This window comes from Chryseobacterium vietnamense (assembly GCF_031454475.1).
Lineage (GTDB): Bacteria > Bacteroidota > Bacteroidia > Flavobacteriales > Weeksellaceae > Chryseobacterium > Chryseobacterium vietnamense.
In genome coordinates this window covers 1,211,095-1,268,765 of record NZ_JAVDQX010000001.1, presented here as the reverse complement: position 1 = coordinate 1,268,765, position 57,671 = coordinate 1,211,095, and the positions used below count along the sequence as shown (strand labels likewise).

The following is a 57,671-nucleotide window of genomic DNA, read 5'->3' as shown; positions in this document are numbered from 1 at the left end:
CAATTTCCTGAAGAGGAGCAAAATCTCCCTCCATCGAGTACAGACTTTCTATCGCGATATAGCAATGACCTTCCTGTCTTTTTAACACATTTTCAAGATCTTCAAGATCATTGTGTTTGAACTTCAATTTTTTAGCATTCGAAAGTTGACACGCATCATGTACGGACCGATGAATCTGTTCGTCCACAATCACTGTATCATGACGGCTGGGAAGCGTTGAAAACAAAGCAAGGTTTGCATTATATCCTGACGGGAAAAGCAACGCCGATTCAAAATGGTGTTGCTGAGCAATAAAATGCTCCACTGAATTGGCAACATCGCTGTTTCCACTGATCAGTCTGGAACCTGTACTTCCTGAAAGCATTTGAGGATTTTCTATAACCTTCTGCAGCAAAATGTTTTGAAGCTCTTTATTTTGTGCAAAACCCAGATAATCATTGGAATGAAAATCAACTCCTTCAGATTGAAGCCTTAAGCGCCTTAATGTTCCTTCCGCTTTCCTTTTGTCAAGGGATTGCTGAAAACGAAGGATATTATTAAGCATAATGTAACTGAGCAACTTCTTCTGTAACAGCATTCATCCACTCTTCATGCAGTTCTTTCTCTATGGTCAGAATATGATCTGCATGGTCTTTCCAATCTGGTGAAAATTCATTAAGCTGGTTAATCATTTCTTCCAGATGTCCTTCTTCTTCAAGGATAATAGATTTTACCATGATTTTAGAAGAAGCTTCAGTAAGCGCCTCCTGATAAACCGGATAAAGTTCGTCAGCACGTACTTCAATCGCATAGGTTACAAAAAGATAGGCAGCATATTTAATATCTGTTTTATCAAGATTAAAAGCTTTCTGAAGGTAGCGACAGGCTTTTATATCCAATGAGTGAAGATATTGACTTGTTGCAATAGGTGCCAGAAGCTCTGTGCTTTCGTAGGTTTTGCAGAGTTCAGGATTTATTTTACCAATCTGCTTTTTCAGGTAATAAGCGTGGCGGTGTTCTTCAGCTGCATGTTTCAGCTGGATCTGAGAAACCAACGTTGGATGTTCACATTTTGATATTTTTCTTGCACCGGCATTTTCCATAAATGAAAGCGTATTCAACCATTTGGCGTGGGTGTTTCCGTCCTGTACAATTCTTTTTAACAGATGATGAAATTCCATAGATTTTTATTTTGATGTTCAAAAGTAGTATATTGCCGGATTGTTATATGGTGCCAGTTTTGATATTATGGATAGTCCGGTTAGAATTCCCTATGAAAGTTTTATAAAGATTGATAGAAAATCAGAGACTTCTATCTATCTGCAGATTGCGAATCAGCTGATCAATTCCATTCAGCGAGGTGTTTTACCTTTTGGAACAAAACTTCCGGGAACAAGAACCTTCAGTGAAATGTTGGAAATCCATAGAAATACAGCAGTTGCAGTTTATGATGAACTGTCGGCGCAGGGCTGGACAGAGAGTTTTCCGAACAAAGGAACTTTTGTGATTGGAAAAGATCAGGAAAAACCTGTAAAAGTGAACGATTTTGAGCAAAATAATCTTCAAAACTATCCAATAACGACTGGTTTTTCATTCAAAACATCTAATATCTTAGATAATCCCTTTGAACATTCGGATTGTGAGTATGTCTTCAATGATGGGGTACCAGATATCCGTTTAACGCAAATCGGACAGCATTCCCGGTTTTACAGTTCTATTTTGAAACGTAAATCCAGTCAAAAAGCTTTTGGACATTACAATCATGACGGAAGTGAATTTTTTAAAGAACATTTATCCCAATATCTGAATCTTTCCCGCGGACTTCCTATTTCCAAGAATAACCTTCTTATTACCAGAAGTACAGAAATGAGTATTTATATTGTTTCAGAAATTCTTCTTTCTGCCGGTGATACTGTATTGGTGGGAGCTTTGAGTTATTTTTCCGTCAATATGATCTTTATGAAAGCTGGTGTTAACATTGTTTCGATTCCCATTGATGAAGAAGGAATTATCGTAGAAAGCGTACGGGAAGCCTGTAAAAAACAAAAAATACGGATGCTTTATCTTACACCGCACCACCACTATCCTACTACGGTTGCTTTGAGTGCTCAAAGAAGATTTGAATTGCTGGAACTGGCCCATGAATATGGATTTATTATTCTCGAAGATGATTACGATTATGAATTTCATTATGATAAAAGTCCTATTCTTCCTTTAGCCAGTGCAGACACAAATGGAATGGTAATCTACATCGGTTCTTTCGGGAAATCTCTGGCACCCGGATTCAGGACAGGATTTATTGTAGCTCCGGAAAATCTTATGACAGAAATGCGTAAATATCTGGGAATTATAGACCGTCAGGGCGATATTCTGATGGAAAGGGCACTTGGAGAAATGATCGCAGAAGGAGAAATCAATCGCTATCTGAAGAAATCTTTAAAAGTTTATCAGGAAAGGCGTGATTACTTCTCCGGATTGCTGGAGGAAAATTTGGGTGATTTGATATCTTTTCAGAAACCTTCCGGAGGACTTGCCATATGGCTGGAATGGAATATTCCACTGAATCTGATGCAGCTGAGCCGAAATTGTGCGAAAGACAATCTTTTTATTCCCAAAACGTTATTGTATCAGAATAAAGGGTTGACCGCAATGCGTCTGGGATTTGGGGATTTGAATATTGAAGAAATGAATAAAGGGATTGAGGTTTTTTCAAAAAACGTGAAAGGATTGATAAGCTGATTATTTTACTAGTTGGAAAACGCAAGGGCGCAATTGAGATTAAGAGAACTTGTTTTAAGGCGCAAGGATTTTATCTTCGATAAAATTGATACTGGATAATATGACGTTTTAACCTTTTAAATTTAACCACAAAGTCACAAAAGTTTTTAAACACTTAAGTTTTTTAAGCTAAATTTCATACATAATAAAGTACACCTAAGATTTTAAAATCTTTGATTTTCATCTTATATAAACTGTTCTGCGGTATCATTTTAAACTTATTTAAACGGATAAAATAAATCTTTTGTAAAAAGTAAAAGCCCCTTTCCAGAGGCTATTATTAATGATGAGAAGGATAAACTATTTTGTTTTTCTTATGTTTTGGTTTCTTCTTTTTTCTATTTAAATAAATGATAAACCCGGTAATGGGAAGTGATGTTGCGATCATTGCTGCCAGAAAATAAATGACTCTGCTCGTTAATCCCAAAATACTTCCGGTGTGAAGGTCATAATTTCTTTCTCTCAATGCGGTTCCATATCCGATATTTTTGTTTTTATATGATTGAGATTTTAAGATATCTCCTGAATACTGATCAAAATTAAACTGTTCGTTTCTGTATTGTCTTCCGTCATAGGTAAGCTCAGCATAATAAGTACCTTCCTCTGATCTTGGAAAATTGATAAGCGCAGATTTTTTGTCTTTTAATCCTTTTTCCATGGTATTTCCAACCAGATTGAGAATATTTTCCCGGTTTGAAAACTCTCCGGAAGATATGTTACTTTTGGCTTTCTTTTCTGTGGGAATGTTTCCATTTAATGTATTCTTTATCCATTTGTCTGCATCTTCAAAGCTCCATATCAATGCGGAATAAGAAATAATAAGCAAAGGAATTACGGAATAAAATCCCAGTACATTATGAAGGTCATAGTTGATTCTTTTCCAGTTGGCTGATAATTTAATGAAAAACATTCCTTTCAGCATGCTTTTGCTCATTTTACGGGGATACCATATCACAAGCCCCGAAAAAAGAATGATCGCCAACACCAGTGTGGAATAACCGGTAATTGTTTTCCCTATTTTTTCACCCAGCAAAAGCCTTCTGTGAAGATCCAGTACAATTTCAAAAAAATCCTTTTTGGCATCTTCCACTTCCTGTACTTTTCCGGTATAAGGATCAATATACACACGGTAATAATAAAGATAAGTTCCCCAATAGGTCCATGCTTCATTATCCATTTTAAGGGTTCGGAATACATAGGTTTGTGAAGGATCGGAAGACATCACTACCCTTTTGACCTTTAAGCCTCCAGGAAGTGCTTTTTCTGCTTTTTCCGTAAGTTGAGATAATGAAAGCTTTTTTCTTCCAATGTTTTCAACATAATATCTGTTGGGATGAACAAGATGTTTTAATTCTTCTTCAAAAGCCAGGATACATCCTGTAGCGGCCATAATAACAACTATAAGCCCGGACGTGAGTCCGAGCCATAGATGTAACTGATATGCAATCTTTCTAAACTTTAATTTCATCCTTAAAATTTAAAGCTTACCTCAGCAACGAAATTACGAGGCATCTGAGCGACTACTACTCCCTGCCCTGCAAAGTATTGTACATTGCCTAGGTTATTCATTTTAAATCCTAATCTGTATCTTTCTTTTTCAAGGGAAATAGAAGCATTCACCAAAGTATAGGCAGGAAATATAAACTGCCCGGTTACAACTTTATTTCCGGTAATCTGTTTTCCTACACGGTTTACCCCGAAACCTACTCCAAGTCCCTGAAATCCTTTGATGGGAAGAATATAACTGATCCAGGAATTGAATACATTCGCAGGACCCGCAGATTCCGGACGGCGCCCATCTACAGCAGGATCAGCTTTTTCATATCTGCTGTGATTGTAGGCATATCCGGTCATAATATTTAATCCCTGAACAGGGTTCATGATCGTTTCAATTTCAATTCCTTTACTTCTCTGCGTTCCATCCTGAACAACAATATTATATTCTTTTCCGTCACGGATCACTCCGGTTCCTCTCTGGATATTGTCAACAAGAATATCGTAATATGAAACGGTAAAATTAATTTTGTTTCTCCAGAGATTTCCTTTCAATCCTATTTCCCACTGGTTGGCCATCTGTGGCTTCATATCTCCGCTATAATCTGCCAACTGTTGTGTAACAGGTGCTGTATAGCTGAACCCATTCATATAGTTTCCATAGGCTGATAACTGATCTTTAAGGATCTGGTATACGATTCCTACTTTAGGAGACCAGGCTGTCTGTTTGAATTCACCCGCACGTTTGTTATCATTCAGATTAAGCTGTCCTTTACTTTCATAATGATCCATACGCAAACTTACCAGCGTAATCAAACGGTCGGTAATATAGGTTACGTTTGAAATATAAGCTCCATAAAGATTGGATGCTGTGGTATTTCGTACCAATGGAGATTTACCCACCAGCATTGCAGCCTGGGTAAAAGCCTGAATTTTTTGCAGTGCCAGATCTTTGGATATATTACCATATATTCCTGTTACTGGTGCTACCACTGGTCCTGAAGGATTTGTCCCATCAATATAATCATACACTACAATCGGAGAATGATTATTGTTGATAGATTGATTTAAATAATCTAATCCGATCAACACTTTATTTTTAATTTTTCCAATATTAAATTCTCCGTTGAAGTTCTGTTGAACACTTGTGGAAGAAGCTTCCGAGTTCTGCCACTGTACGTTACGTTCCAACAGAGCATCACTGGTTGTTCCTCTGATAAACTGATATTGATATAATCCTTCCGTCTTTCTGAAGTTTCTTGAAAGCAACGTTTGCGAAGTCCATTTATCTGAAATTTTGTAATTAGCCTCTGCTTTTACATTGATAGATGGAGCTTTTAGGGTCATATCATTGTTGGAGTATGACCTTTTCCAGTCGAAGCCAAGTTCATCAGGGTTGTGAGCAACATAAGGCCTTGTTCTGGTCAGGAAAATAATCGGAGTGTTTGTTCCTTCATAATTATAAATCTGAGCTCCTAAGTTAAATTTAAGCCTTTCATTAACCTGATAACTAACTGTAGGTGCTACAAAGAATGATTTCCTGAATTCGGAATCCCTGAAACCATTTTGATACTGATAAGCTGCATTTAAGCGGAATAACATATTTCTGGATTCCGTAATCGGTCCGTAAACATCAGCTGTTACACGGTTCAGATTGTAGCTTCCCATCAAATAAGAAGCTTCTCCTCCAAAATAGTCTTTCGGTTTTTTGGTTACAGCATTGATCAAACCTCCAAACGAAGTTACCGCACCTCCATATAATGTTCCTGAAGGTCCTTTAATCACTTCCAGACGCTCGAGATCGGCAGGATCTATTTCTCCGTTGGTGGTTGCCGGAACACCGTCTACCATGGATACTTTGGTAGGAAAACCTCTAAGGCTGTAGTAGAAACTTCCGTCTCCGGAGCCTCTTCCCGGGCTTCCCTGCATTTTTACCATACCCGGAACGTTTTTCAATACTTCCGAAATATCGTAAGTAAGCTGTTCTTTCATGATCTGCTGGTTGATGCTTGTATAAGCCTGTGGATTTTCAAGAACTTTCAAAGGCATTTTGGCCACTGAAGTACTGTCTTTATCCAAAAATTTATTTCTGCTCACTGCATATACGGTAATTCCCTCAATCACATTATTGTGTAAAGGAGCGTAGATTGCAGGAATTTCATAGACATCTTTCTGAATGTGGATGGGTTCTTTCATCAGTTCAATGTCATTTAAAACCACCTGAAGCGTATATTCTCCAGGTGGCACATTTTCAAAGTAATATTCTCCTAAATTATTGGTTTTTGCCTGATAAGACGTGTTCACAAGTCTCAAAACAGCGTTTTTTACCGGTGCTTTTTCAGACAGCATGATTTTGCCATGAATTCTGTCGCCCTGCTGTGCAGAAAGCGAGTTGGAAGATAAAGCAAGACCAAGAAGTAATATAAGGGTTTTAGATGTTTTCATGCTGTAAGTTTTGTAACAGGGGATAGTTTATTTTACCGTTTTGTGATAATGGGAATGATTCTATACGTTCTGTGCGTACATATTGTGGATTGATACGCAGCTTATTTTTAATGGTTTCGGTGATGATCTGAGGATCAATGTCCGGATTGTCATACAGCACAACAATTTTTTTATCATTGGCATTCAGACATACGAAGGTATTGCCCTGCATCTCATTTTTAAGAATAAATTCTACCTCATCGAGATTCAGGCGTATTCCGAAAAGCTTCATGATACGCTTTATTCTTCCTGTGATATAATATATTCCGTTTTCACCTTTTCTGGCAGTATCTCCGGTATGCAGTACAGAAGGCTGATCATACGTTGTCAAATCTTCCAGCTTATTGGCGTAACCTCCGAAAATACTGATGTGTGAAAAGAGAAGTTCATCGGTTTCAGGATCAATTCTGAAACTTCCTTTGTGTACAGGAGTTCCGATAGAAGTCTCCCCTTCCAGCAATCCTTCTGTAGTAAGATAAGCCATTCTTCCACCTGCTTCAGTCTGTCCGTATTGTGCAAAGAAATCTTTTTTAAATTCATGACAATAAGAGAAAATGGTTTTTCTCAATTCAGCGTTGATTACGCCTCCGGTATGGGTAAAATATCTCAGGCTTGGAGAATCTTTTCTGAAGAATCCTATTCTGTTCAGGTTTTCATAAAGAAAAGGTACTCCACCCAAAGTACTGTAACCGTACTCCTCCATTTCATCCCAGAATGCTTTCTGCATAATGTCTTTATCGGTACAGACAATTCTTCCGGCACGCATACAGTTGGTCGTGAAAATAGAGAATCCGTATACAAAATTGATCGGAACGTTTAAAGGAACTACATCAGTTTCCTGAACCGGCATATACTGAAGGATGCTCAATGCGTTCTGATAAAGACTTTCATCAGATAATTTAACCAGCTTCGGAACACCTGTAGTTCCTGAAGTACTTAGAAGGATTTTAATTTCAGGATTAATGGTAATCTCAGGTTTATAATCATCCTTTGCAAAAATTCTGATATGATCTGAGAATTCTTTCAGGCTGTATCCTTCAATAGCTTCTCTCTGTGGATCAAAGATATATTTTGGACGGTATTCCGCCTCAATACGTTCTTTGAATTCCTCATGTAGTTTTTGGCCCAATACCGCTATCGTGTGCGCTGTTCCGTAAAAATTGAGGAGCACCTCAACGCTGGGCAGCTGATTGTCATTGTACAAAAAGAGCAGGCCTTTTTCTACGGGGTTTAAGCCTAAAGACCGGTACAGTGTTCCCACCGATATTGTTGTACCGGTGGAAGCATCTGTAAACGCCAGGTTCTTATTGGCAATTACATTTTCTAAAATTTTCATAGGCTTAGTTTTCTACGAATACTTCGTATTTTTTCATTTTTTCGCGAATCTTTCCGACGGTTCCCATCTCCAGAATATCATTAAAATCAAATTTGATCTGATAAAACTGTTCAAGCGCTTCTACGATCAGAAGATGAGACATAGAATCCCATTCCGGGATTTCCTGATACGTTAGTTTTTCATCTACCAGTTCTTTTTTGATGGCGATGGCAGAGGCGATAATTTCATAAAATTCTTCTGTAGTGTTCATTTTAAATTTTTATAGTTTTCCATTTTCCATTTCTAAAAATCATTAGGAATAGCACAGCCAAAACAATTTCCGAAGAAACGATAGCGGTAAATATTCCTCTCAGTTCCCACTGAAACCTTACTCCTAAGAGATAAGCCAGAGGAAGCTGAATCACGTAAAACATGACGATATAAAGCAGTGTAACCTGCATAATATTTCCGGCTGCATTCAATGCACGGCTGATCACCATCGTGAATCCTAACAGCAGATAAGCTATAGAAACCACATGGATGTATTGAACCGCGTATCTTGCAACTTCAGGTTCGGTAGTGAAAAATTTCACCACATATTCAGCAGCAATCTGCCAGAATAAGGCTACAATGACCAGATAAGTCATGTTGATGGTTCCTGCCCTCCAGACTGTTTTTTCTGCACGTTCCGGTTCTCCGGCACCCAGATTCTGTCCTGTAAGCACTCCCGCTGCATTTCCTATTCCCCAGGCAGGCATTGTTGCGACCGAAGCAATACGCTGGGCAATAATGTATCCTGCCAGCGCTGTTGTTCCGAAGGTAGAAATGATCTTTACCATAATCAGCCAGCTGGATGTTGGAATGATATACTGAACCAATCCTCCAAAGGCTATTTTCAGAATCTTCTGCAGTAATGGAATATCCACATGGAAAGGAACTCTGATGCTGATGCTGGTTTTTCCCGTAGCCAATATGAAAGCCTGGTATAAAACCCCTAATGTCCTTGATAAAACCGTAGCATACGCCAATCCCATCAACCCAAAAGCAGGAATAAATCCTAATCCGAAAACAAGGATTATGGCAAATATGATATTGGAAATATGGCAGATCCAAAGCGATTTCATGGCAATATCTGCATCACCGGCACCTCTGAAAAGTCCATTCACCGAAAGACGGAGAATCACAAGTCCGATACTCAGAAATACCAGTCTTGAAAAGGAAATTCCATCTGTTACCGTACTGGCATTGACCCCAAGGAAATCAACAATTTCAGCAGAGAAATAACAGGAGATACCACCAATCAACAAGGCAAAAAACAGGGCAAGCAGGATAATATACTGAGCTGTTCTGCCCATTCCTTCGTGATCCTTTTCTCCGGCTCTTCTTGCAATAAGTGTTGCTGCGGCAATACCAAGACCTACTGCGATGGCATAAGCAAAATTGATGTAGTTATCTGTAATTCCCACAAGACCAAGAACCTTGTCGCCTAATTTTGCGATAATCAATAGATTAACGCTCACAAAGACAGACTCCATCACAAGTTCCATCACCATGGGAATGGCAAGACTAAAGATGGAACGGTTGATGCTTCCGGAAGTAAGCTCGACTTTTTTTCCGGCAACAGCTCCATAGGCAAAAACCGCTCCTTCTTTTAGTATATGCAGGAATTTCCTCATACTGCTGCTACTGAGTTTTTATTGGCAATCTGGTACAGCGGATTGGGCAATGCTCCATCTTTTCTTGGAATGGCAAATGCTTTATTTTCACTGTAACCGTTATTTTTCAGACGCAGACTGTTGATATAGAATCTTTTGAATGCAGGCACATACAGGTCATACTTTTCAAATCGTTCCTGAAGGTGAGTATTCTCTGCTTTATAATTTTCTACACAGTTGTGAACCAGTTTCCAGAATTTCTCTTCATTAAAGTTGGAATACGTATGTAAAGCATTCGACAGATATCTGAAGAAAGCATCAAAAACTCCAAGCAAAATAAACAATGGGATGTTTTCTTTATTGGAAGATTGGATCAAACCATCTGCAAGGTGTGCAGGAAGCTTTTCTCTTGCTTCAGTGGTCAAAACGATATCATCTACAAAGTCTTTAATCACAATTCTTTGCGGAACTCCGTTTTTCAAAACAACCATAATGTTTTCTCCGTGCGGCGTTACACATAATGAATGCGTGTAATAGATGTGTAATAATGGGGTAAGATAAGCATCGAGATAGCTTTCAATCCATTTTTCAATACTCAGGCCTGCTTTTTCAGCAAATGCCTGAACTAATGGAACGCCGCTTTCGTCTACGTACAGTAAAGAAGCCATGGTAACCATTTGCTCATCCTCTTTCAGATAGTTTTCAGCACTTTCTCTCCATAATGCGCCAAGGAATTCATTATATTGGTAAGGAACGCTGGTAATAGCTCCGTACTGTGGGTGCAGATAAGTGATGGCAGCTTCTTCTCCTAAGAAAATAGTTTCTTTATTTTCAAGGTATGCATCATCTTTTATTAAGCCTTTTACCCAATCCGTAATGGCTGGAGCAATTTTCATCTGTTTAGGCGATAATCCCCGGATATTTCCTGTACTCAGAATAGAAACAGCTGTTTTCAAATATCTTTTCTTCGGATGATCTACATTGAATAAAGTACGGATACTCTGCTGCGGACTGTAGGTATCACTACCCTCTCCTAACTGAATTAAAAGTCCGGAAGCAATATCCCCGGCAAAATGAATCTGAAGCTTATGCTCCCACTGCCATGGATGTACAGGAATAAAATGATAGTCTTCAACAATTTTTCCTTCGCTTATCAGTTGCTGTTTAAAATCATTATACAGCAAGTCTCCAATTTCAGAACGATAAAACTGCTCTCGGTCAATATGTTCCAAAGACTGGAATGACGATCTGCTTTTATGGGAAGCCAGCCAGATCACTTTTAAATTCTCATCTGCTTCAGGAGCAAATGTTTTCAGATCACGTGGAGAAAAACCTAATCGGCTTTTATTTACAATTACCCACGGATGTCCGGTCATATTATGCTCTACCGTCTGATAATCTGCATCCGCAAGGTCTTTTGAAGACATTACTCCTTTGGATAAAATCAAAGCATCACAATACAGCGTATGCAGTAATTCTTCCGTGTATCTTGCAATAGTATAAGGATCCAAATCGAATACAGACTGCATTTCCAGGAAGAAAGCCGCCACATCTACGGCAGACAGATCTTCACCGTTTTCGGTTTTTGTAATGCTGTCTTTATCAATATGCCAGTAATCCATCATCCTTTCCTGTCCGCGGAAGTGGTATGAAATATTTTCAAATCCTGTTTCGAGTTTGAAAACGGTATATCCATCCTGATCTTCAAAGGTTATGATAGGTTTCAGAAGCTCTTCATGCATCAGTTCTGCGATGGTTTTGGCCATTAGGTTTCTGTTAGCCTGATTCCAGTTTTCCTGGCTTACGGTATTTTTTAAGTTGGTGTTCATTGTATGATTAAATTTTGGCAGTTGGTAAATCAGCATATTTTTCCACATCGAAATCCTGGAAAGCAATTTTCTTTTCAATTTTATAATACTCTCTTCCCAGAATATCATTGATGATGTAGGAATTACGGTACGCCGCCATTCCCAGATCAGTAGAAATATAGCTGTGGGTATGTACTTCAGCGTGGAGAACATAGATTTCTCCTCCGTTGTGGTCTATTGAATAATTTCTGTTGACATCAAACAATCCGCTGGAATCTCTTTTGATTCTATCCTGAATATTCTTAAGGAATGCAGGTTCGTGATAACGGTATCCTGTTCCCAAAATCAGATAATCGGCTTCCTGATCATAAGGAACTTCCTGTTCCAGCTGTGTGAACTCAAGGTTGATAAAGTCAGGATTACTGTTGTCTACCCTATTCAGCTGGCTGTTAGGAATGATTTTAAGATTAGGATCAGCATTGTCGATATTCAGATCATAAATAAAATCATAGATATCATTAATCAGATCGTAATTGATTCCTTTAAACTGAGCTTGCTGCTTGCTTAAAATGGTTTTCCTTGCTGACTCACTTCTGTTGTAGAAATATTCTACATAATCCGGAGAAGTAAGTTCCAGCGTCAATTTAGAATATTCCATAGGGAAAAATCTGTCCGGACGGGAATACCAACCCAGCTGCGTTTCTTCATTTCTGCTCTGAAGCAGGTCATAGAATACTTCTGCAGCACTTTGTCCGGAACCGATAATCGCAATCTTTTTCCCTTGAGATAATAGCTCCTCTTTTCGATACAGATAAGAACTCGTATGAATAATTCTGGAATCATCTTTCGGAATAAAAGAAGGAATATGAGGTTGTGTCCCCGTTCCTAAAATCAGTCTTTCCGTTTTAAAAACAGTTGTTTCTTTTGTTTTGGTGTGAATCGTAGTTACATGATACAACCCTTCTTCATAAGTGATATCCACTACCTGCGTAGAAAAACGGCATTGTGGAAGCTGTGCAATCACCCACTGGCAGTAACGGTTGTATTCTTTTCTCGGGATGAAAAAATCTTCTCTTATAAAAAACTTATACAATCTTCCGGTTTCCTTCAGATAGTTCAAAAGAGTCAAAGGATTCGTAGGATCAGCCATGGATACGCAGTCGCATAAAAATGGAGTCTGCAGGGTTACATGGTCAATCATCAGTCCCGGATGCCAGTCGAAACCATCTCTCTGGTCCAGGAAAAGGGTTTTCAGTTCCGAAATCGGATTAGATAATGCGGCAAGTCCCAGGTTGAAAGGGCCTATACCTATGCCTATTACATTGTATACGGCTTCGTTAGTCATTTTTTGTGATGTTTGTGGTGATTTGTACCTCTTTATTCTGTGGGAATTTTTCCCAGTACCATTCTCTGTAACAGAAATTCAGATTGGCTTTTTTATGGGGCATTTCAATTACTTTATCTACTTTGAAGCCTACATGGGCTTTGTTCATCATAGACGCAAGAGAGTCTACAGATCCTTCGCCTACCATTTTTCCTACCTGTGGCTGTGCAAAAACATAGTCGACCATAGATTGTGTGGATGGAGATACAAATTTCTTCTTAGGATCAGTAGGTGCGATAAACTGGTGTGTTCCGTAATCTGTAGGTAATACGTCATAATAATCTCCCACGATATCTCTGCAGGCCCAATAAATCTCGATATTACAAGAAGGCTCATCATTTCCTGCAATGATATAACTGTGCGCTTCGTCACCTGGAAGCATCAGTCTGTAATACGTTTCCAGTTCATCAATAGGCCAGTTCATCTGCCAGATTTTTACCGCATGTTCACGGTTGAACCATTCATGAAGCATTTCAAGATCGTTTTCAAGATCTATAGGACGCATGCTCATGGTTACATCTTCTTTCTGGAAGTATCTTTTAAAGAAAACTTCTGTTCCCTGCGGATTGATTAACTGATCCGAAAAGAAATGCTTATGAAGAAGGTTCGGAACTTTAGCATAAGAAATTGAAGAAGCATTCACACCGCCGTCTACATCAGACACTGCCGACTGAAGGTTTGATTTTACGGTCCAATATCTTTGATTCAATGTATAATCCGTTAAAGATGATGGTTCAGATTTATGAAGGTTTTCAAATTCTCTGTACAGGATATGGATCAGTCTTCTTTCTTTCACCAAACCTGTTTTACCTATGGAAGCAATCAGTGCGCTCAGGTTACTTACCAGAAGATGGTGGGAAACAATATCCAGAAGACGCTCATCCCTAATGAAAAGGTCCTCAATTTCAGGGTAATTTTTAACCAGAGATTCATATTTTCCTTTAAAGCTTTCTTTGATCAGATACCCTTGTCCGTCTCTTACATAAATTGACTCAGGAAGAAGTTCGTTATCCAGCTGAACTAGCAGATTCTGCTGATGGACTTCCGGAGCCATTCCCAATTGATTATACAATCTGTTCAATGGAGAAAGCAATAAATTCACATATTTTTCAAACCAGATAATAGCAGCTTTTTCCACTTCCATTCCCAGTTGATTCGCAACATTTTTAAAGAAATGGGTTGTAAAATTGAAACCATCTGTAGATTCATCCTGGCAAAGTCTTGCCAATAAAACAACTTTATCTTCATTGGAAAAAGGATTTTCGCGGAGCAGTATATTCAGACTGTCCATATTTTTTCCTTCATAATGAACGCTTAACGTGGATGGTTCCAGTAATAATTTAAAATTCGGGAAACTTTGTTCAAATGCAGGCTTTACATTTTGCCACCAGATTGCGGAAGCATATCCTCTGTTGAGATCTTTTAAGCTGTTTGTTCTTACAGAACCTGTCATTAAAACATGCAGAGAGAATTTCAACATCCAGCTGAAATCAGGATTATACACCGTTCTTATGGAAGATGTTGCGTAAAAATCCTCTCCCAATGGGCCGATGTGAATGATTTTCCCGGAACCGAGCATTTCAGGATATTCTTCTGTAGATAAAAGATATTGGGATTCCCATGGATGGCATGGAACTATATAAAAATCATTGATGTTTTCAAAATCGTAGCATTCCGGTAAAGAAGTCCATTTTTCGAAGATTTCTTTTGCTGAAATCCCTGGGAGAGATTTTTCTGTGATGCAGTCTTTATGAATCAGGAAATAATCCAGCTGAAATCCTTTTCCGAATTCAGGACCGTATAACAACTGTTCTTCCTCAGAAAATCCCATTCTTGATTTGGTGAAAGGATGCAGATTATGTCCGGCTGGAAGCATTTGCTCAGACTCAAGGAAAGAATACGTTAAAAGCTGAACATCTTGCAGACATGCTTCAGTTGTGAGTTCCAGATTTCTTAAACTGCTTTGAATTCTTTCTGCAAAGTTTCTGAATCCTTTTTCATTGGTTGTTTCAGAAAACTCTGTGTAAACCAGTTCAGTCAGTTTTTCATCATTTACTTCAAAAACAGCTTGATTTTGATGGTCAACGGCCCACAAAACAGGTCCGTATTCATGAAAAAGAGTTTCGGAACGATAAGAAACGGGGGCAAATAAAAACAGTCCGCTTTTCTTCATTTCAAATCTCATGAACAGTGAATAATCACTGTTCTGTAGAGCTTTTGCTGTGAGAAGATCATATTTTGGAACTCCCTGGTAGAATTTTCCGTTTCCCAGTTCTCTCAACATTCCGTTCAGCAGAATTCTGAAAGTAATTTCCCGGGCTTTTTCTCCTGTTTTATTTTTCTGTATTAAAGTCTTTTCCATGATTTTTGATTGTGGTGAGAATCTGATGAATGTCTTCTGTCGTGGTAATCGGGTTCAGGAAGGTAAATTTTAAATAGAAATTTCCGTCAACCTTTGTACTTGCTACAAGGATTTCTCCGCTGTAGAACAATTTCATCTTGATGTACTGATTCAGGGCATTCAGATCACTGATTTCCGGATTAACATATCTGAAAACAAGAACACTTAAGTCAGAATCTGAAAGAAGTTCAAAATCTGCATCTTCAGTAATCATTGCTGCGGCATCTTTGGTAAGATCAATCACAGTATCTGTATATTCTGCCAGCTGTTCTTTACCCATCATTCTTATGGTAAACCAAAGTTTTAAAGCATCAAATCTTCGGGTACTCTGGGTAATGGATTTATTGATCTGTGCCGGAATTTCCTCTTCGTCCATCTCTTTCGGATTCAGATAATCGGCGTGATGTTTCAGAATCAACAGTTCTTTCTTGTTCTTAACAATAAAAGCACTGCTGCTGATGGGCTGGAAGAATGACTTGTGGTAATCAATCGTTACAGAATCTGCTCTTTCAATGCCGTTGATCAGGTCACGGTATTTATCACTTAACAATAAAGCACAGCCGTAAGCTGCATCTACGTGCATCCAGATGTTATAATGTTCAGCAATATTGGCGATATCATCCAGTGGGTCAATATTTCCAAAATCTGTAGTTCCTGCTGTTGCTACGATTCCGATAGGAATATTTCCTAGCTGTTCTTCCCTTTTAATGTATTTCTTTAAAAGAGAAATGTCCATACGGAAACGGTCGTCTGTAGGAACTTTAACGATACTTTTCTCACCTAATCCCATAATAGAAGCATTTTTCAGATTGCTGAAATGAGATTTATCCGAAACAAATATTCTGAAACGGCTTGCCTCCACTGGAAGACCATCCATTTTAATATTGTGATGATATCTTTTCTGAGAAAAGCAGTCACGCATCATGACCAATCCCATTAAGTTGCTCTGTGAGCCACCGGCTGTGAAAACCCCGTCGCTCTCATTAGTGTTATATCCAATCTGTCCGGCAGTCCAGTCGATCAGTTTTCTTTCCATAAAGGTTCCTCCGGCACTCTGATCATACGTATCCTGAGAAGAATTGATGGCACTTACAAGAATTTCTCCTGCCAATGCTGGAATTACTACAGGACAGTTTAGGTGAGCTACATATTGTGGAAGATGAAAAGCTGTGGCATGTTTCACATAGATTTCGTCTACTTCTGCCAGTAGCTCATTATAGTTGGATAATTTTTGATTAAGATCAATCTGTTGAACCATTCCTTTCATTGTTTTGGCTTCTATACCACTGAAAGGTTTGTTGTTTCTGTGAAGAAATTCCTGAACCAGGTCTAAAGTACTGTTGACAGCATTACGATAATGATCATAATTGTCAGGGTGAAAAATATTCCCAAAATTCCCCGAAATGTGAGGTGAAGTTGTGCTTGTGAGCTCTTCTAGGGATATTAAATTGTTGTTCATAAAAGTTTTGTAATGTGATTTTTTAAATCTGTGAGTTGTTGTGGGTTTTTGGATATACGGTTATATATATCTGATAGTCAGGTTTTTAAATTTTACATTTTTTATTATATTTTATTTGGTGATTACATAATTATTACTAAATTTGAATCGGCTATTGTTATTTAGAATAATTAAAAACAAAGATAAAAATTATTACTTAACACCAAATTTTTTTTAATGAATTCTACAGAAATTTTAGATAAAGACTGTTTAACAGCTGTAAAACTGCTTCCTACGGTCATAGAAGTCACCTCTCAGGAAAGAAGAATGATAAAAGATGCGGCTTTGCATCTTCAGAAAAAATATGACACTTATGAAAACCGTGATTTTATTAAGCATGTGCATCAGCTGGCGTCTTATTTTTTACCCGAGAGAATTTTAAATATAGCGGCTGATTTTGCGAGTGACTTTTCAAAAAATCAATATGGTGCACTGATCTTTACCGGATTAATGGATATCGATCAGGAGAATATAGGCTCTACTCCTCCCAACTGGCAGGCAGCTGATTATTCAAAATTTAATTTATACGGTTTTGCATGTGCCCTTATTCATGGAGCGCTTCCCTCAAAACCTGTACAGTATTATTCACAGCGTAAAGGCGGCGGACTGATCCATGCTATAATACCTGATGAAAGAATGAAAGAAACACAGACTGGATCAGGATCTTCAACCGATTTGTATGTACATACAGAAGATGCTTTTCTGAAACATCAGGCTGATTTTTTAAGCTTTATGTATGTGAGAAATGAGGAACAGGTTCCTTCTACTCTTTATTCTATCCGTTCTCATGAATCTGTCGGGGAAAAGTACAGACCACTTTTTGAGCCCATCTATAAAATCCCGAAAGATGCCAATCTTGAAATGGGAAACAGTGAAGAGGAAACATTAGATTCTGTATTGTATGGAAATTACAGCCTTCCATTTATGCGTTTTGATGCTGCTGAACAGTTGTTCAATTCCAGTATCAGACAATCTGATGAAGCGCAGAATACGCTGCATGAATTCTGGGAAGAAGCCAGACATTTGATTTATTCGGGATTTACGCCTCAGGCAGGAGATGTGATTCTGGTTAATAATCACTTATGTGCTCACGGAAGATCGGCTTTCCGGGCAGGAGTAAGAAATATTGACGGTATAGAACAGCCTTGTGAGAGAAGAATTATGCTTCGTATGATGAGTAAAGTGAGCCTTATTGATATGAGAGCGCACACCCTTACGGAAGATCCGTTCTTTGTGATCGAGGAACATCTGGGCAAAAACTTTCAAAACTTTTAATAGAATGCTTAGTTAGCATTTTTGAACATTCAATCAATCACAAATCCTTTTTAAGCAATGCTTGAAAAGGATTTTTATTTGATTTCACTTGATTGATTCTTGACAAGGATCAAAGGTGGTAAGTTTTGGCTAAAGCCATCGGAATTTATATTTATTTTATTAAACGGGCTAAAGCCCGTTCCTATTGAATATTTAAAGTCTTCATTGTATTTTTTTAAATATGATATTTCATTCTGATGGTTTTTTATATCAATAGAAGCGGGCTTTAGCCCGTTTATTTTTATTGTTTATGATAAGATTGGCTTTAGCCAAAACTTAAAAAAGGATTTATTGCTTAAAAAACGTGTCAAATAAAGAAAGTTGTTCGGATAACGATCTGCTCCAGTATTCAGGAACATGTCCGCCTAAAGATTCTGTGTAAAGGTGCTGGATCTTCATTTCTGTCAGCTTTTTATGAAAATTTCTGTTCATACTGATCATTTGAGTGTCTTCCGTTCCACAGTCGAAAATATATTGCTGATCTGCTCCGGCCATCAGTTTTATTTTGCTGTCGGTAAGGAAATTCGGATTGATAGATTCCAATGGACCTAAAACCTTATTCACCATATATTTCTGATATCCTTCTCCAAAAGAATTAAAATCAAGGGCACCACATGAACTTCCAACGATACCAAATGTCTTGTTATAGGTAACCCCGATGTTGGTAGCTCCATAGCCTCCCATACTCCATCCTAAAATTCCACGGAATTTTTTTTCTGCTTTTACAGGGTAGTTTTTATCAATAAATTCTACCAGTTCTTTTCCAATAAAAGTCTGGTATTGCGAATCCTTAACAACCGGACTGTCTACATACCACGAACTGTAATTTCCATCTGGAAGTACATAGATTGTTTTTAATTCCTGAGCTTTTTTAACCAAATCAGGAATATCCTGCTTCATAATTCTGTCCGGATTACCACTGAAACCATGAAGAATATAAACAGACGGATACTTCGTATTAGGCTGAAGATTAGGCGTGATGATTACTGTTTTGATCTTTTTATTCATTTTCGGACTGAAAACTTCCTGATGAATAATTTTTTGTGCTGATAACTGTACAAAGGCAGTCATTACAAATACAATGTTGATAAGCTTCTTCATGCTGAAAAATGTTTAATTAGTGATAATTACAGGTATACTTTTTTAAAACATATAGTATACCAATAATCTTATGACAGAGCAAAATTGTGAAAGAAAAAAGAAGAAAGCCTCAACATATGTTGAAGCTTTTGTAATTTGTTTTTATTTAATTCGCTAAAATAAGATCAGCCAGTGATTAATATTTCCAAAGCATTAATCCTGCCTGATAGCCTGTCCCCAGTGTCCATATAAGAATATAATCTCCTTTTTTCAATGATTTTACTTCTTTCTGGTATCTGTCTAAAGCTAAAAATGGACTGGAAGCTCCGGTATATCCTAGCTCTTTAGAATAAAAAGGAATTTTTTCTTCCGGCAACTGAAAGTAATCGCGGATAATATTAATATTCTTTATTGAAAACTGTGAAAATAAAAACAAATCAATCTGCTCCAGACTTATCTGGTTACGCTTTAAGAAAAGACTGATATTTTCAAGTGCAAAATTGACACTTCCCATGCCGTCAAAAATACGATCCCAGGTTGTCAGATCGCCATGCTGATGCTCCGAATTTCCTTTAGGTGGATACAATACCGTATTACAAAAGCTGCTGTCTGTATGATATAATACATCTATTAACCCTGAGGTATTGTCTCCATCATTTTCTACGATAAAAGCAAAAGCGGAATCTGAAAGACAAAAAGCAGTAATCGGGTTGTCAGGATCTAATATCCTCGAGAATTTTTCGGCACAAACTACCAAGGCTTTTGTTCCGGGCCGGGTTCCTTTTAAATATTTTGATACCTGATCCAGCGCTATAAACGCTCCAATACAATTGGCATTCATATCATAACATAAGGTATCCGGTTTTCCGTTAAGCTCATGATGGATCTGGATAGCATCACAGGGAATATGATGTTCGGGAGAACTGCTTACAAAAATAATAACATCTATATCGAGAATAGAAATATTACTTTCATTAAGAACACCTCTTGCAGCTTCAATTGCCATAGAAAGTGTAGTTTCGGAGGAATTCTCCGGAACAATATAACGTTCTGCCCTGCCTAAAGCATTCTGAATTTTTTGCATTGAAATTTCCCGCCTTTCAAAGTGCTCAATAACAGCTGTATTATCTTCTACGAAATCAGGATGATAGAAATACGTGTGATGTAGTTTCATGTTGGATTACTATTTTAATTATATCTCTTATTTGTGAAATAATGTAAATTTAAAATAATATTAAAATATATCCCAGAAACATGAAATAAATCATTAATGACTGATTATTAAAAATATGGGTAAAATGCAATTAGTATTTATCTTCATGAATTTCCTTTTTGATCCGGCTTAGCTGTGTAGGCGTAATTCCCAGATAAGAGGCAATATGATGCTGTTTTAATCTGTTATAAAGAGAGGTGTTTTCAACTAATTGCAGATATCTTTTTTTTGCCGTTTCATATTTCAGAGAAACTTCCAGGGGTTCTTTTTTTACCACCCAGTTTTTCTCCAGATAATGCATATGAAAAAGTGCCAGATCATGGTGCTTTTCAAGCAATTCCCGATAGGCTTTTGCAGGATATTGTATCACTGTGCAGTCTTCCAGTGCAATAATTGTGAAATCACTGGGTTCATTTTTAATAATGGCGGCCGTAGAAGCTACAAAACTGCTTTCCTCAAAAAAGATTTTGTAAATATTATCCCCTTGTTCATCTATTGTATAATATCCTATCAATCCGGATTTGAGAAAATAATAATATCTTGCCATAGCCCCGGTTTCCAGCAAAAGATCATTTTTGTTATAGTATTCTTCTGTACAGATATCCAATAAATCTTTAATCGTTTCTTCAGATAAAGGATAATAGGTATTGATCTGATTTACAAATTCTGAGTTTTTCATTTTGACATTTAGAAGGTATAAAGAATTGTATTACATAATCATCTGTGAAAATCTGTGTAATCAGTGGTTAAATACAATCTTTCTATTTTGAAGAAAATTAATCCAATACTTTTTTCATCATCAGATCCGTCTGTTCTTCTTCCCCAAGTCTGAAAATATGCTTATCAAATTCAACAAATCCGTTTTTCCTGTAAAAATTGAGTGCTCTCAGATTTTCTTCCCAAACCCCAAGCCATAAGTATGATTTACCCAGTTGCTTAGCCGTTTCCAGAGCTTGATTATAAAGAAGCTGGCCTACTTTTTTCCCGTGGTGACTTTTCTTTACATAGATTCTTTCAATTTCCAGACTGGTTTCATCCTGAAGTTCTGTCTGCGCTTTTCCGGAATTAACTTTCAGGTAACCAACCGGATTGTCTTCTTCCCAGGCAATATAGAAAAATGAATCAGGATTATTCAGTTCTGATTTTATCTTTTCAGTAGTAAAGCTTTCTTCCAGATACTTTTTCATAGCCTCTTCAGTATTATCTTCTGCAAAGGTTTCAGTGAAGGTTTGTATACCAATATTCTGAAGTATTTCGAGGTCTTTTTCGCTGGATGTATTGATAATGATTGATGACATAACAGGTATTTATTGTTCTAATTTATAAATAAGATTTTTTATTTCAGGTAAGGTCAGTTCTGTTTTTGTTCCTGAAACTATTATATTTTTTAAAATTTTGATGTGAGCCGTCTTTAAAGAATCTTCGCTTTTCACTTCCTGATCGGGTATCACTCCTATATGTTCCCAGTTCTTTTGAGTGCTTAAAGCTGTTATTTTTCCTGCCGGAACAAGCAGTAAATATTGATTTTGAACCATAAAATGATCTACAGGATTAGCGGCACCCCCTGTTTTTTCACCAATTACTTCGGCAAGTTTATATTGCTGCAAAAAATAGGCTACAGCTTCTCCGGCCGAAAAAGTTTTTTTACTGGTAAGAATATAAATCTTTTTATGAAGATATTTCTGTCCGGAAACTTTGGGTTGAGTACTGTCTATAACCGTTTTCTGATTATGTCTGAAATACGTGGTATAAAGATCTTTTTTCTGATCAAAAAAATAGCTTAAAAACAGAAGAAGCATCCCATTTTCTCCACCTCCGTTTTCCCGAAGGTCAATAATCAGAGAATGGGTATTGGCAACAAAGTTCATGGTGGCGGTCAATGTTTTTTCACTGGCTTCAGGAGAGGCAAAACCTTTATAATTGATGTACCCGATATTCCCTGGAAGTCGCTGCACTGTTTCAAATCCAAAATTTTCAAGACTATTGTGTTCATTGTTCAATTTCTCTCTTTCTTTCTCACTCATCTGTTTTTCAGGCGTGTAGTTTTCGAGATATTTAACAAAAAAATGTTCGTCTTTAATCGTTGTTCTTAACTTTTGAGTAAGAAGATCCGCAAAATCTTTTTTATTGAGGTCTTTAAAAGTTCCTTTTTTCTGCTCACTTTGAAATAAAGAGTCTACTTTTTTATAAGTTTCTTTATCAATATAATGGCTTTTCACTTTTTCGGTAATATCAGCAAGCACTACTGAAATATCATTTTTCTGGGCACTCGAAAATAAGAAAGTGAAAAGGGAAATCCCAAGATATAATTTTTTCATTGAAATAAGGATTTAATATTTCAACAAATGTATTTCAATGAAATTTGTGTGAATTGTAAAAATGGAAACTCAGATAAATAGCCAGACATTATTTTTCTCTGTATCTACATGTTCAAAGAATTTTCCCGGACTTATTCTGGTGAGTTCTTTGAAATCTTTAATGAGATGAGACTGGTCATAAAACAGATGTTCGTAGGAAAGTTCTGTAAGATTTCTGGATTTTTTATTTGAAATCAAAACATTACGAAACCGCTGTATTTTTCTGAATTCCGAAGCGGGTTTAGCCAGATATCGCTGAGAAACTTTGTTGACATATTGCCTTGTGATTTTATTTTTTTTTGCAATTTCTTCGATATTCATTTCTGTTTCAAAATCATTCAATAGGGTATAAGCCAGATGTAAGTCTCTGGGCCGGAATTTGGAAAGACAATAGTTTTCCAGTATTTCAATTTGCATTCTCCTGTCAGACTCTTTTAAAACAGCGCTCATAATATCAGTAAAATCTGAAAGAAGGATTTCCTGCTCCAGATCTTCGCTTTTATCAGCATTAAAAAAATGATAAATACCTAAGGGTTTAAAGTAAACGGTAACTTCATTAACCGATTGCCGATAAAAAATTTCAGTAGGAACAGAGCATCTGAATACAAAATCAACCACAATATTTTCAGAAGAAGATCTGGTAATTTCTACCCATCCTTTATCCTGTGTAACAGAGACATCCTGACATGCTGATACAATAAAGTAATTGTCCGGAAATGTAAGATATTTTACAGGTTTCTGATGATCATCTTTTTCTATAAAATAGTATCCTTCAATATAATCTTTCAAAACAGAATGCATCGGTTGATAAAAAGTAACTTTCATACGAGTGGCGGGTTGAAAGTAAAAATACAAATATAAATCCTGAAACTTTGTTCAGGATTTATATTTGTTTATGAAAACAGTATTTTTTTAAAGGCTTCAGAAGCCAGATGTACCTGTACGCTCCAATCATCTGCTGCGTCACTTCCTGCATCATCAGAAATATATTTCAGACATAAAAATGGAATATTTTCCTGTTGAGCAATCAATGCCAGTGGATAGGCTTCCATGTCTACAATATTATAATCTGTTTCTGAGTGATTCATTTCAAAACTGTCTCCGCTTCCGCAGATTCCTTCTTTCAAGGTATCCATTTTAAGGCCGTATTCCAATACAGGAGGAACTCCGGATAATGGCGTTTCATAGAGCTTAAATCCAAGCCCTCTTACGTCCATATCTCTCTGGATGAATTTGGTACAGCATACCACTTCTCCTTTGTGGAATCCCTTACTTCCTGCAGAACCTAAGTTCACAATCAGTTTAGGTTTTCTGGCGTGAATTTCTTTGGTTAATTCTATCGCTGCATTCACCTTTCCGATGCCGGTAATTAATTTATTTTTATCATCGAAAACTGTTCCTGCTTCAGAATCTAATGCGAAAACAAAAAGAGTATCGTCAATTGAATAATGCGTTTCGTTGTTAATTTTTATCATTGAGAAATCAGATTTATACAGCTGTTCGTACTGCATGACAAAGATACAACAGGTTTTGTAATATGTTAAAGTAAAACCCCAAAACAATTGATTTGTTTTGGGGTTTAGTTATTTTAAATACTGCATCCATCAGCATCACAGGACGCTCCGTTGCCACCGGAAAGATCCTTAAACGGACTCACCGTTTCTTTATAAGTCTGCTGAAGTGCATTTTCAAATACTTCCGCAGGCTGAGCTCCGGAAACAGCATATTTACCGTTCAGTACAAAGAATGGAACTCCGGAAATGCCATTGTTTCTAGCCTCCTGAATATCCTGATTCACTTCATAATCCAGTTGATCTGTAGTAACTGCCTGTATTGCTTCTTCTTTATCAATTCCCAGACTTTCTGCAAGAGCTATCAAAACCTCTGTGTCTCCAACATTCTTACCGTCAATAAAGTGGGCAATAAATAATGCTTCTTCCATTTCATTGGATTTATTGTGCTTTTTAGCCAAATGAAGTAATTTATGGGCACTGAAAGTATTGGTGATCAGAGTTTTTCCAAAATCAAAATCAATTCCAGCTCCTTTTCCCATCTGGGTAACCTGGCCCAGCATTTGGGTAGCCTGAGCTTCGCCCACTCCTTTCTTTTCTCTGAAATACTGAATGGTGTCCTGAGTTTCTTTTGGATCTAAAGTTGGATCCAGCTGAAAACTCTTCCACTCCACTTCTACTTCATCTTTGAAAGGCAGTTTACTTAAAGCCTGCTCAAAATTATTTTTTCCGATATAGCAAAACGGACACATTACGTCTGACCAGATTTCTATTTTCATTGTATTTATTTTAAATAAAGAAACTGTTTGAACTTTAAAAAAATATTGAAACCATTAAGAATTGATTTAAGAGATAAAGTATAGTTAAGATGGATCATTCTGATTTTTAAGCCTTAAGCAAAGCTTATCTTAATATTCTCAACAACTTAATATATTCTTACTATTCCGAAAATAAATGTTTAAACAAGTTTCAAATTAATGGTACAAAGTTACTACAATTTTTTAATGTAACAAAAATTATTACATTTTAATTCTGACAGGTGGAAAGTACCTGACTGCGCTTTTCTAACATCCCTTTTAATGCCATCATAAGAAATGCAAGTAGTCCAAAAACAAGGCTTATCCATGGAATATACTCTACTCCTTCTGTAACGATTACCCATCCTCCGATTGTAGTTCCCACCGTCACCCCCAGATTTCCGAATGAGGTAGCAAGGCTGTTGGCAAATTCCAGTGAATCCGGTGCTGAAGAAATCATATACGTGGATGCATTTAAAAAGCTTGGCGAATATAGGAATCCCCAGATTCCGATAACTGCTACCGTTGCCCATACATTTCCATCAGAGAAATAAAGAAGAACAGGCACAACAATAGTTCCGGAAAGGAAAAAAGCAGTTGTACCAGCCACATTTTTATTAAGCATTTTTCCGGCTAATCCATTGGCAAATACCCCGATAATTCCAAAAAGCAGTAGCATATAACTTACCATTGAAGTATCCATTCCTTTGGCTTTATTGAGATAATCTGCAAAATAGCTGTAAGTAGAAAACCATGCTGTAATCATGAAAAAATTAGTCAGCGTACTCAAAATAAAGGGCGGCTGTTTCAATATCCTGATCTGCTTTCCATAGGATTTCTTCTCTTTTACAGGCATTGCAGGAAGAAGGAAATAAATAACAACTAATGCAATCAAACTAACTACAGTCTGTATCATAAATGAATATTCCCAGGAAGCAATTCCTGCAATCCATGTGGCAAAAGGAACTGTGGTTACCATCGCAATGGCTACTCCATTAAAAACAATCCCCATTAATTCGTTCTTTTTCCGTTGATCTGCTTGAGATATCGCTACGGATAATGCGGTTGCAATATAGACAGGCTGAAGAAATGCAGGTAAAATCCTAACCAGCATCAACAGCCAGAAAGGTGGTGAAAAAGAAGATACAAATCCTGTAATCAGAAACATGAAAATAGCAGTAAGCATTATTTTTTTACGATCAAAACCAGATGTGAGTAAGGTCATAAAAGGTCCTGTAATCGCAATAATTAAGGCAAAAGCACTCAAAAGATACCCTGATTTATCTATACTGATTTTATAATGTTCAGCAATTTGCGGAAGAATTCCGATAACACCAAATTCTGTTGTAATAACAGCTATAAAACCCAGACATCCAATATATGCATATTTCTTCATGATACTTTATTCGCCGGATTTTAATTTTTGATGAGCAAAAGCCGCCATTTCATCCACTGCTGACTGTACTTCTTCCAGGAGTTCGCCCATATGCATAAAACCGTGAACCATGTCTTTGTAAAAGCTTATTGAAATGTCAACTCCTGCATTTTTCATATTTTCAGAAAGCTGTTTGCCATCATCCAGCAACGGATCATGTTCTGCCAGAATGATTAAAGTGGATGGAGTTTCTTTAAAATCTTTTATTAAGACAGGAATCGCCAAAGGATTCTCTTTCTCCTCTTCAGGAAGATAGCCAGCCCATGCTTCAATACCACCCTGCTTATTAAGAACAGGACCGTTTTCATAAGTTTCCCATGTCTTTGAATTGAGTTGATTATCTACTGCAGGATAAATTAATACCTGAAACTTCAGATGCTTTCCTATTTTGGTAGACACCGCCGTAGCCAATGCTGCACCAGCGCTATCCCCTATAATTCCTATTTTATCAGGATCAATTCCTAAAGATTCTGCATTTTGTATGACCCATTTTATGCTGTCAAGAGAATCATTTAAACCTGCAGGAAAAGGATGTTCCGGAGCAAGACGATAATCTATAAAAATAACCACAGATCCGGTTTTATTAGCCAATTTACGAACTACAGCGTCGTGTGTTTCATAACCTCCAGCGATAAACCAGCCTCCATGAATGTAAATAATAGCCGATGATTGTTGAATTTCTTTTCCTTTGGGACGATAAATCCTGACAGGAATCTGATGATTTTCCTGTGGAATATGCAGTTCCTCAATGACAGCTACAGCTTCTTTCTTCCCACTAAGCTGAAGAGACATGGTTTCAAGAAATTTTCTTGCACCATCTAAGGAGTCCTGAGGATTGAAAGGTTGTATTGTTTCTAAATGATTTAAAATCTGTGTTATCTTAGGCGTTAATTGCATTTCTATTTTGATTTAAGTTATTGTGCCTGCAGAGAACATGAGCGCTATTGTTCTTCTATTGCAGTATATTTTCTGTTTTGTTGAACAAAATTAAATTTCAAACCTTACATTTGCATTGTATACAGCTAAATGTATGGTACTAACAAATTTGTAAGTAATGGGTAAGATAAAAGAAAATTCAACCAATAATATCAACAGACAGTATATACAGGGATGCGACCTGAGTTATGCAGTGTGTAAAATCGGAGGACGATGGAAACTGATTATTTTAAATAAATTAAAAGACGGAAAATTACGCTTTAGCGAACTCAGAAACTCTATTTCAGGAATAACGGAAAGAATGCTTACCCTTCAGCTGAGAGAGTTGGAAAAGGAAAGCTTAGTAAAGAGAACTGTTCATGCTGAAGTTCCACCCAGAGTTGATTATGAACTTACAGCTATTGCCAGAGAGTTGATTCCGATCTGGAAACAGCTTGATGAATGGGGAGGAAAACATAGGGAAATGATGCAGACCCTGGAAACAATGGAAGAGTAAAGATTTGAAAATAAAAGAAGCGGGATTTTATCAAAGATAAAATCCCGCTTCTTCAGCTAGTCAAAAATATAAAAATTTACATCTCTGTGTTTGCCTTATTAACCCTTTTTGAAAACAAAATATGAGCGATCAGAGCCAATACCCCAAATACAGTTCCTACGAAGCACACGCCTGTCCACTGAGCCTTTTGCCAGGCAATAGAAGCCAGCCAGGTTCCCAGGGATCCTCCGATAAAATAAGATACCATGTACACCGTATTCAGTCGGTTCACCGCATTGGACTTAATCAGGAAATAATTGGTCTGATTCATAATATGGCTCGATTGTACTCCCAGATCGACAAGAATCACCCCGACAATCAGTCCCCAATAGGTTTCTCCAGCAAAATAGGTAAAACCCCAGCTTCCTATAACGATCAGTAAAGAATACAATATAATACGGTTAATATCCAGATACTTTTGCAATTTTCCCACTTTGGCCGCAGCTAAAGCTCCTACCGCTCCTGCCAATCCAAAACTTCCTACAACGGAAGACCCTGCATTAAAAGGAGGTTTCTCCATATGGAAAACCAATGTGGTAAACAAAGCACACATTGACCCGAATGCCATAGCTCCACGGAAAGATGCAAGCTGAAGAACAGGTTGTGTTTTGGCAAGTTGAGCCACGGAACGCATCAGCTCTTTGTAGGTTCCTTTAAAATTAGGTGACATTTCCGGAAGCATTTTATAAACCGCTAGCCAAACAAGAATCATCAGTCCTGCAGCAATTCCAAACATTGCTCTCCAGCCCCAGACTTCTCCTACAATCCCTCCCACAAAACGGGATAGAAGAATTCCCAATAATAATCCGGACATGACCAATCCGATGTTGGAAGATTTTTCTTTATCTGATGAAAGTTCTGCTGCAATAGGAACAAAAAGCTGTGGAATGACAGATGTTGCTCCAATCAATAAGCTTGCTGCATACAGCATCCACAATTGAGTGGCAAAAGTCATCCATAAAAGGGATCCGAAAACCAGAAACAAATCAATTAAAATCAGTTTCTTACGGAAAAATTTATCTCCCAACGGAACAATCAGCAACAATCCTGATGCGTAGCCAATCTGAGTCAGTACAGATATTTTACTTGCCGCACTCTCAGAAACCTGCAATTCTTCTGAAATAAGTGCCAGTAAAGGCTGATTATAATAATTATTGGCCACTACAAGTCCGGAAATAACGGCCATAAGCCAGATAACAGTCCGGGAAATACCATGGGAAGAACTCTCCTGCATTGCGTATAAAGTTTTATTTGAATTGAAAAATGATCCGACCGCAGATGACCGTCAGATTTTTAAGAGATCAAAGATAATCATTAAAAAAATAAATAATCTGCCTTCCTTCTTTATCTATTTATGAATGATAGATGATGATACGCTAAGTAGAATGATTTCAGACATCTCCTGTTTCATTGTTTTTATTGATCATATATATCGATGAAAAACTTTTTAAATATTAGAAATATTAAGGAAATTTGCAGCATGAAAATTATTCCACTTAAAGAAGGCAATTTTTCGGCAAGCAAAACCAAAGATTTTACGCTTTTAACAGAAGGAAATTTTGACACCGTTGGAGGTATCAAAATGTCTGTGCAGCCTTTTCTTATTATTACGGAAAATGATTATATCCTTTTGGATGCCGGGATCGGCTGGAAAAACGACTCCGGAAAAACGGTGGTTTCAGAAATTCTTGAGAGAGAAAATATTCGTCCTGAGCAAATCACCAAGTTATTGTTGTCCCATCTTCATAAAGATCATATTGAAGGTGCAGTAACCCTTACAGAAAATGGTTTCGAAGCCACCTTCTCAAATGCTCAGATTTATATCCAGAAACGTGAATTTGATTTTGCCATGGAAAATAAAGGCAATCCTTCTTTTGACTTTGAGATATTGGAAAAACTGATTCAGCTCCCGAATATTACATGGATGAATGAAGACAAAGGACAAATTACTGATAAGATATCTTATGAAGTGGCAGGCGGACACACTCCTTTTATGCAGGTATTCTGGATCAGCGAAAATGAGGAAACGGCTTTCTATGGAGCTGATGATCTTCCGCAGGCTTCTTATTTAAAATACCACCTGGCCTATAAAAGTGATTTTGATGGCCGAAAAGCAATGGAATTAAGACTTAAATGGGAAAAGGAAGCAAGAGAGAACAGCTGGAAAATTCTTTTGTATCATGATCTGGATAAAGCCATTGTAGAAATATAAAAGCAGAAAAAAATGGTTTAAATTTCATTAAACCATTTATAGATATCAAATTCAGAAGGAATATTCAGTTTTTTTCTAATCCTGTTTTTCCTGTTTTGTATTGCTTTTGGCGTAACAAAAATATAGGTTGCAATTTCCTTAGTAGTCATATTGAGCTTAAGGTAAATACAAAAGATCAGTTCAGAGTTTTTAAGGGAAGGCTGTATATCAGATAACTTTTTAAAAAAATCGGGATAAACCAATCTGAATTTATTCAAGAGACGAGGAGAATTTGCTTTGGCCAATGCCATTATTTCGTCTTGTACAAGAATCTTTTGGGTTAAATCCTCTAAATTAGTTTCAGGTTTTCTATTTTTCATAATACTTTTTCATCTCTTATTTCAGATACCACATCTCTTGTGTATCTGTGCAAATTCTTTTTTTCACTGTTCAATTTATGTTCTACTAAATCAATATCGGGAACAAAATAATTTTTATGTATTCAAAATTCTCTAGGTTTTAATTAATATTACGTAACGATTTATGGTGTGTAGCCTGCATCTGTTGAATGATTATGTTAAAAAAATCACACATATGAATTTCTTTCCATTTTTATACAGGCAAAGAAAGAAAAAATGATTAAAATTTTATTAAATATGTGTACCACATAGATACCACGTTATATATTGAGCTAAAATATCATAATTGCCTTTATCAGCTTATTCCCCATTATTTGCATTCCTCTTTTGATAGGAAGTAAATGTAGTATGTTATTCCATTAACTTTTTATGATCTCAATCAATATTTTCAACCTATTGATCAGAAAAAACTAAAAATATGTGGTATCCAAATGGTACCACATTATAGGAGAAATAAATAAAATGGATGTTCCTTTACCATTATAAAATTTTGAAGCATTCGCAGCCGGTATTTAAAATTTTAGATGAAATTAAATGACAACCATGATCACTGAAACTTTACTTATCTCATTTGGAGCCGAAATTAAAGACTATAAAGCGGAAGATATTATTTTTCGTGAAGAAGAATCACCAGTATATTATTACCAGATTCAAAAAGGTAAAATTAAACTTAATAACTATACAGAAAACGGGAAAGAGTTTATCCAAAATATAATCTCAGATGGGCACAGCTTTGGAGAATCTTTACTTTTTGTCAACAGGCCTTATCCTATGAACGCTGTTGCCATGGAAGATTCAAGTATTTTTGTAATGCCGGGACAGAACTTTCTGAAGCTGATCCAAAATAACCCTGAAATTTCATTAAATGTCTACCAATGTCTCGCTGAAAGAATGTATTATAAATATATCATGCTTTATAATCTTTCCTTCCAAAATCCTGTTTCCAAACTAAAACTCCTGATGGATTATCTGAAAAGCTACCATGATGATAAAAACCCTTATTCTTTTCAGATTCCGCTTACCCGCCAACAGCTTGCTTCGCTCACCGGGTTATGTGTAGAAACAGTTATAAGAACCATAAAACATATGGAAAAGGATCAGGTTTTGAAAATAAAACGAGGGAAGATTTATTATTAATAATCAAAAGCCAGATTGAATCCGGCTTTTGATTATTGCTATTTATTATCTATAATTTTCAAGTCCTGAAGATAGATCCTACAGCCTTCAAAATCGAAATATTTTTCTTTCAATAATTTCACCTGATAACATATGGGAAGATACTTTCCCCATTTAGAAAAATCAATAATTGCAGGGTTGCCTTCTAATAAACCCGTTAGTATTTCATCAATATTTTGCTCTATACAAGAATTGGTGAAAACGGTTTTTACTTGTTCCGCGGTATGACCTTCTATTTCAAAGGCACTCTTTTGAGGATCCAGCGTATTTTTTATATTCAGACTATCCAATATCAATTCTATTGTACGGTTAATTCTTGAACTTGTAAAAGAATAAAAAGTAAGCTTTTCGTTATGATCCAGCAGAGGTCTTTCTTTTTTGAAATCGCTAATGGTAAAAGAAGAAAATTCACTTCGCAAAAGAATAATCATTTGCTGAGCAACGTCATCCAGAAATTCATATTGTTCTTTGAAACTAAGTATTTCAAACATTTTTTCTCTGATCATATGAGCTATATCTGCAGCATCTCCGAAAAATTTAGGTTTCTTACCGTCTTTTGCAGGGATTACCTCTATTTTCTTTGTCTGATAATCAATATCTTTTATACTCCATATCTTGGCGGAAAGGTAAATGTTTTCATTCTCTCTTATTTGTGAGGAAAGAGGTAATTCTCCAATTTTGATGCCATTATTGGATACTTTAAAAAACACAGGGGTATTAAAAAGACTATAAAAATCTTTGTTGTTAACTACTTTTTCTCCTTCGATTCCAATAATCAACTCATTGCCCAGCTTCTCAAAAAAATCAATGGTAGTAAGGTGAAAGATAATTTCCTCTGTTTCTTTTAGGGTGATCTCCAAAAAGGCAGGATTTCCCATGATTTCCTCCACAAGTTTAGGTAAAGAAATTCCGGAATAGCTTTTAACAATAGATAAAAGCTGATGAACCATAACATCATAAGGCTTTTTGTTAATATAAACAGGTTCTATATATTGTTCCTGATAGAGTAACCAACATGCCAGAGATTGTAACAGGCTCCATGCGTCTGTGGCATACAAGAATAGATTGCTAGCTTTTCCCTCCCTTCTACCGCTTCTTCCTACACGCTGAATAAGTGAAGCAATGCTATGGGTAGCATCAATCTGAACCACTTCATCTACATTCCCAATATCAATACCTAGCTCCAGCGTTGAAGTACAGGAGATACAAAAGTTTTGTAGAGTCGAATTTTTAGCAAAAAACTCCACATATTCACGGACTTCTTTATCTACAGAAGAATGATGCGAAAAATAATTTTTGTGACCACCCACTTTCTCTGAAATTTGTTTCAATTTCACTGCTACTTCTTCTACTCTGCCACGGGCATTGGGGAATATTAAAACTTTGCTTTCTCTGGTCCGGATATAGAGGTCTTTTAATAATGGTAAAGGCAATTCTTCAACAGTACCTGGGAAATATTTAAATACAGCATTGATAGGTTTTGGAGTCGTATCCCGGATCACTTTTGTATAATCACTTTCTCCAAGAAACTCTTTCAGTTCACTATACTGGTTTGCGTCACTTACAGTTGCAGAAAGTCCTATCACACTAAACTTTTTAGCATTTATTTTTTGAAGGCGGCTTAATAAGGATTGCAAATGAGTTCCCCTGTCTGAACCCAGGAAAGAATGAATTTCGTCAATAACCACATATTCTAAGGTAGAAAACAAGTGGCGTACATTATAAGGTTTATTGACAAACATTGCTTCCAGAGATTCCGGAGTAATAAGAACAATACCTTCAGGAGTTTTCAAAAGTCTGTCTTTAGCCCCTTTTGATGCTTCACCATGCCATTTTGTCACGGGAACATCCAGATATTCACAAAGGCTTTCCACCCGAACAAACTGATCATTGATCAAAGCAATTAAAGGAGAAATATAAAGAACTTTTACTCCCGGTTCTTTAAAGTTTACTTTTGATAAAATAGGTAGAAAAGCAGCTTCAGTTTTACCTGAAGCTGTTCTGGATATTAAAATGTAATTATTGTCAGTAGACATAATCCTTTGAATGGAAGCCTCCTGAATAGGTCTGAGACTTTCCCACTTCTTATCCCTGATGTATTTTCTGATGGGTTCAGAAAGCAGATTGAAGGCTGTCATAGTTCTTCAATACTGTCTAAAAGGATAAGATCATTCGGTCTTTCATCAGAGATTTCAATTTCTCCAAAAAGTCTTTTTTTATCAACATCCGGATTTTGTCTGATGATATTAAGCACATTCAAAAAGTCTCTGATCACTTCTCTTGGTGTCAGGAATTCTGCAGCACCTGGTTTGTTGAAAATCTCCTCCATAAAAGAAGAAATCTCTTCATCTGTTATCTTGAGTTCTATTTTATAATTAAAATCAAAGATCAGTTTCAGTTTCTTCAGAAGAACAAATATTTCATTATGATTTAAAGGCATCAGCCTGATGACTGGCTGTGCGAAATCTCGAAGCTCAGAGGTTTCAAATTTATTAGCTTCAAGCCTTGATTTTAAAGCCTGATAACTGAATAATCCTCTCCTTTCATTTTCCAGAAATTCTTTTGTTCCCGCAAAATTGATAAATAGATTGGCTACTTTCCCTTGAAAACAATCATTATAAATAGATAAAATCTTCTCGTAGTTTTTCTCACGAGAAGCCATAGTAGAAATTTTATAGAGATTGATGGCTTCATCCAGATTAATCATAAAGCCACTATAACCCATACTTACAAAGAGCTTACAAAAGTTTTTAAGCATGTCATAATAATTGGAATCATTGATAATTTCCCTGATTCCTAAATCCTGTCTTGCTTCTGTTTTAGTACTATATTCACCTTTCAGCCATTTCAGGGCATTTCTACGTAATAATTCGTCTCCTTTAATGTAACCTTCATAATATTTAACAATAGCAGAGCCGAAATCAAAACCGCCCACTTCTGTAATTTCATTTACTGTTTTCATGATAGAATTCTGAATCAGTACCTGATACTGATCATTTCGGATCTCCATCAGGGATATATGGTTTTCTTCTGCTGTTTTTGTAATCACCTGCTCAATCCATTTTTCAAGTAATGTCTGTAAGGCTCCTCCTTCCGGCTTCGTCTGAATCGCAATGTTATCCATAATAGCAGAATAAAGAATCACGCTTTTCCCGTCATTGGAATAAAGTCTGTTATCAGGTGTAAAATCAGCATTGGCAACAACAAACTTTTGCTTCAAAGCCACCGTATTCAGAAGGTGAAGCATAAAAGATTTTCCACTTCCGAAATCACCAATCCAGAATTTCACGAGACTGAGACCATTTCGGACATCTTCCAAAGCATTGATAAAAGCATTAATTTCCTCAGATCTCCCTACCGTAATATGTTGTACTCCTATTTTAGGGACTACACCGCTTACCAGAGAGTTGATAATAGAAGTAGCTTCTTTAGGTTTAATATTGTCAATCATTGTTTAAGAGTTTTTTGTAATAATTTGTGTTAATAATAAAATATTCTTCTTCTTCCTCGATCAGAATATCATCGAGGTGTTCAAAACAGCATTCATTAATGGAATCTATGGTAGAGCCCATAAAAAGACCTTTTGCTTTAATAAAATCCCGAAGTTCCTCCTGTAAAATATTGAAACTGTGTTTTTCAAATAAATCAAGAATATCCGTTTGAATATCTGTTAAATGAAGGTGAGCATCATATTTTGAAGCCTGAATCTCTGATATTAATGGAGCATCTATGGCCTTTAATTCTTGTTTGTTAGCAACTTCTTTCTGTTGCATCGAAATCAATTCTTCTTCGCTATCATCATTTAGAATCTGCCCTAATATTTCAGCTGTTTCAGAATGTTGTGCCTGAATATTTTTAATTTCTTCTGTATCAATTTTAATTCTCTTTCTTTTAGGTAAATAAAACTGATTAATCTTCTCGAGAGCAATTTCCAGATTTCTGTCAGCAATAAAATCATTCAACAGCTTTTCAAAGTCAGAAAACTGTTCTTGAGTAGAGAAAAGTTTTTTCTGAATGTTTTTTGGAAATTCCCTTTTATCAAATTTAGGAGATTTGAGATCCTTTTCTAAATAATGAATATAAAGTCTCAATGCGCAATGCCTATCATATTCTGCAACAAATTTTGAGGATTCAAAAAATATTGCATCCACAGATGGGTTTTTGATATTCACTTCTGCGAGTCTGAAAATCTCTCTTTCAAAGGCAATCGGGTTGGAATAATCATCTCGGATCAATTCAAATTTTGTCTTCCAGCGGTTGGTATTATTTTCATTAAGAATAATATTGGTTTTGTAATCAGCATCCAGAATCTGATATTGGTTTTCAATCAGAAAAGTTTCAAGCTTTGAAACCATTTTTTTATTGTATTGATAAAGAATATCATGATCGGTATAATTGAAATCCGTATTGATTTTCCTTTTGATACCATACACTTCACGAACATTATTTTCACAAAGCTTTAAAATATGATTGAAAATTTCCGTCTGTACAGAATTGTAGGTATAGCTATAATTCAGGCTGTCTTTTCTATAATTGTACCTGAGACAAACAATGATTTCGGAAAGTTCATCAATGACAGTTGGGTATGATTTGTTGACAGGAATACAGCTAGTATAAAGATATTCTATTGATCTTAAAAACTGTTTTATGATTTGTATTCTGCAAAATTCAATCTCGTTGAAGACATTGTTGGAAAAAGACATGGCATCAAGTATGACCATCTGACTTTCATTAAGATTGAGTTTTCGATTGTATTTTTTACCTATTTTCCAAATATCCGGGTCATATGATCGATGAATCTCCGGAATATTCACGGAAACAAAATCTTCATTTCCAAAATCAATCGGATTCTCATAATTTCCGGAAACATCAATAATAAAAGGATCGGTATTGAATGAATCTTTGTCGTTCGGCATACGTACTCGTGGGGTTATCATTACAGACTGTTCTAAAGGAATTTCTTATCAGACAGCATCAAAAATATCAAACTCATGAACCAAAATAATGGTATGCCCGGACTTTCTTAGATCTAAGGCTTTTTCCACTTTTCTTCCATAGCAGGAATAGCTCCAGCAGGCATTATTTGTATCTCCAATAATCAGATAGTCTGTTTTTTTAGAAATACTATTTACAGGGATGCCTCCTTTAGCTGTAATTGCCTTCTGTAATTCACTTCTGGTACCTCTGCTTAAAATTCCAGTGATACAGAAGGTTTTATTTTCAAAAATAATTTCAGGATCTATCGCACAGATACCGGTTATAGAAACACCTTCTGTATCTTTTTCTACTTTTTCAGCAGTATCTGTATTCTTTAATACAACAAATTGTTTGATAAAAGCAGTCAATATTGCTCGTTCTTCATCTTCTATTTTTTTGTCGGCAACGACTGATAAAACGAGACTTCGAATCTCATCGTAAGGGTAATGTGAATTCAGGTGTTCATTTTCTGATAACCATTCATGAAGCTTAAAAATTTCATTATCGTTTAAAACGCCATCAGCCAGTATGCCATGGAAAATTCCCTGTAAAAGCTGTAAATCTGAAGTGATTCCATTGTAATAAATACTGTCGTGTTCATACTTCTGGCACAACCAGTATAGATCTTCAACAGCTTCTATAGGCGGGATTTCATTGGATGCTGTACTTTCGATTAAAAGCATAAATTCACGAAACGGATTTCTATTGATCAGATCATAATGCTCTTTAGCCCATAGTATGAGCTCGTTCATTTCCTTAATATCAATGATATCATCGGAAAGGATTCCCAGTAAAAGTCCTTTTAAAGAATTAATTGCTTTATCTGCTCTTGCTTTGGAAGTAAGAACCAGAAGTTCGGGATTTTCAAAATTGGCCATCTTAATACAGTTGAGTTATAGTTATTAGTTTCTTGATCGTAAATCAATATTCTAATATAAGTAATATAATGACTCAAATGTATTGAAGATTTGAAAATATTTTTTACGGTTTTCCTCAATGATATATGAGAAAAGTTAAAAAATAGAATAACAAATACCTTTTTCTATCTTTATACAAAGACTTTTGAACTTCTGATTATTAAATTATAGATGTTTCGACAGGCTCAGCATGACAACCCACATACTACATTATATTTACATGAAATTGATGTTAGCCAATACATTAATCAATAGTTTATGATTATTTTGTTCAAAAATCATGGATTTGTTAGCATAAGATATGAAAAAATAAAGCATTTATTCAATCCCGGAATTATATAGATTACAGACAATGCTCCAGCTCTTTCTGAAACTCTTCCAGATATCTGGCTATGTGAATTCCGTCTGCCAGTCCATGATGTGCTTCAATAGAGACCGGAAGATATTTTCTTCCTTCACGGATATTGAATCTTCCAAAAGAAATTTTGGGAACCGATTCTGCTGTATTAAAATCTGTAGGATGCAAAATCGCACTGAAAGAATTCCAAGGAATGGTAGTATGTCTGACGTGATCTTTTCCCAGCCTTCCGTTGCTTAATCTCAACCCAGTGGTTTCGTGTACTCCTTTTATTTCCTCCTGCAGCGCGGAATTGAATGTTTCAAAATCTTCTGAGAAAGGAGTGAATGAAAAACCGAAAGTTCCATCCGGTCTTCCGATTGTACTGCCGGCATGAACGGTATCAAACTGTATCACCTGCCCATCAACAATTCTAAGCTTCAACTCCTCCACTCTATTGACCGCTACCATAGATTTGTGGAAATAGTAGGCAAAAAATGAATACCCTTTTTTTTTGGCTGTATCGTAAGCTTTTGTACAATCCACCTCTGTTGTAAATCCAAAATAAGGGCTTGCCATAGTAGAAAAAAATTCAAAATGCTCTTTTCTGTTCCAGTTGTCTATATCTACGATCTTCATTACTTCTTATTTGCTGCAAATTTCTGAAAGTTTATCCGGTTTTAAAAGCTTATAGATAAAAATATAATTAAAACTTAGTTTTATAAAAGAACTGTTTGGTCGATATTTTGCTGCAAAACACACATATTTATACTTTAATTGAACTCAGAAAACTCCCCTTCACTCAGGAGATTGATCACATAAAAAATTAATTAATAACAAAATAGTAACCAGGACAATGGAAAAAATCGGATTCATCGGATTAGGAAATATGGGCCATCCTATGGCAAAGAATATTGAAAAAGCAGGATTTCCACTTTCAGTGTACAACAGATCTGTTGAAAAAGCTAAAGATTTTGAAGAAAAATCGACAGTCTACACCCAGGTTAAAGACCTTGTTCAAAACAGTGATGTCATATTTACAATGTTAACCAACGATTCTGCCGTAAAAGCAGTATATGAAGAAATTATTCCTTTAAACATTCAGGGGAAACTCTTTGTAGATATGAGCACAATTTCTCTGGAAGCATCTGCTGCAACGTCTGCTGCTCTGAAAATAAAAGAGGCTTCTTTTATTGATGCCCCCGTAGCAGGCAGTACCCAACCGGCACAGGAAGGAACCCTTATCATTATGGCAGGAGGTGAAGAAAAAGATATCCAGCGTGCCATGCCCTATCTTTTGAAAATGGGAAAATCTGTAAAACATTTAGGTGAAAACGGAAAAGGTATTGCAGGAAAACTATCGATTAATTATTTTCTGTCTGCCATTTATCAGGGACTTGCAGAAACAGTTTTATTAGCCGGAAAATTAGGGATCGAAAGATCAGATATGCTGGAAATCATCAATGAGAGTGCCAGTGGAAGCGGTGCTACCAAAGTAAAAACCCCTCTGCTGACAGCCGATAAGTACGCTCCGGCATTTGCCCTTGACCTGATGCTGAAAGACATCCGTTTAGCCAAAGATGCGGGTGCTGATTATCCTTTATCCGAAACGCTGATTCAAACTTATCAAAATGCACACAATACAGGCTTCGGTCAGGATGACGTTATAGGAATCATCAATTATTTAAAAACAATAGAATAAATAAAGAGGTCATGAATTATAAAGGAAAACATTGGTCTGCCAGAAAAACAGATCACATTTACATCGTTAGTCTTGATAATCATTCCAATATAGTAGAAACTTTAACCGATTTCATTCAGGATCAGAATATCAAGGCGGGAGAAGTAACCGGAATCGGAGCTGTGAGTGAAGCTACTCTCCGTTTCTTTAATCCGGCGACCAAAAAATATGTGGACAGGACTTTCAAAGAACAGATGGAAGTCACCAATATTTCCGGAAATGTTTCTGAAATAGAAGGAAAACAAACGCTGCATCTTCACATTACACTGGGGAGAGAAGATTATACAGCCTTAGCCGGACACCTTTTAGAAGCAAAAATTCAGGGAGCTGCAGAATTTATATTCTATCCATTGAATACCAGAATGGTAAAAATGAAAAATGAAGAAACAGGAATCAACCTCTATGATTTTGAAAAGTGAAATTCCGGTTTCCTGCTGTTTCAGGAAGGGTGCAAATCACTGAAAATATAATTTCTTAGATAAAGGAAAATACAAAGACACAGGATTAATTTCCTGTGTCTTTGTGTTTCTGACAAATCAGCAATGCTTATGATATATATTGTGTTTTTTTAATCACTTTCATTACACCTCTGTAGTCGTCATCCCAAATTTCTTTTTGAAAGAAGAATAAAAGTGAGATAAATTCTCAAAGCCTAAATCAAGATAAATATCTGAAGGCTTTTTATCCTGATTTTTAATCAAATAATAGGCTTCCTTTAATCTTTTTTCTTTCAGCCACTGTTTCGGTGTCATTTTAAATATTTTATTGAAATCTCTTTTAAATCCTGAAAGGCTCCGCCCTGTAAGCCTTGCAAAAGCTTCTACCGACACATTGAACATATAGTTTTTGTTCATAAACTCTGCAAGGTCGATCTTATGAGGTTCAGAAAAATCAAAAAGAAGGTTCTTAAGGTCCGGATTGCTCAGCAACAGTAGTTCCAGGGCTTCCTTTACCTTCAATGCAGCTAATTTTGGAGGTATTTCCTTTGTTTTATTAATATAAGGAATAAGAGAAGCAAAATAGCTCTTAAAAAAATCATCAGGCTCAAAAAACAACCGCTCCTGGTCTGGAAAAATGGCATTTGCTGCAATCTTATTCTCAGTGGCATACTGTCTTAGTGTTTCATCATCAAGCGTAATAGAAATAAATTGATACTTTTCATGAGCTGAAGGATATTTGACCGTTCTGATCAGTTGATTTTTCCTAACAAGGACCACCGTATTTTCTTTGATCACCGTCTTCCCTTGTTCATGAAAAGCATGCGTTTCTCCTGAAATCTGAAATCCCAGAAAATAGTGAGGGATAAACTCTTCATGGCCTCTGTAAGATTCAAAAGCGCATGAATAAACTAGTTTGTCAAATATAATCTCAGAAGTGTTTTCCATGATACAAATATCTGAAATTTAAGCAATAACCTGCGCTCCTGCCCCGGCAATTTCCTTATCCTGTTCCGGAGTTCCTCCTGAAGAACCTATTGCCCCTATGATCTTTCCGTCTGTATCTTTTAAGACCACGCCGCCCGCGATAGTCAGAAGCCCTTCATTAGAATTCAGCATTCCATAACCATGAACTCCTGTTTCAGAAATAATTTCTCCCATGATATCACTGTTTACACCAAACATGACAGCTGTTTTCGCTTTTTTGACCGCAAAATCAATTACTCCATAAACACTGTCCAGTCTCGCTAATGCAACAAGATGTCCTCCCGTATCCACTACAGCAATACTCACAGGAATATTCATCGATAATGCCTTTTCTTTTGCGGCATGTAAAGCTTTTTCTGCAGTTTTATAATTCAGTACCATGATATTAGCTTTTTGATGTCCAGGCATCTGCCTGAAGTTGTTTTACGAAATCTTCAGTTTCCTTTGGATGTACGTTTCTGAAATTACTATTGTCATCTAATGCTACGTTTACAATCACGTCTGCCATAGATTGCGGATCCAGCTGGTGTGCTAAAGATTCTGCAGCCCCATCAAATACGGATTCCGGAGTAAAGTTGATTTTCGGATCATACCAGTGGAAAATAGAATCTACTCCCCTGTCATTGAAACCAGTCCCAAATACTCCTGGATTACACGTTGCAATTTTAATATTGAATGGAGCTAATTCAGTTTTCAGCCCTTCTGCAATAGATTCCAGCGCATGTTTTGAAGCACAATAGGCAGCAACATAAGGAACAGTCCATAACCCTCCCATTGAAGAGGTAAAAACAATCTTCCCGCTTTTCTTTTCAACAAACTTTTTGATAAAACCCTGCGCAAGATTCAACGCTCCAAATACATTCACTTCGAACATAGAGCGGATAATATCTACTGGCTGTTCTGCAATAGGGCCACCTTCCATAATTCCTGCGTTACTGATAAGAATATCTATATCATCATACTTCTTTACAATATACTCTACATCTCTCGGGTTGGTTACATCCAGTTTATCCACTGTCAGATTTATTCCCTGTTCTTTAGCTTCACGGATTAAATCACTCATCTGAGGATAAATCTGTGCAGTAGCGATTACCTGATGTCCTTTTTTAGCAAGTTCGAAAGCAGCAATCTTTCCAAATCCGCTTGCTGCACCTGTAATTAAAATTGTTTTACTCATTGTATTCTTTTTTAATGATGATACAAAATTCCAGGATTTTAAGAAGACCAATATTGGCTCAACGTTCATTTTTATATTGCTGAAAAGCTCAAAAAAAACTAATAGAATTACATGTTTTTTCTTAATAACTTTCCTTTTACATCATAAAAAGATAGATTTATCATTAAATTGTAATCTTTAAAAAGTAAAAACCGATATATACTTAAAATTAAACGATGTTTAATTTTAATCTCCTCTTCTTCTTTTAGCTATGCCCAGCAACGAATTTAAACTGGGATATGCTCTCTCTCCAGAAGTTTCCGTATTCCGGATATGGCCATCGATGGTAAAAGCATTCAGCCTGACTATTACATTCATCAGACCATCCCAGACTTTCAATGGAGTGATTAGGTAAACGATGTTCTAATGAAAAATAAAATAATAAGCTGTTTTACGTGGAGACAGCTTTTTTGATATTTTTCCATAAAACATTCAGTTTTTAATCAATAAAAAATACCACTTTATTAAAATTGGTTAAGTTTTTGAAGCGTATTTTTGTAAAACCAGTCACACCATTGAAATTAATCACATTTACCAAAAAAGGAATTTACTGTCCACAGGGAAAATTTTATATTGATCCCTGGCGACCTGTAGACCTGGCAGTTATCACCCATGGTCACGCCGATCATGCCCGTTGGGGAATGAAAAAATACCTTTGTCATCATTTTACAAAACCTATTTTATACCAAAGAATAGGACCGGATATCGAATGCCAAAGCGTAGAATATGGAGAAGCTATTACCATTAACGGAGTAAAACTTTCACTTCATCCTGCCGGACATATCATCGGTTCTGCACAGATAAGGCTTGAATATAAAGGATATGTAACGGTCATATCAGGAGATTATAAAGTACAGAATGATGGATTAAGCACTCCTTTTGAACTGGTAAAGTGTAATGAATTTGTAACGGAAAGTACTTTTGGTCTTCCTATTTACAACTGGCTGGAAGTTCCGGATTTAAATAACAAACTTCAGAATTGGGTGCTGAAGAATAAAGAAAATAACAAAACCTCTGTTTTCATTGGATATTCTCTTGGGAAAGCCCAGCGTATCATGAAAGCCGTGGAAGAACTGGGAAAAATATATGTTCACTATTCCATCGGAAAACTGAATGACGCTTTTGAAACAGTAGGAATTGATCTTCCTGAATATACCATTGCAGATTTCAGAGAACGTCCGAAAGAAGTAGAACACGAAATTGTCATTGTACCCCCAGCTTTACTCGACAGTAATATCATTAAGAAAATTCCGGATCTGGCTACGGCAATATGTTCCGGCTGGATGCAGGTGCGCGGTGCCAGAAGATGGCGGAGTGCAGACGCAGGATTTGCGATGAGCGATCATGCAGACTGGAAAGGACTGTTACAAACCGTAAAAGCAACTGAAGCAGAACTTGTACATGTAACCCACGGACAGACAGAAGTTTTTTCCAAGTACCTGAACGAAATAGGAATTAAAGCAGATGTTGTAGAAACACTTTACGGAGAAGACGAAGAAGAATCTGAAAAAGAAACCCTTGAAACCCCGGAATCATGAGACATTTTGCAGATCTTATCAACGCATTGGAAACGACCAATAAAACCAATGCCAAAATTGACGCTATCATTGATTATCTGGAACGTGCTCCTGATGAGGATAAAGTATGGTTTATTGCCTTATTTACCGGAAAAAGACCTAAGAGAAATGTCAATACCAATTACATGAAAGAATGGGCACTGGAAATCACACAACTTCCCTATTGGCTGTTTCAGGAATCCTATTCTTCAGTAGGTGATCTCGGGGAAACCTTATCATTGATTCTTCCACCTCCCGAGGAAAAAATAGAACGTTCATTATCAGAATGGATGAATGATATCGTGAGCTTAAAAAGCAAAACAGATACAGAAAAAAAAGAATTTGTACTGCAATCATGGAACGGTTTGGATTACACTGAACGTCTTATTTTTAATAAATTAATCGGTGGAAGCTTCCGGATTGGAGTCTCAGATAAAACATTAATCAATGCTCTGACCAAATTTTCGGGCCAGGAATCAAGTGCTTTGATGCATAGTTTAATGGGAAAATGGCTTCCGGATGAAGTTTCTTTCAAAGAACTTATTGATGCCGAAAATGTGAATCCTGACAATTCAAAACCCTATCCTTTCTGCCTCGCCTATCCTTTGGAAAAAGAGCCTGAAGAATTGGGAAATCCGGATGAATGGCTTGTAGAATACAAATGGGACGGAATCCGTGGACAGATTATCCGAAGAAATGACGAAGTCTTCATCTGGTCAAGAGGTGAAGAGCTCGTAACAGAACAATTTCCAGAAATTGCAGAAGTCGTAAAAGCCATGAAAGGTAACTTTGTACTGGATGGAGAAATACTTGCGGTAAAAGAAGGTAAGGTTTTAAATTTTAATGAATTACAAAAAAGATTAAACAGGAAAACTTTAACTAAAAAAATGCTCTCAGAAATCCCCATAGAAGTTTTCGTTTACGACTTATTGGAACTGGAAGATAACGATCTCAGAGAAAAACCGATCTCGGCAAGAAGAGCGCTTCTTGAAGAATTATTGCTGAATGAAAATCCGGAACGCATCACTATTTCAAGAAGTCTGGATTTTGAAAAATGGGAAGAACTGGATGTTCTCCGTGAAAATTCAAGGGATATAAACAGCGAAGGATTGATGCTAAAACAAAAAAACTCTCCCTATCATTCCGGGCGAAAAAAAGGCGACTGGTGGAAGTGGAAAATCAACCCGCTTACCATTGATGCTGTTCTCATCTATGCTCAGAAAGGAAGCGGCAGGCGAAGTGCTTATTATACCGATTATACTTTTGCCGTGAAAAACGGTGATACCTTGGTAACTATTGCCAAAGCCTATTCCGGATTAACGGACAAGGAAATTATGGAGGTGAGTAGGTTTGTAACTAAAAATGCTATTGAAAAATTTGGTCCTGTAAGAACAGTAAAAGCAGAACTTGTCTTTGAAATTGCTTTTGAAGGCATAGGATTCAGCAACCGCCACAAAAGCGGTGTGGCCCTCCGGTTTCCGAGAATTGTAAGATGGCGTAAAGACAAAACGGTGGATGAAATTGATGATTTGGAAGAGATAAAAAAATTAATACAATAGATTTTAACGCAATGGCGCAAGGTATTTTAATTTATTAATAATATTTCGTTCGCAAAGGCACTACGTTCAGTAATAGTAAGAATTGCCTTTGCTAAGTGAAACGCCCTTGCGATCGAAAATTAAAAATATCTTATAAAATCATAGCGTATCTTGCATTAGAACAAAAAATAATACAATAGATTTTAACGCAATGGCGCAAGGTATTTTAACTTATTAGTAATATTTTCGTTCGCAAAGGCACTACGTTCAGCAATAGTAAGATATTGTCTTGGCTAAGTGAAACACTCTTGCGATCGAAAATTAAAAATATCTTATAAAGTCTTAGCGCTCCTTGCATTTAAAACAAAAATTAGTACAATAATGTTAACGCAATGGCGCAAGGTATTTTAACTTATTAATAATATTTTTTGTTCGCAAATACACTTCGTTTAGCGATAGTAAGAATTGCCTTTGCTGAGTGAAACGCCCTTGCGATCGAAAATTAAAAATATCATATAAAGTCTTAGCGCTCCTTGCATTTAAAACAAAAATTAGTACAATAATGTTAACGCAATGGCGCAAGGTATTTTAACTTATTAATAATATTTTCGTTCGTAAAGGCACTACATTCAGCAATAGTAAAATATTGTCTTTGCTAAGTGAAACGCCCTTGCGATCGAAAAGTAAACAAAATCATAAAAACTTTGCGCGTTTTGCGTTAAAACAAAAAAAAAATAAAATTGGCAGCTTTTGAACATAGCAACGGATTCAAGATCATTCAGCAATGGATGACCGATAAAGGTATTGCCCCATTTAAATTTCAGCTGGAAACCTGGAAGAAATTTGGAAGCGGATATAGCGGAATGGTCGTTGCTCCTACCGGTTTTGGGAAGACTTTTTCCGTGTTTTTAGCCTTGGTTTCAGACTTTCTCAATTATCCTGAACATTATAAGAAAGGGTTGAAAATGGTCTGGATAACACCGCTTCGTTCTCTTTCCAAAGATATTGCAAAAGCGATGCAGGAAGCCATTGACGAAATCGGGCTCGATTGGGCTGTAGGCGTGAGAAATGGAGATACTGATCCCAAAGTAAGACAGCAGCAGGTAAAAAAGATGCCTGAAATTCTTGTCGTAACCCCTGAAAGTCTTCATTTGCTTCTGGCTCAGAAAAATAATGAACGTTTTTTCACCGGAATGAAATGTGTTGCGGTGGATGAATGGCATGAATTATTAGGTTCAAAGCGTGGTGTCATGGTAGAACTTGGAATTTCACAACTTAGAAAATATGTTCCGGAGATTAAGATCTGGGGAATCACAGCTACCATCGGAAATCTGGATGAAGCTATGGAGGTACTTATTCCGTATGACATTAAAAAGACAAAAATTACTGCAAAAGAACATAAAAAAATAGATATTCTGCCGGTTTTCCCCGAGGAAATCGAAATATTACCCTGGGCAGGACATCTTGGAAATAAACTGGCGGATAAAGTGGTTCCTATTATTCTTGAATCAAAATCTACCATTGTGTTTACGAATACCAGAAGCCAGAGTGAAATGTGGTATCAGCTATTGCTGGATGCACATCCTGATTTTGCAGGCCAGATTGCAATTCATCACAGTTCTATTGATGCTCATTTAAGAATCTGGATTGAAGAAAACTTAAGTTCTGGAAAATTAAAAGCCGTAGTTTCTACTTCATCCCTCGACCTTGGAATTGATTTTAAACCTGTAGACACCGTTATTCAGGTAGGATCGGCCAAAGGAGTGGCACGGTTTCTTCAAAGAGCAGGACGCAGCGGCCACTCCCCTTTTGAAACTTCCAAAATCTATTGTGTTCCGACCCATTCTTTGGAACTTATTGAAGTTTCGGCCCTGAAAGAAGCCGTAAAACAAAAAGTGGTTGAGCCAAGAGATCCACAGGTTTTATGTTTCGATGTGCTGGTTCAGTTTCTGATGACATTGGCTGTTGGAGATGGCTTTTATCCTGACGAACTGTATGAAAGAATCAGAAAAGTATATGCTTTTCAGGAAATGCTGGATGAGGAATGGAAAAGCATTCTGGAATTCCTTACCATCGGCGGCAGTGTATTAAAAAACTATGAAGAATTCCATAAAATTGTCATTATGGAAGACGGTCTGTATAAAGTAACTTCAAGGAAAATTGCGATGCTTCACCGGATGAATATGGGGGTGATTGTGAGTGATGCGATGTTGAAGGTGAAATTTATATCCGGAGGTTATATTGGAATGATTGAAGAATATTTTATTTCAAAGCTGAAAAAAGAGGAAAAATTTATTCTTGCCGGACGTACACTGGAAGTTGTCATCATTAAAGATATGACGGTATATGTGAGGGCAGCTAAAGGTAGAGCCCTGGTTCCGAGTTATCTCGGCGGAAGGCTTCCTTTGAGTTCCAATCTGGGACATTTTTTGAGAGAAAAACTTTCGCATGCTTTAAATCCTAAAGCTTCAGAAAAAGAACTTAAATTTTTGCACCCGCTTTTAATTAATCAGGAAAAAAATTCCCATATTCCCAAAGAAGACGAGTTTCTGGTAGAAATGATCAAAAACCGTGAAGGCTACCATTTGTTTATGTATCCTTTTGAAGGACGTTTGGTCCATGAAGTAATGGCGGCTCTGATTGCCTACCGGATCTCAAAACTGGCTCCTATTTCCTTTTCGATGGCCATGAATGACTATGGCTTTGAATTGTTCAGCGATAAAGAAATTCCTTTAAATGAAGATAATCTGCAACAGATTTTAAGCAGAGAAAACCTTATGAATGATGTGATTGCAAGCATCAATTCGGCGGAAATGGCAAGGAGAAAATTCCGGGACATTGCTGTGATTTCAGGAATGGTGATTCAAAATTATGCAGGACAGCAGCGCTCCAACAAATCATTACAGAGCTCTGCAGGATTAATTTTTAAAGTATTGGAAGACCACGATCCCAATCACTTTTTAATAAAACAGGCGTACACAGAAGTCTTTAATATGCAGCTTCAGGAACAGCGGCTTGTAGAGGCTTTTAAAAGAATTGAAAAATCGGAAATTATTTTAAAACATTCCCGTTCTTTTACTCCGCTCAGCTTCCCGATTAAGGTAGACAGCTTAAGGCAGACACTTTCCAGCGAAGGCTTGGATGCAAGAATTAAAAGGATGTTGAAACTGTCCAATATAAGTGATCTTTTATAATCGGTTAATATGTTTTCTGTAAGAACAGATATGCCAATGATATTTGTTTATCGTAAAAAATTGATAATAATAACGTTTTAAGGCGCAAATATTTTTATCTCCGATAAAATTTAGTCCCGTTAATCTTCCTGAAAACCTTTAATTTTCTTGCGACTTAAAAAAAAATAGATCATATAAAATTTGCGACTTTGCGGGATTCAAAAAATGATAAAATCAAATAAAAACCTATCGTTTTAATCTTATTCTTAGCCTAATATTCTCCGTTAATTTTCTTGATAAATTTAAATAATCATCGTAACTTAGAGTATAACTTCTCAGAAGTTTAAATAATATAAATAATGGAAAAATTATTCTTGGTCCGTCACGGGCAGTCACTCTGGAATCTGGAAAACAGATTTACAGGGTGGAAAGATATCGATATTACTGAAGCCGGTATTGAAGAAGCCAAAAAAGCAGGTCTTGCGCTAAAAGGGGAAAGAATAGATATAGCATTCACCTCTGCCCTGATCAGAGCACAGCATACCTTATCCATCATCCTGAATGAAATAGGAAATCCCAATATTCCGGTTATCAAAGATAAAGCATTAAACGAACGTTCTTATGGGAATCTTGAAGGATTAAATAAAGCGGAAACGGCTTTGAAATATGGTGATGAACAGGTTCATATCTGGCGCAGATCCTACGACGTAATTCCTCCTGGTGGAGAAAGCCTTAAAGATACTTACAATAGGGTCATTCCCTATTTTGAAAATCAGATAAGACCTTTATTGAAACAAGGCGAAAATGTATTGATTGTCGCCCACGGAAACAGCCTTCGTGCCTTAATCATGTACCTGGAACATCTTTCTCCTGAAGAGATTTTAGAACGGGAGATTGCTACCGGTTTTCCCCTCACCTATATTTTTGATGAAAAATTTCATGTAAGCCGGAAAGTGGGCTGATCCCATTTAAATAGTTTAACTTTAAGCATTCAATTTTCAATTCATCAAGTGTTTATAGCAACTAAAAATATTTCCATCCAAAACGAAACTTTCATTCTGACCAATCAGCGGGCAGTATTCTGGCAAAAAGAAAAAGCATTGATTCTTTCTGATCTGCACATCGGAAAAACGGCTCATTTCCGGAAAAACGGCATTGCACTGGCCAATCATATTATGAAAAGTGATCTGGAAAGATTATCCGCTCTGATTGAATATTTTCAGCCCGAAAAGTTTGTAGTGGTTGGAGATTTGCTCCATGCCGGAGACAATTCTGATGTGGATGAATTCTGTATATGGAAAAGCCAATATCCTGATATTAAGTTTTATCTTATTGAAGGAAACCATGACCGGATTTCAAAAGCTCTGGAAGAAAAATTATGCTTTAATTATAAATCTGAATTACTTGAAATAGAAGGCATCACTTTTATTCATGATTTTGATGCAACAGCATCCGGATTTCAGATTACCGGTCATATTCACCCGGGAATTGTATTGAATTCTGCGGTGAAGAATATCAGACTTCCCTGTTTTGCTCTCAGCAGTAATCAATTATTATTACCTGCTTTCAGCGAATTCACAGGACTGGATACAAAAAATCTGCCTAAGAAAAGTACATTTTTTGTATTTACGGATGCGGATATTTATGAAATTTGATAATTTAAGGTGTCAACTCCAGCGGATTTTGATATTTTTTATTTTCTTCGCTTTCTTTCTCTCTTTTCTTCAGTATTTCCTGTCCTTTTATAATGGTAGTTCCATAGCTTGCGATTACGCCGGCTGCATTGGTTTCTGCATTCGTCTGTGCTTGTTTTAATTTTGCCTGTGTGGTTTCTACAGCTCCGGTGTATCTGCTTTTCTTAATATTGACTTGTCTGTTTTTTAATTGGGAATTAGACGTAGATTTTACCAATTCAAAATCATAATCTCCTTTTTCATCTGTGATTTTTATGATCAAGCCAGGCAATCCACTGAACTTCATGGGACCATACGGAAAAGGTATATCTGTTGAATACCATGCAATCCATCTTCTGCCTTTGAAGTAAACTTCTGCTTTTTTGCAATGAATGGTATTGATTACTTTGGTTTCATTCACTAGATTCCAGTTTTTTATCACTGGTTCTTTATAGGTGAGTAATGACATGAAAGCTGAGTCAAAATACTGTATGCTTTCATTAGATTGTATAATGGTAAAGTTAAAATCAGTTTTTGGAATTAATGTTCCCTTTTTCCATCCCAGCGTTATACTTCCATCTGGATTATTTGTTGTTGTTGTTCCTGCGTTTGCCATTACTGAATCTCCCTTTAGTGATACCGTATTTGCAAAAAATGCACGCTTATCACCTATTTGTAATAAGAATTGGTCTTCATATTTGCTATCTGTTCGAGTTTCAAATTTAGCTTTTAACATATAGGTAAACTCACCACGCAAAGTATCCTGTTTATACGATTTAGCATAGGATAAAATACTACACAACAGAACGAATAGTTGAAGTAACTTTTTATGGTAGTCCATCGGAGATATTTTAATTTTTAGTAGCACTTATAATCAAATATCTTCACTATAAGTGCTTAAATTTACATTAAATAATTTACTCAATAATTAAATTATTATTTTATGTTAAATCATTGAATATCATATGATTTTAACCAAAACCATTTAATTAATGAAAGATATTCTATCATCAAATAGTTATAATTTCATGCATGCTAAATAATTGGATTTAAACAAATTTCTTTAAACTGAAATATTTTTAAAAGCAACATAAAAGCAGATAAATATATCTCTGCCATTCTGATTTATACTTTATTTGATGAAAGATCCTTTCACCAACCCGTGTCAAGGTTTTAAATCTTGACACGGGTAATAAAAACTATATATTCTTCTTACTTAAACGGATACTGTAGATCGTTATCAATACGGTAACCAACAGGAATAAAGCTCCTATCCACGGTGTGCTTCCCAGGCCTAAGGAAGATGTCACAATCATTCCTCCTGCATAAGACCCAATGGCGATACCCATATTAAAAGCCGCAATATTGATCCCTGAAGCAACATCTTCAGTTCCGGGGAGTTCTTTTTCTGCAATCTGTACCACCAATAGCTGAAGTCCGGGAACAGAAGCAAATGATAAAGCTCCTAAGAGGAAAAGTGTAATAATACTAAAAACCGGACTGCTTACTGTAAAATAAAACGCAAGCAATACCAATCCCTGTGCTGCAAACATCCATAAAAGAGCATTCAGAGGATTTTTATTGGCTACTTTTCCCCCGATCAGGTTTCCTAAAGCAATGGCAATTCCGTAAATCAAAAGAATAAAAGTAACTGTAGATTCCTGAAATCCTGTAATTTTCTGTAAAATAGGTGACAGATACGTGAATACCACAAATGTACCTCCATATCCCATCGCGGTCATTAAAAAGGCGAAAATCAATCGTCTGTTGCCCAGTACTTTAAACTGGCTTTTTAAAGAGGCTGTTTTTCCATTTTTAAGATTTTTAGGCACCAGTAACAAGCTGGCAGTCAATCCGATGATCCCAAGGATTGAAACACCGATGAAAGTTGCTCTCCAGCCGAAATGCTGTCCTATAAATGTCCCCAGCGGAACTCCCGTTACAATAGCAAGTGTAAGTCCGGCAAACATAATGGAAATTGCAGTCGCTCTTTTCTCTTCAGGAACCAACGAAGCTGCAATAGTAGAACCGATGGAAAAATATACCCCATGGGCAAACCCTGTAAGTATTCTGGCAAGAACTAACGTGATAAATCCGGGAGCTATAGATGCCAGCCCATTTCCGATAACAAATAACAACATGATGGATACCAACAGCATCTTGCGAGGGATTTTCCCTGTGAGTGCCGTTAAAATCGGTGCTCCGATAGCCACACCTATTGCATAAAGACTTACCAGCAGTCCAGCAGAAGGAATGGTAATTCCAAGATCAGAAGCCACTGTGGGAAGAAGCCCTACAATGACAAATTCGGTAGTTCCTATTCCGAAGGCACTTATCGTTAATGCCCATAAAGCTGCAGGAAGACCTCTTTTGGCTGTCTGTGCTGCAGTATTGATCTGTATTTCTTTTTGAAAGTTCATTGTCTTGTATTTTGTTGATATTGACAAGGCAAATTTCCGACGAATATTTGTATTATAAAAATTATTTAAATTGTATCAAAGTATCAGAATAATGATAGTTTTGTTTTTAGTTTAAAATTTGTTCCTTTGTATAATAATCAGCAGTTTTAATGAAGAAATCAGAAGCAACCCGTCTTACTATTCTCCAGAAAGCGTTCGAATTGATCTATGTAAAAGGTTTTCAGACTACAAGCATTGATGAAATTATTGCAACGACACAGGTGACGAAAGGCGCTTTCTATTATCATTTTAAAACCAAGGATGAAATGGGTCTGGCTATTATTAACGAGCTGATGAAACCCAATTTCAGACGTAACTTTATTGAATCTCTTCAAAACAACAGCAATCCACTGGATAATATTTATGAGATCATCTACAATCTCCTGATGGAAACTGATTTTCTGAAAGTGGAATACGGCTGCCCTACTTCTAATTTTGTGCAGCAAATGGCGCCATGGCATACCGCCTTTACCCAGGCTTTGCATGAACTTTCAAAAGAATGGGAAGAAGCTTTCACCAACAATATTGAAAAAGGAAAAGAAGCCGGAATTATTAAGAAAAACGTCAATGCCAGAGAAGTGAGTGTTTTCGTTATTTCCGGGTACTGGGGAGTCAGAAATCTGGGAAAAGTTGAGAATTCAAAAGAAGTATATCTTGTTTATTTAAAAGGGCTTAAGTCTTATTTTCAAAGCCTGCAATAATTTTTTTATCAAAAAACATACTAACTAGTATGTTTTTATTATACCTTTGCTGTGTTCAAAAAAATATACAATGTATCAAACTCTTACTTTTTTACATTCCCAAACCCGATGGCTGGTTTTACTAAGCTTACTCTACGCAATTTTCCGTGCTTTCAAAGGATATTTTTCAGATCGGAAATTTACAGCAACTGATGATTCTGTAAGACACTGGACAGCCACAATTGCTCATATTCAGTTAATCTTAGGAATGATTTTCTATCTTAAAAGTCCGGTGATACAATATTTCTGGAAAAATTTTCATGAAGCAAAAGATTCTTTTGAACATCTGTTTTTCGGATTCATTCATATGGTTTTAATGATCACAGCGATTATCATCATTACAATTGGTTCTGCGCTGGCTAAAAGAAAGCTTTCAGATAAAGAAAAATTCAAAACGATGGGCATCTGGTTTTCCTGTGCGCTGATCATTATTTTCATTGCCATTCCCTGGCCATTTTCTCCTTTTGCAAACAGACCTTATTTCAGATAATTATGATCAATTTATTTAAAACAAAAATCGGCAGACTGAGAATTCTGGCGATTCTGGAAGGAATTTCATTATTGACGCTGGTATTTATTGCTGTGCCGATGAAATATTGGATGGGAAATCCTTTGTTTGTAAGACTTATCGGACCTGTCCACGGAACATTATTCCTGCTTTTCCTCTTCAATACATTGAGCGTTGGCGTGGAACAGAACTGGAAATTTAAAGAAATAACATGGAAAGTAATTCTTGCCTGCTTTATTCCATTCGGGACATTTTATGTTGACAAAAAAATCCTTAGCAAACTATGAAAAGTCTTCTTATACTTTGCGGAACAGCTTGTATGGTGTATGTTATTTATAAGGTATACCGATTTCAGACTTTAGATAACGGATTACCTGAACTGGTCAGAAAAGGAGCTGTTATTCTTGATGTAAGAACGGAAAAAGAATATGCAACAGGTCATATAGAAGGCTCTGTCAATATTTCATTAGGGACAATCAGAGAACGTTACATGGAATTGGACCCCAAAAAGACCTATATCACCGTATGTTCGCACGGGCTTCGAAGTGTAAAAGTTGAAAATATTCTGAAAGAAAAAGGCTTTCAACAGGTCTACAACGGAGGAGCGTGGACAGATCTGCAGAAAACGCTCAGTCAATAATAAATACAATTCCTCCAGAATCAATTCCGGAGGAATTGTACTTTTAAACAGTTTTATCATCCAGCCATACAACGTTCTGTTCAGACGAATGCTCCTGCCCTATTATATCTCTGTATAAATCAGGTCTACGGGCTTTTATGTACCGATATCCTCCTGCCTGAGTAAGCTTCTCTGGAATCATGACAGCCGATTCAAAACTGTCTTCCCAGGAACGGCATTCTGCAATCACATCACCGAAAGGATCAATAATCATAGAACATCCGTTTTTAAGCTGATCATCATCCATCCCAATTGGATTTGAAAAAATAATATAAGCTCCGTTATCATAAGCTCTGGAAGGAAGCCACTTCATCAGCCAGTCTCTGCCCTTCATTCCATTAAATTCCAGACGTAAAGATGTGGGATCCGCTACCCTGTTTTCCCAAAGCTCAGGATTCACAAATCCTGCTCCAGGCCTTGTAGAAGGGGTACACATGGTAACATGTGGCATAAAAATAATCTCTGCACCAAGAAGCCTTGTCGCTCTTACATTTTCAATAACGTTATTATCATAGCAGATCAAAATTCCACACTTCCAGCCCATAATATCAAACACACAATACTCATTTCCGGGTGTAAGATTCGGATTGATAAAAGGATGAAGCTTTCTGTATTTTGCCTTCAGCCCTGTTTTATCAACACAAACGTACGCTTTGAAAAGATTATCGTGGGCATCTTTTTCAAAAAGTCCGGCCAGGATGGTGATCTCATGCTTAGCGGCAATCTCCTGCAACTTTTTAATACTTCTTCCTTCCGGTACAAGTTCAGCAATATCAAGAAGCTGTTCTCTGGAAAGCTTTCTGGCAAAGGTATAGCCTGTAATGGAGCATTCATGGAAAGCAATCACATGAGATCCTTTGGTTGCGGCCTCACCAGCCAGTTTTTCTATAACGGATAGATTATAAGCTTTATTACCGCTCTTATTTTCAAATTGTGCCGTTGAAATTTTAATATTCATTGATTTTTTTAGCAAAACTAGGTAGTGTTGCTTGGTAAAAATTGTATAAAACCGCCATAGCAGGTTACAGCTCAATAAAATTAACTGCCATTTTATTTTCTGTATTCAAATACTGTTTAGGAGTAAGCCCAATATTATTCTTAAATGCTCTGATAAGATGTGACTGATCAGCATATCCTGCTTCATATGAAAGCATTGTCATATTTTTTTCATCTGTTCCATTATTCAGGATACTTAGAAAGTAATGGAGACGGATGATATTTCCGTATTTTTTGGGCGACATTCCAATATAGTGTTCAAATTTTCTTTCCAGATGGCGCTCCGAATAACCTGTGAAATGCTGCAATTCTTGGGAAGATACAGAACCTTTACTTTGAAGAAGATATCGTTGTGCAGCTGTTATTAAATGATGATCTGTACTTATTCTTTCGTATAAAAAATGGGTAAAAAAGATATTCAGATCATTAATAATGGCTAACGGATTTGATTTATTAAAAAGTTTTTCCTGAAATACTTCCAGTTTACTTTTTAGAGCATCTTCCACGGAAATAATCTGATTACGGGTTTCTTTGGCGGAAGTTTTTAAAAGAATATTCAGAAAATAAGGTTGAAATACAACTGCAACCAGGGAAAATTTTCCTTTTGAAGAAAAATCTTTGTAACTGCGTAATGATCCGTAGAAAAAGGAAAGTGGCATCCGTTCTTTTGAAATACCGGAATAGAGATTCATATCACCGGATAAGATAAGCCCGGAGCTCCCATCAGTAAAGAGCCTTAAACTTTTTATATCTTCTTTGGAATTTTCCAGAAAGATATAATGCCTGATATAAGATGCTAAGTGTTTGGGAGGCGAAATCTGCATTCATCAAATTTACGTAAAACATATTGACAGGAAAATACAATATCTAAATTTAAGACACGCAAAATCAAATATTTAATTCTCTCGCAGATTTTACCAATTACGCAGATATATATACAATCAACTGCGAAATCTGTGTGATCTGCGAGAGATAAAAATTGATAAAATTTTTGCACCTTATGTAGTATTAAGAATTATTCTGTTTCTTCATGATTTCCAAAAAACTATAAGAAATCTATGTAAGGTACCACACTTTATTCCCTTTTGGTCAGGTATTTGAATATTTTAATGAATACCAATAACTAAAATATTATATCATGTCAACAGAAAATCTTACCCATCTCGAAGCGATTAAAAAAATTAAAGAACTTTCAGAAAAAGCAAGAATATGCATGTTTTGTACAGAACTGGAAACCGTTCCTGTCAATTCAAGACCAATGAGCTTACAGGAAACGGATGACAGCGGAAATCTTTGGTTTATCAGCAGTGGAACCAGCAATAAGAATTTTGAAATCAAAGAAGACCGGAGAGTTCAGCTGTTTTTTATGAATAACAGCGATTCCCAATACCTTTCAGTATACGGAGAAGCTTCTGTTTATAAGGACAAAGCAACCATAGAAGATAAATGGTCACCAATGGCTAATGCGTGGTTTGATGGTAAAGATGATCCCAACGTTACAATTATCCGTGTAGAGCCTAAAGAAACCTATTACTGGGATACCAAAGCGGGAAAACTGGTAAGCCTGTTTAGTTTTGTAGCGGCTGCAATCACAGGAAATAAAACCGATAATTCTGACGGTGTAGAAGGAAATGCAACGATTTAGAAAGTTCTGAATAAGCAATAAATCTCCCACAGATTTTACAGCGGGAAAACAAAAATGGCTCAATTTCTTGAGCCGTTTTTATTATAAGATTACTGTTGCTAATTTTTCACATCTTCCATAGATGCTCCAAAATTAATATGCAGAACATTCCCGTTTGGTGTCACTAAGGCAGGCACAGATTTCACACCGGCCTTTTCAGCGTCTTCAATTTTGGTTCTGTCATTACCTAAATGGATAATCTCAACATTTTCCAATCCTATAAGGTTTACGATATCGTGTTCTACGCTCATACATACAGGACATCCTGCATGATAAAAAATGGACTTTTTCAT

At 36.5% G+C, this 57,671-nt stretch carries 54 protein-coding genes (1 of these 54 running past the window's edge); 18 read left to right on the top strand and 36 right to left on the bottom strand.

Translation table 11 applies throughout. The annotated features are described in order from the left end of the window. Both J2786_RS05670 and J2786_RS05665 read right to left on the bottom strand, forming a co-directional pair. On the bottom strand, window positions 1–544 hold the 5' end (the start) of the coding sequence (locus J2786_RS05670) for an aminotransferase class I/II-fold pyridoxal phosphate-dependent enzyme (RefSeq protein ID WP_047430461.1). Its footprint begins 566 nt before the window's first position; 544 of the gene's 1,110 nt are visible here — the first part of the coding sequence; it begins with the start codon at window positions 542–544; its stop codon lies off the left edge, out of view. Beyond that, the gene (locus J2786_RS05665) at window positions 537–1,160 is read right to left on the bottom strand and encodes a hypothetical protein (RefSeq protein ID WP_047430464.1); all 624 of its coding nucleotides are present in this window, start codon (window positions 1,158–1,160) and stop codon (window positions 537–539) included. The genes J2786_RS05670 and J2786_RS05665 overlap by 8 nt, the downstream gene beginning before the upstream one ends. A gap of 67 nt (window positions 1,161–1,227) precedes the next feature. Here J2786_RS05665 and J2786_RS05660 point away from each other — a divergent pair, with 67 nt between their 5' ends. Further along, window positions 1,228–2,718 (top strand): aminotransferase-like domain-containing protein, encoded by a 1,491-nt coding sequence (locus J2786_RS05660; protein WP_047430467.1) that lies wholly within the window; start codon window positions 1,228–1,230, stop codon window positions 2,716–2,718. A 319-nt stretch (window positions 2,719–3,037) separates the two neighbouring features. Here J2786_RS05660 and J2786_RS05655 read toward each other — a convergent pair whose 3' ends face one another. Genes J2786_RS05655 through J2786_RS05615 form a run of 9 tightly spaced genes read right to left on the bottom strand, consistent with a single transcriptional unit; the run spans window position 3,038 to window position 16,757 of the window. Beyond that, window positions 3,038–4,225, bottom strand: a complete 1,188-nt coding sequence (locus J2786_RS05655; protein ID WP_047430470.1) for a PepSY-associated TM helix domain-containing protein — start codon at window positions 4,223–4,225, stop codon at window positions 3,038–3,040. Between the two features lie 2 nt (window positions 4,226–4,227). Beyond that, window positions 4,228–6,696, bottom strand: a complete 2,469-nt coding sequence (locus tag J2786_RS05650) for a TonB-dependent receptor (protein ID WP_082001949.1) — start codon at window positions 6,694–6,696, stop codon at window positions 4,228–4,230. Next, window positions 6,683–8,071 carry an AMP-binding protein gene (locus J2786_RS05645; RefSeq protein ID WP_047430473.1) on the bottom strand — a complete coding sequence of 463 codons (1,389 nt, stop codon included), beginning with the start codon at window positions 8,069–8,071 and terminating at the stop codon, window positions 6,683–6,685. Before J2786_RS05645 ends, J2786_RS05650 begins: the two co-directional genes overlap by 14 nt. 4 nt (window positions 8,072–8,075) lie before the next feature. After that, window positions 8,076–8,321, bottom strand: coding sequence for an acyl carrier protein (locus J2786_RS05640; protein WP_047374822.1), 246 nt, complete (start codon window positions 8,319–8,321; stop codon window positions 8,076–8,078). Window position 8,322: 1 nt separating this feature from the next. Further along, window positions 8,323–9,726 (bottom strand): MATE family efflux transporter, encoded by a 1,404-nt coding sequence (locus tag J2786_RS05635; RefSeq protein ID WP_047430476.1) that lies wholly within the window; start codon window positions 9,724–9,726, stop codon window positions 8,323–8,325. Next, a complete protein-coding gene (locus J2786_RS05630) occupies window positions 9,723–11,534 on the bottom strand; it encodes an IucA/IucC family protein (protein WP_047433257.1) in 1,812 nt (603 codons plus the stop codon). The genes J2786_RS05635 and J2786_RS05630 overlap by 4 nt, the downstream gene beginning before the upstream one ends. 7 nt (window positions 11,535–11,541) lie before the next feature. Further along, window positions 11,542–12,858 carry a lysine N(6)-hydroxylase/L-ornithine N(5)-oxygenase family protein gene (locus J2786_RS05625; protein ID WP_047430479.1) on the bottom strand — a complete coding sequence of 439 codons (1,317 nt, stop codon included), beginning with the start codon at window positions 12,856–12,858 and terminating at the stop codon, window positions 11,542–11,544. Continuing rightward, window positions 12,851–15,259 carry a GNAT family N-acetyltransferase gene (locus J2786_RS05620; protein ID WP_047430482.1) on the bottom strand — a complete coding sequence of 803 codons (2,409 nt, stop codon included), beginning with the start codon at window positions 15,257–15,259 and terminating at the stop codon, window positions 12,851–12,853. The genes J2786_RS05625 and J2786_RS05620 overlap by 8 nt, the downstream gene beginning before the upstream one ends. After that, window positions 15,231–16,757 (bottom strand): pyridoxal phosphate-dependent decarboxylase family protein, encoded by a 1,527-nt coding sequence (locus tag J2786_RS05615; RefSeq protein WP_047430485.1) that lies wholly within the window; start codon window positions 16,755–16,757, stop codon window positions 15,231–15,233. The genes J2786_RS05620 and J2786_RS05615 overlap by 29 nt, the downstream gene beginning before the upstream one ends. Before the next feature lie 216 nt (window positions 16,758–16,973). Here J2786_RS05615 and J2786_RS05610 point away from each other — a divergent pair, with 216 nt between their 5' ends. Beyond that, on the top strand, window positions 16,974–18,071 hold the full coding sequence (locus J2786_RS05610) for a Fe(II)-2OG oxygenase family protein (RefSeq protein WP_047430489.1): 1,098 nt from the start codon (window positions 16,974–16,976) through the stop codon (window positions 18,069–18,071). A 327-nt stretch (window positions 18,072–18,398) separates the two neighbouring features. Here J2786_RS05610 and J2786_RS05605 read toward each other — a convergent pair whose 3' ends face one another. The 10 genes from J2786_RS05605 to J2786_RS05560 form a co-directional block, all read right to left on the bottom strand. After that, complete coding sequence (locus J2786_RS05605) at window positions 18,399–19,211, bottom strand: alpha/beta hydrolase (RefSeq protein ID WP_047430492.1); 813 nt, start codon at window positions 19,209–19,211, stop codon at window positions 18,399–18,401. 175 nt (window positions 19,212–19,386) lie between these two features. After that, on the bottom strand, window positions 19,387–20,364 hold the full coding sequence (locus J2786_RS05600; RefSeq protein ID WP_047430495.1) for a 3-oxoacyl-ACP synthase III family protein: 978 nt from the start codon (window positions 20,362–20,364) through the stop codon (window positions 19,387–19,389). A 130-nt stretch (window positions 20,365–20,494) separates the two neighbouring features. Next, on the bottom strand, window positions 20,495–21,082 hold the full coding sequence (locus tag J2786_RS05595; RefSeq protein WP_047430499.1) for a Crp/Fnr family transcriptional regulator: 588 nt from the start codon (window positions 21,080–21,082) through the stop codon (window positions 20,495–20,497). Between the two features lie 97 nt (window positions 21,083–21,179). Further along, on the bottom strand, window positions 21,180–21,701 hold the full coding sequence (locus J2786_RS05590; protein WP_047430501.1) for a GNAT family N-acetyltransferase: 522 nt from the start codon (window positions 21,699–21,701) through the stop codon (window positions 21,180–21,182). 9 nt (window positions 21,702–21,710) lie between these two features. Then, window positions 21,711–22,721, bottom strand: coding sequence for a S41 family peptidase (locus J2786_RS05585; protein WP_047430503.1), 1,011 nt, complete (start codon window positions 22,719–22,721; stop codon window positions 21,711–21,713). Window positions 22,722–22,790: 69 nt separating this feature from the next. Further along, window positions 22,791–23,585, bottom strand: a complete 795-nt coding sequence (locus tag J2786_RS05580; RefSeq protein WP_047430507.1) for a helix-turn-helix domain-containing protein — start codon at window positions 23,583–23,585, stop codon at window positions 22,791–22,793. Window positions 23,586–23,653: 68 nt separating this feature from the next. Next, window positions 23,654–24,235: a 5'-methylthioadenosine/S-adenosylhomocysteine nucleosidase family protein gene (locus J2786_RS05575; RefSeq protein ID WP_047433258.1), complete on the bottom strand. Its 582-nt coding sequence runs from the start codon at window positions 24,233–24,235 to the stop codon at window positions 23,654–23,656. Window positions 24,236–24,348: 113 nt separating this feature from the next. Next, a complete protein-coding gene (locus J2786_RS05570; RefSeq protein WP_047430511.1) occupies window positions 24,349–25,050 on the bottom strand; it encodes a DsbA family oxidoreductase in 702 nt (233 codons plus the stop codon). 247 nt (window positions 25,051–25,297) lie between these two features. Then, window positions 25,298–26,464 carry an MFS transporter gene (locus tag J2786_RS05565; RefSeq protein ID WP_047430513.1) on the bottom strand — a complete coding sequence of 389 codons (1,167 nt, stop codon included), beginning with the start codon at window positions 26,462–26,464 and terminating at the stop codon, window positions 25,298–25,300. Window positions 26,465–26,470: 6 nt separating this feature from the next. Continuing rightward, the gene (locus J2786_RS05560) at window positions 26,471–27,400 is read right to left on the bottom strand and encodes an alpha/beta hydrolase (RefSeq protein WP_047430515.1); all 930 of its coding nucleotides are present in this window, start codon (window positions 27,398–27,400) and stop codon (window positions 26,471–26,473) included. A gap of 157 nt (window positions 27,401–27,557) precedes the next feature. On the opposite strand from J2786_RS05560, the gene J2786_RS05555 reads away from it, so the two are divergent. Further along, window positions 27,558–27,935: a winged helix-turn-helix transcriptional regulator gene (locus J2786_RS05555; RefSeq protein ID WP_047430517.1), complete on the top strand. Its 378-nt coding sequence runs from the start codon at window positions 27,558–27,560 to the stop codon at window positions 27,933–27,935. 76 nt (window positions 27,936–28,011) lie between these two features. On the opposite strand, the gene J2786_RS05550 is transcribed toward J2786_RS05555, so the two are convergent. Further along, window positions 28,012–29,208 (bottom strand): MFS transporter, encoded by a 1,197-nt coding sequence (locus J2786_RS05550; RefSeq protein WP_047430519.1) that lies wholly within the window; start codon window positions 29,206–29,208, stop codon window positions 28,012–28,014. Between the two features lie 246 nt (window positions 29,209–29,454). On the opposite strand from J2786_RS05550, the gene J2786_RS05545 reads away from it, so the two are divergent. Next, window positions 29,455–30,186, top strand: coding sequence for an MBL fold metallo-hydrolase (locus J2786_RS05545; protein WP_047430523.1), 732 nt, complete (start codon window positions 29,455–29,457; stop codon window positions 30,184–30,186). A 17-nt stretch (window positions 30,187–30,203) separates the two neighbouring features. Here the strand turns inward: J2786_RS05545 and J2786_RS05540 are convergent, their stop codons facing one another. Further along, window positions 30,204–30,545, bottom strand: coding sequence for a helix-turn-helix transcriptional regulator (locus tag J2786_RS05540; RefSeq protein ID WP_052186959.1), 342 nt, complete (start codon window positions 30,543–30,545; stop codon window positions 30,204–30,206). 582 nt (window positions 30,546–31,127) lie between these two features. On the opposite strand from J2786_RS05540, the gene J2786_RS05535 reads away from it, so the two are divergent. Next, window positions 31,128–31,721: a Crp/Fnr family transcriptional regulator gene (locus tag J2786_RS05535; RefSeq protein ID WP_047433261.1), complete on the top strand. Its 594-nt coding sequence runs from the start codon at window positions 31,128–31,130 to the stop codon at window positions 31,719–31,721. Window positions 31,722–31,759: 38 nt separating this feature from the next. Here J2786_RS05535 and J2786_RS05530 read toward each other — a convergent pair whose 3' ends face one another. From J2786_RS05530 to J2786_RS05510, 5 genes are all read right to left on the bottom strand, one after another. Continuing rightward, the gene (locus tag J2786_RS05530) at window positions 31,760–33,898 is read right to left on the bottom strand and encodes a DEAD/DEAH box helicase (RefSeq protein ID WP_047430527.1); all 2,139 of its coding nucleotides are present in this window, start codon (window positions 33,896–33,898) and stop codon (window positions 31,760–31,762) included. Next, window positions 33,895–35,211 (bottom strand): ATP-binding protein, encoded by a 1,317-nt coding sequence (locus tag J2786_RS05525; RefSeq protein WP_047430530.1) that lies wholly within the window; start codon window positions 35,209–35,211, stop codon window positions 33,895–33,897. Before J2786_RS05525 ends, J2786_RS05530 begins: the two co-directional genes overlap by 4 nt. Then, window positions 35,204–36,676: a tellurite resistance TerB C-terminal domain-containing protein gene (locus J2786_RS05520; RefSeq protein WP_052186960.1), complete on the bottom strand. Its 1,473-nt coding sequence runs from the start codon at window positions 36,674–36,676 to the stop codon at window positions 35,204–35,206. The genes J2786_RS05525 and J2786_RS05520 overlap by 8 nt, the downstream gene beginning before the upstream one ends. Before the next feature lie 48 nt (window positions 36,677–36,724). Next, entirely contained in the window at window positions 36,725–37,615 is an 891-nt protein-coding gene (locus tag J2786_RS05515; protein ID WP_047430535.1) for a BRCT domain-containing protein, read from the bottom strand. Window positions 37,616–37,997: 382 nt separating this feature from the next. After that, window positions 37,998–38,630 carry a chloramphenicol acetyltransferase gene (locus tag J2786_RS05510; protein WP_047430538.1) on the bottom strand — a complete coding sequence of 211 codons (633 nt, stop codon included), beginning with the start codon at window positions 38,628–38,630 and terminating at the stop codon, window positions 37,998–38,000. A gap of 217 nt (window positions 38,631–38,847) precedes the next feature. On the opposite strand from J2786_RS05510, the gene J2786_RS05505 reads away from it, so the two are divergent. Continuing rightward, on the top strand, window positions 38,848–39,693 hold the full coding sequence (locus J2786_RS05505; RefSeq protein ID WP_047430541.1) for an NAD(P)-dependent oxidoreductase: 846 nt from the start codon (window positions 38,848–38,850) through the stop codon (window positions 39,691–39,693). Between the two features lie 11 nt (window positions 39,694–39,704). Further along, complete coding sequence (locus J2786_RS05500) at window positions 39,705–40,151, top strand: PPC domain-containing DNA-binding protein (RefSeq protein WP_052186961.1); 447 nt, start codon at window positions 39,705–39,707, stop codon at window positions 40,149–40,151. 162 nt (window positions 40,152–40,313) lie between these two features. Here J2786_RS05500 and J2786_RS05495 read toward each other — a convergent pair whose 3' ends face one another. The 3 genes from J2786_RS05495 to J2786_RS05485 are packed head-to-tail and all read right to left on the bottom strand — an operon-like array spanning window position 40,314 to window position 42,333. Next, complete coding sequence (locus tag J2786_RS05495; protein ID WP_047430544.1) at window positions 40,314–41,117, bottom strand: helix-turn-helix domain-containing protein; 804 nt, start codon at window positions 41,115–41,117, stop codon at window positions 40,314–40,316. 18 nt (window positions 41,118–41,135) lie between these two features. Continuing rightward, the gene (locus J2786_RS05490) at window positions 41,136–41,537 is read right to left on the bottom strand and encodes a GlcG/HbpS family heme-binding protein (RefSeq protein ID WP_047433266.1); all 402 of its coding nucleotides are present in this window, start codon (window positions 41,535–41,537) and stop codon (window positions 41,136–41,138) included. 4 nt (window positions 41,538–41,541) lie between these two features. Next, window positions 41,542–42,333 (bottom strand): SDR family oxidoreductase, encoded by a 792-nt coding sequence (locus J2786_RS05485; protein ID WP_047430548.1) that lies wholly within the window; start codon window positions 42,331–42,333, stop codon window positions 41,542–41,544. Between the two features lie 250 nt (window positions 42,334–42,583). Here J2786_RS05485 and J2786_RS05480 point away from each other — a divergent pair, with 250 nt between their 5' ends. The 6 genes from J2786_RS05480 to pdeM all read left to right on the top strand — a co-directional run bounded on the left by J2786_RS05480 (window position 42,584) and on the right by pdeM (window position 50,294). Then, complete coding sequence (locus J2786_RS05480; RefSeq protein WP_185097553.1) at window positions 42,584–42,727, top strand: hypothetical protein; 144 nt, start codon at window positions 42,584–42,586, stop codon at window positions 42,725–42,727. Window positions 42,728–42,887: 160 nt separating this feature from the next. Further along, window positions 42,888–43,910, top strand: coding sequence for a ligase-associated DNA damage response exonuclease (locus J2786_RS05475; protein WP_047430551.1), 1,023 nt, complete (start codon window positions 42,888–42,890; stop codon window positions 43,908–43,910). Continuing rightward, window positions 43,907–45,487: an ATP-dependent DNA ligase gene (locus tag J2786_RS05470; protein ID WP_047430554.1), complete on the top strand. Its 1,581-nt coding sequence runs from the start codon at window positions 43,907–43,909 to the stop codon at window positions 45,485–45,487. The genes J2786_RS05475 and J2786_RS05470 overlap by 4 nt, the downstream gene beginning before the upstream one ends. A 719-nt stretch (window positions 45,488–46,206) precedes the next feature. Further along, window positions 46,207–48,660 (top strand): ligase-associated DNA damage response DEXH box helicase, encoded by a 2,454-nt coding sequence (locus J2786_RS05465; RefSeq protein WP_047430555.1) that lies wholly within the window; start codon window positions 46,207–46,209, stop codon window positions 48,658–48,660. A 338-nt stretch (window positions 48,661–48,998) separates the two neighbouring features. Continuing rightward, window positions 48,999–49,601, top strand: a complete 603-nt coding sequence (locus J2786_RS05460; RefSeq protein WP_185097535.1) for a 2,3-bisphosphoglycerate-dependent phosphoglycerate mutase — start codon at window positions 48,999–49,001, stop codon at window positions 49,599–49,601. A gap of 48 nt (window positions 49,602–49,649) precedes the next feature. Further along, window positions 49,650–50,294 (top strand): ligase-associated DNA damage response endonuclease PdeM, encoded by a 645-nt coding sequence (pdeM, locus tag J2786_RS05455; RefSeq protein ID WP_047430561.1) that lies wholly within the window; start codon window positions 49,650–49,652, stop codon window positions 50,292–50,294. Window positions 50,295–50,298: 4 nt separating this feature from the next. On the opposite strand, the gene J2786_RS05450 is transcribed toward pdeM, so the two are convergent. Together J2786_RS05450 and J2786_RS05445 are read right to left on the bottom strand one after the other, a co-directional pair. Next, entirely contained in the window at window positions 50,299–51,153 is an 855-nt protein-coding gene (locus J2786_RS05450; protein WP_047430563.1) for a GLPGLI family protein, read from the bottom strand. A 358-nt stretch (window positions 51,154–51,511) separates the two neighbouring features. After that, a complete protein-coding gene (locus tag J2786_RS05445) occupies window positions 51,512–52,732 on the bottom strand; it encodes an MFS transporter (RefSeq protein WP_047430566.1) in 1,221 nt (406 codons plus the stop codon). 149 nt (window positions 52,733–52,881) lie between these two features. Between J2786_RS05445 and J2786_RS05440 the strand changes: the two genes are divergently transcribed. The 4 genes from J2786_RS05440 (at window position 52,882) to J2786_RS05425 (ending at window position 54,659) form a co-directional block, all read left to right on the top strand. Further along, the gene (locus J2786_RS05440; RefSeq protein WP_047430570.1) at window positions 52,882–53,472 is read left to right on the top strand and encodes a TetR/AcrR family transcriptional regulator; all 591 of its coding nucleotides are present in this window, start codon (window positions 52,882–52,884) and stop codon (window positions 53,470–53,472) included. 70 nt (window positions 53,473–53,542) lie between these two features. Beyond that, entirely contained in the window at window positions 53,543–54,001 is a 459-nt protein-coding gene (locus J2786_RS05435; protein ID WP_047430573.1) for a hypothetical protein, read from the top strand. A 2-nt stretch (window positions 54,002–54,003) separates the two neighbouring features. Further along, a complete protein-coding gene (locus J2786_RS05430; RefSeq protein ID WP_047430576.1) occupies window positions 54,004–54,306 on the top strand; it encodes a DUF3817 domain-containing protein in 303 nt (100 codons plus the stop codon). Beyond that, entirely contained in the window at window positions 54,303–54,659 is a 357-nt protein-coding gene (locus J2786_RS05425) for a rhodanese-like domain-containing protein (protein WP_047430580.1), read from the top strand. The genes J2786_RS05430 and J2786_RS05425 overlap by 4 nt, the downstream gene beginning before the upstream one ends. Window positions 54,660–54,702: 43 nt before the next feature. On the opposite strand, the gene J2786_RS05420 is transcribed toward J2786_RS05425, so the two are convergent. Both J2786_RS05420 and J2786_RS05415 read right to left on the bottom strand, forming a co-directional pair. Then, window positions 54,703–55,656: a nitrilase family protein gene (locus J2786_RS05420; RefSeq protein ID WP_047430584.1), complete on the bottom strand. Its 954-nt coding sequence runs from the start codon at window positions 55,654–55,656 to the stop codon at window positions 54,703–54,705. 64 nt (window positions 55,657–55,720) lie between these two features. Continuing rightward, the gene (locus J2786_RS05415) at window positions 55,721–56,518 is read right to left on the bottom strand and encodes a helix-turn-helix domain-containing protein (protein WP_047430587.1); all 798 of its coding nucleotides are present in this window, start codon (window positions 56,516–56,518) and stop codon (window positions 55,721–55,723) included. Window positions 56,519–56,832: 314 nt separating this feature from the next. Here J2786_RS05415 and J2786_RS05410 point away from each other — a divergent pair, with 314 nt between their 5' ends. Next, complete coding sequence (locus J2786_RS05410; protein ID WP_047430589.1) at window positions 56,833–57,339, top strand: pyridoxamine 5'-phosphate oxidase family protein; 507 nt, start codon at window positions 56,833–56,835, stop codon at window positions 57,337–57,339. Window positions 57,340–57,437: 98 nt separating this feature from the next. Here the strand turns inward: J2786_RS05410 and J2786_RS05405 are convergent, their stop codons facing one another. Continuing rightward, on the bottom strand, window positions 57,438–57,671 hold the full coding sequence (locus J2786_RS05405; RefSeq protein ID WP_047430592.1) for a thioredoxin domain-containing protein: 234 nt from the start codon (window positions 57,669–57,671) through the stop codon (window positions 57,438–57,440).

What these genes read in the sequence shown, in the direction of transcription:
- J2786_RS05565 (WP_047430513.1), bottom strand. Translation starts at nt 26,464, where the DNA reads ATGAAGAAATATGCATATATTGGATGTCTGGGTTTTATAGCTGTTATT.
- J2786_RS05405 (WP_047430592.1), bottom strand. Translation starts at nt 57,671, where the DNA reads ATGAAAAAGTCCATTTTTTATCATGCAGGATGTCCTGTATGTATGAGC.
- J2786_RS05650 (WP_082001949.1), bottom strand. Translation starts at nt 6,696, where the DNA reads ATGAAAACATCTAAAACCCTTATATTACTTCTTGGTCTTGCTTTATCT.
- J2786_RS05620 (WP_047430482.1), bottom strand. Translation starts at nt 15,259, where the DNA reads ATGGAAAAGACTTTAATACAGAAAAATAAAACAGGAGAAAAAGCCCGG.
- J2786_RS05555 (WP_047430517.1), top strand. Translation starts at nt 27,558, where the DNA reads ATGGGTAAGATAAAAGAAAATTCAACCAATAATATCAACAGACAGTAT.
- J2786_RS05635 (WP_047430476.1), bottom strand. Translation starts at nt 9,726, where the DNA reads ATGAGGAAATTCCTGCATATACTAAAAGAAGGAGCGGTTTTTGCCTAT.
- J2786_RS05415 (WP_047430587.1), bottom strand. Translation starts at nt 56,518, where the DNA reads ATGCAGATTTCGCCTCCCAAACACTTAGCATCTTATATCAGGCATTAT.
- J2786_RS05435 (WP_047430573.1), top strand. Translation starts at nt 53,543, where the DNA reads ATGTATCAAACTCTTACTTTTTTACATTCCCAAACCCGATGGCTGGTT.
- J2786_RS05445 (WP_047430566.1), bottom strand. Translation starts at nt 52,732, where the DNA reads ATGAACTTTCAAAAAGAAATACAGATCAATACTGCAGCACAGACAGCC.
- J2786_RS05645 (WP_047430473.1), bottom strand. Translation starts at nt 8,071, where the DNA reads ATGAAAATTTTAGAAAATGTAATTGCCAATAAGAACCTGGCGTTTACA.
- J2786_RS05510 (WP_047430538.1), bottom strand. Translation starts at nt 38,630, where the DNA reads ATGAAGATCGTAGATATAGACAACTGGAACAGAAAAGAGCATTTTGAA.
- J2786_RS05580 (WP_047430507.1), bottom strand. Translation starts at nt 23,585, where the DNA reads ATGAAAGTTACTTTTTATCAACCGATGCATTCTGTTTTGAAAGATTAT.
- J2786_RS05545 (WP_047430523.1), top strand. Translation starts at nt 29,455, where the DNA reads ATGAAAATTATTCCACTTAAAGAAGGCAATTTTTCGGCAAGCAAAACC.
- J2786_RS05660 (WP_047430467.1), top strand. Translation starts at nt 1,228, where the DNA reads ATGGATAGTCCGGTTAGAATTCCCTATGAAAGTTTTATAAAGATTGAT.
- J2786_RS05575 (WP_047433258.1), bottom strand. Translation starts at nt 24,235, where the DNA reads ATGATAAAAATTAACAACGAAACGCATTATTCAATTGACGATACTCTT.
- J2786_RS05610 (WP_047430489.1), top strand. Translation starts at nt 16,974, where the DNA reads ATGAATTCTACAGAAATTTTAGATAAAGACTGTTTAACAGCTGTAAAA.
- J2786_RS05590 (WP_047430501.1), bottom strand. Translation starts at nt 21,701, where the DNA reads ATGTCATCAATCATTATCAATACATCCAGCGAAAAAGACCTCGAAATA.
- J2786_RS05525 (WP_047430530.1), bottom strand. Translation starts at nt 35,211, where the DNA reads ATGATTGACAATATTAAACCTAAAGAAGCTACTTCTATTATCAACTCT.
- J2786_RS05630 (WP_047433257.1), bottom strand. Translation starts at nt 11,534, where the DNA reads ATGAACACCAACTTAAAAAATACCGTAAGCCAGGAAAACTGGAATCAG.
- J2786_RS05540 (WP_052186959.1), bottom strand. Translation starts at nt 30,545, where the DNA reads ATGAAAAATAGAAAACCTGAAACTAATTTAGAGGATTTAACCCAAAAG.
- J2786_RS05530 (WP_047430527.1), bottom strand. Translation starts at nt 33,898, where the DNA reads ATGACAGCCTTCAATCTGCTTTCTGAACCCATCAGAAAATACATCAGG.
- J2786_RS05500 (WP_052186961.1), top strand. Translation starts at nt 39,705, where the DNA reads ATGAATTATAAAGGAAAACATTGGTCTGCCAGAAAAACAGATCACATT.
- J2786_RS05460 (WP_185097535.1), top strand. Translation starts at nt 48,999, where the DNA reads ATGGAAAAATTATTCTTGGTCCGTCACGGGCAGTCACTCTGGAATCTG.
- J2786_RS05420 (WP_047430584.1), bottom strand. Translation starts at nt 55,656, where the DNA reads ATGAATATTAAAATTTCAACGGCACAATTTGAAAATAAGAGCGGTAAT.
- J2786_RS05495 (WP_047430544.1), bottom strand. Translation starts at nt 41,117, where the DNA reads ATGGAAAACACTTCTGAGATTATATTTGACAAACTAGTTTATTCATGC.
- J2786_RS05595 (WP_047430499.1), bottom strand. Translation starts at nt 21,082, where the DNA reads ATGAAAAACTCAGAATTTGTAAATCAGATCAATACCTATTATCCTTTA.
- J2786_RS05665 (WP_047430464.1), bottom strand. Translation starts at nt 1,160, where the DNA reads ATGGAATTTCATCATCTGTTAAAAAGAATTGTACAGGACGGAAACACC.
- J2786_RS05640 (WP_047374822.1), bottom strand. Translation starts at nt 8,321, where the DNA reads ATGAACACTACAGAAGAATTTTATGAAATTATCGCCTCTGCCATCGCC.
- J2786_RS05485 (WP_047430548.1), bottom strand. Translation starts at nt 42,333, where the DNA reads ATGAGTAAAACAATTTTAATTACAGGTGCAGCAAGCGGATTTGGAAAG.
- J2786_RS05440 (WP_047430570.1), top strand. Translation starts at nt 52,882, where the DNA reads ATGAAGAAATCAGAAGCAACCCGTCTTACTATTCTCCAGAAAGCGTTC.
- J2786_RS05430 (WP_047430576.1), top strand. Translation starts at nt 54,004, where the DNA reads ATGATCAATTTATTTAAAACAAAAATCGGCAGACTGAGAATTCTGGCG.
- J2786_RS05605 (WP_047430492.1), bottom strand. Translation starts at nt 19,211, where the DNA reads ATGAAGAAGCTTATCAACATTGTATTTGTAATGACTGCCTTTGTACAG.
- J2786_RS05450 (WP_047430563.1), bottom strand. Translation starts at nt 51,153, where the DNA reads ATGGACTACCATAAAAAGTTACTTCAACTATTCGTTCTGTTGTGTAGT.
- J2786_RS05480 (WP_185097553.1), top strand. Translation starts at nt 42,584, where the DNA reads ATGCCCAGCAACGAATTTAAACTGGGATATGCTCTCTCTCCAGAAGTT.
- J2786_RS05410 (WP_047430589.1), top strand. Translation starts at nt 56,833, where the DNA reads ATGTCAACAGAAAATCTTACCCATCTCGAAGCGATTAAAAAAATTAAA.
- J2786_RS05425 (WP_047430580.1), top strand. Translation starts at nt 54,303, where the DNA reads ATGAAAAGTCTTCTTATACTTTGCGGAACAGCTTGTATGGTGTATGTT.
- J2786_RS05655 (WP_047430470.1), bottom strand. Translation starts at nt 4,225, where the DNA reads ATGAAATTAAAGTTTAGAAAGATTGCATATCAGTTACATCTATGGCTC.
- J2786_RS05550 (WP_047430519.1), bottom strand. Translation starts at nt 29,208, where the DNA reads ATGCAGGAGAGTTCTTCCCATGGTATTTCCCGGACTGTTATCTGGCTT.
- J2786_RS05600 (WP_047430495.1), bottom strand. Translation starts at nt 20,364, where the DNA reads ATGAAACTACATCACACGTATTTCTATCATCCTGATTTCGTAGAAGAT.
- J2786_RS05625 (WP_047430479.1), bottom strand. Translation starts at nt 12,858, where the DNA reads ATGACTAACGAAGCCGTATACAATGTAATAGGCATAGGTATAGGCCCT.
- J2786_RS05470 (WP_047430554.1), top strand. Translation starts at nt 43,907, where the DNA reads ATGAGACATTTTGCAGATCTTATCAACGCATTGGAAACGACCAATAAA.
- J2786_RS05505 (WP_047430541.1), top strand. Translation starts at nt 38,848, where the DNA reads ATGGAAAAAATCGGATTCATCGGATTAGGAAATATGGGCCATCCTATG.
- J2786_RS05520 (WP_052186960.1), bottom strand. Translation starts at nt 36,676, where the DNA reads ATGCCGAACGACAAAGATTCATTCAATACCGATCCTTTTATTATTGAT.
- J2786_RS05615 (WP_047430485.1), bottom strand. Translation starts at nt 16,757, where the DNA reads ATGAACAACAATTTAATATCCCTAGAAGAGCTCACAAGCACAACTTCA.
- J2786_RS05585 (WP_047430503.1), bottom strand. Translation starts at nt 22,721, where the DNA reads ATGAAAAAATTATATCTTGGGATTTCCCTTTTCACTTTCTTATTTTCG.
- J2786_RS05515 (WP_047430535.1), bottom strand. Translation starts at nt 37,615, where the DNA reads ATGGCCAATTTTGAAAATCCCGAACTTCTGGTTCTTACTTCCAAAGCA.
- J2786_RS05490 (WP_047433266.1), bottom strand. Translation starts at nt 41,537, where the DNA reads ATGGTACTGAATTATAAAACTGCAGAAAAAGCTTTACATGCCGCAAAA.
- J2786_RS05570 (WP_047430511.1), bottom strand. Translation starts at nt 25,050, where the DNA reads ATGAAAATAGAAATCTGGTCAGACGTAATGTGTCCGTTTTGCTATATC.
- J2786_RS05535 (WP_047433261.1), top strand. Translation starts at nt 31,128, where the DNA reads ATGATCACTGAAACTTTACTTATCTCATTTGGAGCCGAAATTAAAGAC.
- J2786_RS05560 (WP_047430515.1), bottom strand. Translation starts at nt 27,400, where the DNA reads ATGCAATTAACGCCTAAGATAACACAGATTTTAAATCATTTAGAAACA.